49 protein-coding genes (1 of these 49 running past the window's edge) are annotated in these 57,671 nt (G+C 43.1%); 31 read left to right on the forward strand and 18 right to left on the reverse strand.

Annotated features, from left to right (window positions below):
- Positions 1-106 precede the first annotated feature (106 nt).
- The 7 genes from V7R55_RS14875 to V7R55_RS14905 all read left to right on the forward strand — a co-directional run bounded on the left by V7R55_RS14875 (position 107) and on the right by V7R55_RS14905 (position 10,524).
- A complete protein-coding gene (locus V7R55_RS14875; protein WP_334060081.1) occupies positions 107-958 on the forward strand; it encodes a patatin-like phospholipase family protein in 852 nt (283 codons plus the stop codon).
- 675 nt (positions 959-1,633) lie between these two features.
- A complete protein-coding gene (locus tag V7R55_RS14880; protein WP_334060082.1) occupies positions 1,634-2,143 on the forward strand; it encodes an RNA methyltransferase in 510 nt (169 codons plus the stop codon).
- Positions 2,144-2,244: 101 nt separating this feature from the next.
- The gene (locus tag V7R55_RS14885) at positions 2,245-3,153 is read left to right on the forward strand and encodes a PEP-CTERM/exosortase system-associated acyltransferase (protein WP_334060083.1); all 909 of its coding nucleotides are present in this window, start codon (positions 2,245-2,247) and stop codon (positions 3,151-3,153) included.
- Positions 3,154-3,284: 131 nt separating this feature from the next.
- A complete protein-coding gene (locus V7R55_RS14890) occupies positions 3,285-5,228 on the forward strand; it encodes an alpha-amylase family protein (RefSeq protein WP_334060084.1) in 1,944 nt (647 codons plus the stop codon).
- Between the two features lie 175 nt (positions 5,229-5,403).
- Positions 5,404-7,302, forward strand: coding sequence for a glycoside hydrolase family 13 protein (locus tag V7R55_RS14895; RefSeq protein WP_334060085.1), 1,899 nt, complete (start codon positions 5,404-5,406; stop codon positions 7,300-7,302).
- Positions 7,303-7,340: 38 nt separating this feature from the next.
- Complete coding sequence (locus V7R55_RS14900; protein ID WP_334060086.1) at positions 7,341-8,822, forward strand: MFS transporter; 1,482 nt, start codon at positions 7,341-7,343, stop codon at positions 8,820-8,822.
- Position 8,823: 1 nt separating this feature from the next.
- Complete coding sequence (locus V7R55_RS14905) at positions 8,824-10,524, forward strand: alpha-amylase family glycosyl hydrolase (protein ID WP_334060087.1); 1,701 nt, start codon at positions 8,824-8,826, stop codon at positions 10,522-10,524.
- A 109-nt stretch (positions 10,525-10,633) separates the two neighbouring features.
- Here V7R55_RS14905 and V7R55_RS14910 read toward each other — a convergent pair whose 3' ends face one another.
- The gene (locus tag V7R55_RS14910) at positions 10,634-11,656 is read right to left on the reverse strand and encodes a LacI family DNA-binding transcriptional regulator (protein WP_334060173.1); all 1,023 of its coding nucleotides are present in this window, start codon (positions 11,654-11,656) and stop codon (positions 10,634-10,636) included.
- A gap of 298 nt (positions 11,657-11,954) precedes the next feature.
- On the opposite strand from V7R55_RS14910, the gene glnS reads away from it, so the two are divergent.
- Complete coding sequence (gene glnS, locus V7R55_RS14915; RefSeq protein WP_334060089.1) at positions 11,955-13,622, forward strand: glutamine--tRNA ligase; 1,668 nt, start codon at positions 11,955-11,957, stop codon at positions 13,620-13,622.
- 98 nt (positions 13,623-13,720) lie between these two features.
- On the opposite strand, the gene V7R55_RS14920 is transcribed toward glnS, so the two are convergent.
- A complete protein-coding gene (locus V7R55_RS14920) occupies positions 13,721-14,464 on the reverse strand; it encodes a YciK family oxidoreductase (RefSeq protein WP_334060090.1) in 744 nt (247 codons plus the stop codon).
- A gap of 320 nt (positions 14,465-14,784) precedes the next feature.
- Between V7R55_RS14920 and V7R55_RS14925 the strand changes: the two genes are divergently transcribed.
- The 4 genes from V7R55_RS14925 (at position 14,785) to V7R55_RS14940 (ending at position 22,035) form a co-directional block, all read left to right on the forward strand.
- The gene (locus V7R55_RS14925) at positions 14,785-17,382 is read left to right on the forward strand and encodes a VolA/Pla-1 family phospholipase (RefSeq protein ID WP_334060091.1); all 2,598 of its coding nucleotides are present in this window, start codon (positions 14,785-14,787) and stop codon (positions 17,380-17,382) included.
- A 241-nt stretch (positions 17,383-17,623) separates the two neighbouring features.
- Positions 17,624-20,149, forward strand: coding sequence for an acylase (locus V7R55_RS14930; protein ID WP_334060092.1), 2,526 nt, complete (start codon positions 17,624-17,626; stop codon positions 20,147-20,149).
- Positions 20,150-20,268: 119 nt separating this feature from the next.
- Positions 20,269-21,309, forward strand: coding sequence for a protease SohB (sohB, locus tag V7R55_RS14935; protein WP_334060093.1), 1,041 nt, complete (start codon positions 20,269-20,271; stop codon positions 21,307-21,309).
- Positions 21,310-21,411: 102 nt separating this feature from the next.
- Positions 21,412-22,035 carry a TetR/AcrR family transcriptional regulator gene (locus V7R55_RS14940; protein ID WP_334060094.1) on the forward strand — a complete coding sequence of 208 codons (624 nt, stop codon included), beginning with the start codon at positions 21,412-21,414 and terminating at the stop codon, positions 22,033-22,035.
- A 92-nt stretch (positions 22,036-22,127) separates the two neighbouring features.
- Here V7R55_RS14940 and V7R55_RS14945 read toward each other — a convergent pair whose 3' ends face one another.
- On the reverse strand, positions 22,128-22,463 hold the full coding sequence (locus V7R55_RS14945; protein ID WP_334060095.1) for a hypothetical protein: 336 nt from the start codon (positions 22,461-22,463) through the stop codon (positions 22,128-22,130).
- Positions 22,464-22,713: 250 nt separating this feature from the next.
- Between V7R55_RS14945 and V7R55_RS14950 the strand changes: the two genes are divergently transcribed.
- Both V7R55_RS14950 and V7R55_RS14955 read left to right on the forward strand, forming a co-directional pair.
- Entirely contained in the window at positions 22,714-23,475 is a 762-nt protein-coding gene (locus tag V7R55_RS14950) for a Nif3-like dinuclear metal center hexameric protein (protein ID WP_334060096.1), read from the forward strand.
- Positions 23,476-23,490: 15 nt separating this feature from the next.
- Positions 23,491-24,243: a methyltransferase domain-containing protein gene (locus tag V7R55_RS14955; protein ID WP_334060097.1), complete on the forward strand. Its 753-nt coding sequence runs from the start codon at positions 23,491-23,493 to the stop codon at positions 24,241-24,243.
- Positions 24,244-24,287: 44 nt separating this feature from the next.
- Here the strand turns inward: V7R55_RS14955 and V7R55_RS14960 are convergent, their stop codons facing one another.
- Together V7R55_RS14960 and V7R55_RS14965 are read right to left on the reverse strand one after the other, a co-directional pair.
- Complete coding sequence (locus V7R55_RS14960; protein WP_334060098.1) at positions 24,288-25,328, reverse strand: 2-hydroxyacid dehydrogenase; 1,041 nt, start codon at positions 25,326-25,328, stop codon at positions 24,288-24,290.
- 152 nt (positions 25,329-25,480) lie between these two features.
- Positions 25,481-25,963: a glutathione peroxidase gene (locus V7R55_RS14965; protein ID WP_334060099.1), complete on the reverse strand. Its 483-nt coding sequence runs from the start codon at positions 25,961-25,963 to the stop codon at positions 25,481-25,483.
- 88 nt (positions 25,964-26,051) lie between these two features.
- On the opposite strand from V7R55_RS14965, the gene V7R55_RS14970 reads away from it, so the two are divergent.
- Positions 26,052-26,927 (forward strand): NAD(P)-dependent oxidoreductase, encoded by an 876-nt coding sequence (locus V7R55_RS14970; RefSeq protein ID WP_334060100.1) that lies wholly within the window; start codon positions 26,052-26,054, stop codon positions 26,925-26,927.
- 51 nt (positions 26,928-26,978) lie between these two features.
- Here the strand turns inward: V7R55_RS14970 and V7R55_RS14975 are convergent, their stop codons facing one another.
- Positions 26,979-28,562 (reverse strand): response regulator, encoded by a 1,584-nt coding sequence (locus tag V7R55_RS14975; protein ID WP_334060174.1) that lies wholly within the window; start codon positions 28,560-28,562, stop codon positions 26,979-26,981.
- A 256-nt stretch (positions 28,563-28,818) separates the two neighbouring features.
- Between V7R55_RS14975 and V7R55_RS14980 the strand changes: the two genes are divergently transcribed.
- The 4 genes from V7R55_RS14980 (at position 28,819) to V7R55_RS14995 (ending at position 32,810) form a co-directional block, all read left to right on the forward strand.
- On the forward strand, positions 28,819-29,973 hold the full coding sequence (locus V7R55_RS14980) for an acyl-CoA dehydrogenase family protein (protein ID WP_334060101.1): 1,155 nt from the start codon (positions 28,819-28,821) through the stop codon (positions 29,971-29,973).
- Positions 29,974-30,033: 60 nt separating this feature from the next.
- Positions 30,034-31,164, forward strand: a complete 1,131-nt coding sequence (locus V7R55_RS14985) for an enoyl-CoA hydratase/isomerase family protein (RefSeq protein ID WP_334060175.1) — start codon at positions 30,034-30,036, stop codon at positions 31,162-31,164.
- A 211-nt stretch (positions 31,165-31,375) separates the two neighbouring features.
- Positions 31,376-32,260, forward strand: a complete 885-nt coding sequence (locus V7R55_RS14990; protein WP_334060102.1) for a putative RNA methyltransferase — start codon at positions 31,376-31,378, stop codon at positions 32,258-32,260.
- On the forward strand, positions 32,247-32,810 hold the full coding sequence (locus V7R55_RS14995) for a D-glycero-alpha-D-manno-heptose-1,7-bisphosphate 7-phosphatase (RefSeq protein ID WP_334060103.1): 564 nt from the start codon (positions 32,247-32,249) through the stop codon (positions 32,808-32,810). The genes V7R55_RS14990 and V7R55_RS14995 overlap by 14 nt, the downstream gene beginning before the upstream one ends.
- Positions 32,811-32,898: 88 nt before the next feature.
- Here V7R55_RS14995 and V7R55_RS15000 read toward each other — a convergent pair whose 3' ends face one another.
- The gene (locus V7R55_RS15000) at positions 32,899-34,425 is read right to left on the reverse strand and encodes a DUF3413 domain-containing protein (RefSeq protein WP_334060104.1); all 1,527 of its coding nucleotides are present in this window, start codon (positions 34,423-34,425) and stop codon (positions 32,899-32,901) included.
- An 8-nt stretch (positions 34,426-34,433) separates the two neighbouring features.
- Entirely contained in the window at positions 34,434-34,652 is a 219-nt protein-coding gene (locus V7R55_RS15005; RefSeq protein WP_179983423.1) for a DUF1414 domain-containing protein, read from the reverse strand.
- 160 nt (positions 34,653-34,812) lie between these two features.
- Here V7R55_RS15005 and yejK point away from each other — a divergent pair, with 160 nt between their 5' ends.
- The 3 genes from yejK to V7R55_RS15020 all read left to right on the forward strand — a co-directional run bounded on the left by yejK (position 34,813) and on the right by V7R55_RS15020 (position 37,849).
- Positions 34,813-35,919: a nucleoid-associated protein YejK gene (gene yejK / locus V7R55_RS15010; RefSeq protein ID WP_334060105.1), complete on the forward strand. Its 1,107-nt coding sequence runs from the start codon at positions 34,813-34,815 to the stop codon at positions 35,917-35,919.
- Between the two features lie 66 nt (positions 35,920-35,985).
- The gene (locus tag V7R55_RS15015) at positions 35,986-36,861 is read left to right on the forward strand and encodes a 6-carboxytetrahydropterin synthase (protein ID WP_334060106.1); all 876 of its coding nucleotides are present in this window, start codon (positions 35,986-35,988) and stop codon (positions 36,859-36,861) included.
- Positions 36,862-37,000: 139 nt separating this feature from the next.
- The gene (locus V7R55_RS15020) at positions 37,001-37,849 is read left to right on the forward strand and encodes a M23 family metallopeptidase (protein ID WP_438823600.1); all 849 of its coding nucleotides are present in this window, start codon (positions 37,001-37,003) and stop codon (positions 37,847-37,849) included.
- Positions 37,850-37,966: 117 nt separating this feature from the next.
- Here V7R55_RS15020 and V7R55_RS15025 read toward each other — a convergent pair whose 3' ends face one another.
- Positions 37,967-39,790, reverse strand: coding sequence for a M61 family metallopeptidase (locus V7R55_RS15025; protein ID WP_334060108.1), 1,824 nt, complete (start codon positions 39,788-39,790; stop codon positions 37,967-37,969).
- A 187-nt stretch (positions 39,791-39,977) separates the two neighbouring features.
- Here V7R55_RS15025 and V7R55_RS15030 point away from each other — a divergent pair, with 187 nt between their 5' ends.
- The 4 genes from V7R55_RS15030 (at position 39,978) to V7R55_RS15045 (ending at position 43,233) form a co-directional block, all read left to right on the forward strand.
- Positions 39,978-40,661 carry a PilZ domain-containing protein gene (locus V7R55_RS15030; RefSeq protein WP_334060109.1) on the forward strand — a complete coding sequence of 228 codons (684 nt, stop codon included), beginning with the start codon at positions 39,978-39,980 and terminating at the stop codon, positions 40,659-40,661.
- A 67-nt stretch (positions 40,662-40,728) separates the two neighbouring features.
- Positions 40,729-41,190 carry an Mpo1 family 2-hydroxy fatty acid dioxygenase gene (locus V7R55_RS15035; RefSeq protein ID WP_334060110.1) on the forward strand — a complete coding sequence of 154 codons (462 nt, stop codon included), beginning with the start codon at positions 40,729-40,731 and terminating at the stop codon, positions 41,188-41,190.
- A 140-nt stretch (positions 41,191-41,330) separates the two neighbouring features.
- Positions 41,331-42,404 (forward strand): sensor histidine kinase, encoded by a 1,074-nt coding sequence (locus tag V7R55_RS15040; protein ID WP_334060111.1) that lies wholly within the window; start codon positions 41,331-41,333, stop codon positions 42,402-42,404.
- A gap of 1 nt (position 42,405) precedes the next feature.
- Positions 42,406-43,233: a LytR/AlgR family response regulator transcription factor gene (locus V7R55_RS15045; protein ID WP_334060112.1), complete on the forward strand. Its 828-nt coding sequence runs from the start codon at positions 42,406-42,408 to the stop codon at positions 43,231-43,233.
- Between the two features lie 115 nt (positions 43,234-43,348).
- On the opposite strand, the gene V7R55_RS15050 is transcribed toward V7R55_RS15045, so the two are convergent.
- Complete coding sequence (locus tag V7R55_RS15050; protein ID WP_334060113.1) at positions 43,349-44,359, reverse strand: ATP-dependent 6-phosphofructokinase; 1,011 nt, start codon at positions 44,357-44,359, stop codon at positions 43,349-43,351.
- A 213-nt stretch (positions 44,360-44,572) separates the two neighbouring features.
- On the opposite strand from V7R55_RS15050, the gene V7R55_RS15055 reads away from it, so the two are divergent.
- Positions 44,573-45,415 (forward strand): DUF6279 family lipoprotein, encoded by an 843-nt coding sequence (locus tag V7R55_RS15055; RefSeq protein ID WP_334060114.1) that lies wholly within the window; start codon positions 44,573-44,575, stop codon positions 45,413-45,415.
- Between the two features lie 114 nt (positions 45,416-45,529).
- Here V7R55_RS15055 and V7R55_RS15060 read toward each other — a convergent pair whose 3' ends face one another.
- The 3 genes from V7R55_RS15060 to V7R55_RS15070 all read right to left on the reverse strand — a co-directional run bounded on the left by V7R55_RS15060 (position 45,530) and on the right by V7R55_RS15070 (position 49,508).
- Positions 45,530-46,324 (reverse strand): TIGR03915 family putative DNA repair protein, encoded by a 795-nt coding sequence (locus tag V7R55_RS15060; protein ID WP_334060115.1) that lies wholly within the window; start codon positions 46,322-46,324, stop codon positions 45,530-45,532.
- Between the two features lie 51 nt (positions 46,325-46,375).
- Positions 46,376-47,617, reverse strand: a complete 1,242-nt coding sequence (locus V7R55_RS15065) for a putative DNA modification/repair radical SAM protein (RefSeq protein WP_334060116.1) — start codon at positions 47,615-47,617, stop codon at positions 46,376-46,378.
- 250 nt (positions 47,618-47,867) lie between these two features.
- The gene (locus tag V7R55_RS15070) at positions 47,868-49,508 is read right to left on the reverse strand and encodes a response regulator (protein WP_334060117.1); all 1,641 of its coding nucleotides are present in this window, start codon (positions 49,506-49,508) and stop codon (positions 47,868-47,870) included.
- Positions 49,509-49,629: 121 nt separating this feature from the next.
- Here V7R55_RS15070 and V7R55_RS15075 point away from each other — a divergent pair, with 121 nt between their 5' ends.
- From V7R55_RS15075 to V7R55_RS15090, 4 genes are all read left to right on the forward strand, one after another.
- Positions 49,630-50,154 (forward strand): VC2046/SO_2500 family protein, encoded by a 525-nt coding sequence (locus V7R55_RS15075; protein WP_334060118.1) that lies wholly within the window; start codon positions 49,630-49,632, stop codon positions 50,152-50,154.
- Positions 50,155-50,225: 71 nt separating this feature from the next.
- Positions 50,226-51,221 (forward strand): oxygen-dependent tRNA uridine(34) hydroxylase TrhO, encoded by a 996-nt coding sequence (gene trhO / locus V7R55_RS15080; protein WP_334060119.1) that lies wholly within the window; start codon positions 50,226-50,228, stop codon positions 51,219-51,221.
- A 52-nt stretch (positions 51,222-51,273) separates the two neighbouring features.
- Positions 51,274-51,522, forward strand: a complete 249-nt coding sequence (locus V7R55_RS15085) for an EF-hand domain-containing protein (protein ID WP_039220280.1) — start codon at positions 51,274-51,276, stop codon at positions 51,520-51,522.
- 372 nt (positions 51,523-51,894) lie between these two features.
- Positions 51,895-53,124, forward strand: a complete 1,230-nt coding sequence (locus V7R55_RS15090; RefSeq protein ID WP_334060120.1) for a serine hydrolase domain-containing protein — start codon at positions 51,895-51,897, stop codon at positions 53,122-53,124.
- 432 nt (positions 53,125-53,556) lie between these two features.
- Here the strand turns inward: V7R55_RS15090 and V7R55_RS15095 are convergent, their stop codons facing one another.
- The 5 genes from V7R55_RS15095 to V7R55_RS15115 form a co-directional block, all read right to left on the reverse strand.
- Positions 53,557-54,567 (reverse strand): type II toxin-antitoxin system HipA family toxin, encoded by a 1,011-nt coding sequence (locus tag V7R55_RS15095; protein ID WP_334060121.1) that lies wholly within the window; start codon positions 54,565-54,567, stop codon positions 53,557-53,559.
- Positions 54,560-54,880 carry a HipA N-terminal domain-containing protein gene (locus V7R55_RS15100; protein ID WP_334060122.1) on the reverse strand — a complete coding sequence of 107 codons (321 nt, stop codon included), beginning with the start codon at positions 54,878-54,880 and terminating at the stop codon, positions 54,560-54,562. Before V7R55_RS15100 ends, V7R55_RS15095 begins: the two co-directional genes overlap by 8 nt.
- Positions 54,868-55,173: a hypothetical protein gene (locus V7R55_RS15105; RefSeq protein ID WP_334060123.1), complete on the reverse strand. Its 306-nt coding sequence runs from the start codon at positions 55,171-55,173 to the stop codon at positions 54,868-54,870. Before V7R55_RS15105 ends, V7R55_RS15100 begins: the two co-directional genes overlap by 13 nt.
- A gap of 433 nt (positions 55,174-55,606) precedes the next feature.
- A complete protein-coding gene (locus tag V7R55_RS15110; protein WP_334060124.1) occupies positions 55,607-56,140 on the reverse strand; it encodes a hypothetical protein in 534 nt (177 codons plus the stop codon).
- A 227-nt stretch (positions 56,141-56,367) separates the two neighbouring features.
- Positions 56,368-57,671: the 3' portion of a DEAD/DEAH box helicase gene (locus V7R55_RS15115; protein WP_334060125.1), read on the reverse strand. 22 nt of this gene lie beyond the right edge of the window; only the last 1,304 of its 1,326 coding nucleotides appear in the window; the start codon falls outside the window, past its right edge — the gene reads right to left on this strand; the stop codon is at positions 56,368-56,370.

Here is a 57,671-nt window from a genome sequence, read left to right on the forward strand (position 1 = left end):
TCGCGGTTTTTTCTTCTTGGCATATCTCTTGATTCTCTTGTAGGATAATTGATACCGAAAGTGGTCGTACCAGAAGGTTGTAAATGTATCTACAGGGAGAGAATCGATGAAAAGTGCATTAGTTGTAGAAGGCGGCGCTATGCGCGGAATATTTGCGGCTGGCGTACTTGATAAATTCATGGAGCAAGACTATTACCCCTTTGATTTCACATTAGGGGTTTCCGCTGGTGCGACAAATTTGTCGACTTACGTGTCTAAAATGCAAGGTTTGAGCAAAACCATTATCACCCAATATGCAACGAAGCGAGAGTTTTTCAGCCCGCTTCGATTCATAAAAGGGGGTCATATGACAGATGTACATTGGCTATGGCATCACTCAAAGCAATCAATGAACATTCCCGCTCCGGGTGAAAATAGCAGCATGCCTCTGTACGTAGGGATTACGAATGCAGAGTCGGGTGAATGTGAATTTATTCAAGCCAAAGAAGATAATATAGACGAGTTGATGGTAGCGTCTTGTGCACTACCCACTGCATATCGAGATGAAATAATCATTAACGGTACGCGTTACCTGGATGGCGGAGTTGCAGATGCAATACCTGCAATAAAAGCTTATGAAATGGGCGCAAGGGACATTACCGTAATACTTTCTCAGCCACTTGGGTTTACCAAGCCTGAAGTAAAATCAACCTGGTTAATGCAAAAAATGTATGGAAACCAGCCTGCGATCCTTGAAAAGATGCTCCAGCGAGCAGCCATTTATAACGAAACGCTAGATTTTCTAAATAATCCACCAAGTGACTGCAACATCAAAGTAATTGCGCCAGACGAGGCTTTCAGCGTAAAACGCCTAACTATGGATAAGAAAAAATTGTTAAGGGGCTATGGTCAGGGTAGACGTATGGCCAGACGTTACATTAAAGCCCTCGACCCTGCGATAAATCAGAAGTCTGCATAAACTTTGGCCCGCTAAATATGTAGCGATTCAGCAACAGTAGAGACAGAAAGCTTGGATTTATCCAGGCTTTTTTGTTTATAGATTCAAAATGCTTGTTTCTCAGTGGGTTATAGTGTTGCAAATTGACTACATAATTCTAGTGGATTTATCCATTTTTAAGCTATCGCGACCAGTATTTTTTTAGTCGTAACACCCCTACCAAAGCTCCAGTTGTTTTTATCACTACAGCACCAAAAATTAACGCTTAGCGATCACCTTCATAACCATCTGATATTTAGAAACTTTAAGTAAAGCTTGAATAGTTGTGTGTAAACTTTTCACTTAACTTGCAAAAGTTTCATAGTATTGGTCTGTATTTTGCTGAAACTTTTAAGGTAAAGTTATACGCGTTCATATATTGTAGTAGCGCAAGCTGGATTGCAGACACGTTATGTCATATGTTTTTTTAAGAAAGCGATATTTTGAAAAAACATCATAAAAAACAATATATATAAGCTCTACCACACTACATTGACTGTGTCGTGCGCTACGCAGATAGCGCTTAGCAATAATAAAATGATATACAACTTTTATGTATGCAGCATAATACTTAAGGCTACTTTTTCTTGCTATGCATAGATGTGGGCAAAGAGACGTGGCAGTATTTGAGAATAATTAAAAAAAGCAAAATAAAACGTGCAATTAGCGAAGCAAAAAATCTCAATTGGATTGGTAAATCCAAAGAATCCGGTGAATGTTGCGTCGATCCTTCGTGCTGCAGGGTGCTATGGCGTCGCGAGCGTATTTTATACGGGTCAGCGTTATCGATTTGCAAAAGACTTTAACGCAGATACAAAAGCGTTTCATAAGGTTATCCCGACAGTTGGCGTTGAAAACTTATGGGATGTTGTCCCAGAAGGCGCATCTGTTGTTGCAGTAGAACTCGTCGAAGGCGCAGAAGCTTTACCGACGTTTGAACACCCAGAAAACGCCTTTTATATCTTAGGCCCAGAAGATGGAAGCGTGGGCGAAGATGTTTTGTCATGGTGCGATCACGTCGTTTATGTACCCACTTATTCGTGTATGAATTTGGCGGCAACGGCCAATGTTTTACTGTATGACCGTCTATCAAAGTCTGAGTATGTAAGTGGGGATGCACTTATCAGACAAAGCCGAGACACGAATAATAAAACAAAGATTAGATAACGACTTAATTACTAATTTAGAAAAATATACCTAAGGCTACTGCTGCTAACAGGAAGTTACCCACGTGCCAAACAATAATTTAAAATTAGGGGACTTTTGCGTTGAAAACTACAATAAGCGCTGCTCGTGCGCTAAATAGTGCAGTGACTAACAAGTTAAACCTGTTACCGCAACAACTACTAAAAGCATTTCCACGTCGGTTGTCGCTTGAAGAAAGTATTTCCAACTTCTTTTTTAGTCGTTATGAACTTGTTATAGCAAACGAAGACAATGACAAACAAGTGAGCTATAAAACTCGTCACAAAGTCTATTGCGAGGAAATGAACTTCGAGCAACAAAATGCCGCTGCCATTGAAAAAGATAAGTACGATGATCGCGCAATCAATTGTTATATCAAACACCGGCCTACCGGTGAATGCGCAGGTACAATTCGGCTGGTATTGCCAACAGAAGCTGGACTGTCGTTACCTTTAGAGGAAAAGTGCGTTGAAGCATTTGAGGATAGTTCTCTTCTACCTTCTAACTGCGACCCGTTAAGCGTGTGTGAAATATCAAGATTGGCAATCCCAAGAGAGTTCAGAGTTCGTCAAATGCGTGCTAAAATTCTACCGTCGAAAAAGCTTGAAAAAATAAAGCGAAAGAAGAGTACGCCATTTAATGTAGAGCACTTTCCATACCTTTCTATTGCGCTGTATTTAATGGCAACCAGCATTTGCCAACACCTAAATGTCAAGCACGCATACGTTTTGATGGAGCCAAAGTTAGCACGAAGAATGAAAGCATTTGGTATTCATTTTAATTCGGTAGGCGACGCAGTAGAGTTTAACGGTAAGCGTGTGCCTTACAGGCTATCGCCACAGGTGTTATTAGAGGACTTAGCAAAGCCTCTTAAAAATTTTCACACGAAGATCAATAACGAGCTTAATAGTGCCTTAAAAGCTATTGAAACCCTTCCATCTCATACCGCTCTTCCAACGCAGAAACTATTGCGAGTGGCGCAAGCTGCCTAAAATTTAACGTCAAATTATTAATTAGCCGTCCCCTTGGACGGCTTTTTCGTTTCTGAATACGTATGCATGTTTTTTGACATACCTTTAACGCGTATCCTGTTGGCATCATTTACAATTTTGTCACGAGTACTATGGTTAATAAAAAGTCAGGTTTTTCTCTTAAGGCAATATCTGTTGCTATGCTTTCATTGGGTTTAATGGCGTGCTCTGGTCCAGCGCCGTCAACAAATAACCAAACGCAAGGTAGCGAAGGGAGTAAGCCTTCGACGCCAAGTCAACAGAGTGATATGTCAACGCATTCTCAAAAAAGTGAAAGACAAGGGAAACCTGTGGTCTATCAGGTATTTACTCGACTATTTGGAAATACTAATTCTACAAATCAGCCTTGGGGTACGATTGAGCAAAATGGCGTAGGCAAATTCAGCGACTTTACCCCTAAAGCCCTTGAAGCCATAAAATCTTTAGGCACCAGCCACATTTGGTATACCGGTGTGCCGCATCACGCCGTAATCAACGATTATACTGACTTCGGTATATCAAATGACGACCCAGATGTAGTGAAAGGACGTGCAGGTTCCCCATACGCTGTAAAAGATTACTACAATGTTAATCCTGACCTGGCTGATAACCCAGAGAAGCGGCTAGAAGAGTTCGAAGCTCTGATTGAAAGAACACATGCTGCGGGAATGAAAGTTATTATCGACATTGTTCCTAATCACGTTGCCCGCGATTATCATTCGCTCTCAGCCCCTGAAGGTGTAAGTGATTTTGGTGCGAAAGACGATACGTCTGTTGAATATGCCAGAGATAACAATTTCTATTATGTTGTTGGAGAGTCGTTTAAAGTGCCCACCGCCGACAACTACCAAGTTCTCGGTGGCGAACCTCACCCACTTTCAGACGGTAAGTTCGAAGAGTTTCCTGCTAAATGGACAGGGAACGGTGCAAGAGCAGCGCAGCCAGATATTAATGACTGGTATGAAACGGTAAAGGTGAATTATGGCGTTAAGCCAGATGGCACTTATGATTTTCCCTTACTACCTAACACATACAGTCAAAAATCTATTGAAGAGCATGCCGCGTTTTGGCAAGGGAAAGATCTTCCAGACTCGTGGTACAAATTTAGAGACATTGCCCATTATTGGATTGATAAAGGCGTCGATGGATTTCGTTTTGACATGGCCGAGATGGTACCAGTAGAGTTCTGGTCTTTTCTCAACAGCAGCATTAAGCAAAAAGCACCTGATGCTTTCTTGCTAGCAGAAGTTTACCAGCCTGACAAATACAGAGATTACCTCCATAAAGGCAAAATGGACTATCTCTACGACAAAGTAGGGTTTTACGATACGTTAAAAACAATCATGCAAGGGCAGGGAAAAGTGAGCGATCTCGTGGCTATTCATGAGGAAATTAGCGATATTGCACCACATATGCTGCACTTCTTAGAGAATCATGATGAACAGCGTATTGCGAGTCCTGACTTCGCGGGTAGCGCTGAAAAAGGCAAGCCAGCGCTTGCTGTGAGTGCGCTTATAAGTAGTTCACCAACGCTCCTTTATTTTGGACAAGATGTAGGCGAAGACGGAAGTGAAGAGACAGGATTTGGCGACCCAACGCGTACGTCTATTTTCGACTATGTTGGCGTTCCCGCCCACCAGCGATTTATGAATGATGGCAAATTTGATGGAGGTCAATCTACGAAAGCTGAAATAGATCTGCATAACTTTTACGAACGCGTAATGTCTATTGCCGCTAGTAATCCAGCCATTATTGGTGAGTACCGCAGCCTTCATGCGCTCAATCTAGGCGTCGAAAATTCGGCGTATTCAGAGCAGCAATTTATATTTACTCGCGTGCAAGGCGAGCATGGTTTTGTGGTTATCGCAAACTTCAGTGAAAAACCTACGGGACAAATGGAAATGACTGTTCCGGCTGGTGTGATGGGTGTAAGTAGTAAAACTATTAGCCTTGAGCCACTTCTCTCTCATGACGGCATTAGCTTAGAAAAGGACGATGTTAACTACAAAGCCTCGTTATCTCTAAATGGCCTAGAGACGAAAGTATTTGCCTTCTAGTTAATGGTTAGCGCTATTAACGAAAACTAATATTAAATTTTTATCAAAGCGAGACGCCATGGGTATTGGCATGGTGTCTCGTGAATACGTATGCAGAGCATTGGTCAGTTTGCCTATGCAATGTAGTATCTCGATATTATCTTGCACTTAACGTATTTTTAACATCGGTGTTTCTATGTTTAATCGTAACCGCGTAACTAATGGTATTTTTCCATCACGCTGTGTTTCGCTCTCACTTTTTGTCGGCGCTGCTACACTTTTGCCTGCAATTTCTGCTTTTTCTTCACAAGAGAATAGCCTAAGTGTTTATCCGCCTAACTGGTGGGCAGACATGCAACATACGGAAGTGGAACTGATGATTTTTGGCAAAGACGTTGCTGATGATGAAGTTTCCGTGTCCGAAGGGAGTGTGCAAATAAAACAAAGCAGGGCACTTGACAGTGAAAACTATCTTTTTGTAACGCTAGATATTGCCGACGCGAGTGCGCAAGAATTGGTGTTATCATTAAAGGACGAGGACGGTAGTTCGCGAGACATTCATTATTCATTGGAAAAGCGTGCTGAAGGTTCGTCAGCGAGGGAAGGTTTTGGGCCAGAAGATGCCATCTACCTGATTGCCCCCGACCGATTTGCCAATGGCAGTGTGGAAAATGACAACATTGAAGGGTATCAAGATAAGGTAGATAGATCTTTTAAAGGTGGCCGTCACGGTGGTGATATTCAGGGTATTGCTAACAACATCGACTATATAAAAGAGATGGGGTTTACCCAAATATGGACAATGCCAATGCTTGAAAACGCAATGGAGAAGTACAGTTATCACGGCTACTCTACCACTGACTATTACAATATAGACCCACGCTTTGGCTCCAATGATGCGTTTATTGCGCTAAGCAATAAGGCCAACGAAAACGGTATCGGCGTTATCATGGATATGGTGCTTAATCATATCGGTAGTGAGCATGTATGGATGGAGGATACACCATCTTCTGATTGGATAAACAATAACGGACAGTTTGTCGGTACTACCCATAAGCGTGAATCGCTTCACGACCCTCACGCCATAGCAAGCGATATTAATGGGTTTCGCGACGGTTGGTTTGTACCAACAATGCCAGACCTGAACCAGCGCAACCCACATTTAGCAAATTATTTGATTCAAAATGCTATTTGGTGGGTAGAAACCGCAAATCTGAGCGGCATACGAGTAGACACTTATTCATATCCTGATAAAGCGTTTTTAAGTCAGTGGACTAACCGTATTATGAAGGAATACCCTAACTTCAATATTGTTGGGGAAGAGTGGTCGGTAAACCCTGCTATTACAGCTTACTGGCAAGCAGGCAGTCAGCGACACGATGATTACGATAGCGCGTTGCCTTCCGTGATGGATTTCCCTCTTCAAACTGCTGTTGTTGAAGCGCTAAATAGCGATGAAAGTTGGAACTCTAGTTTTACTTCAGTTTATGAGACATTAGCCACAGATTTTTTGTATGGTAATCCAAATAATCTGGTTGTCTTTCCTGATAATCACGATATGAGCCGAATATTTACCCAGTTAAACAATGACAAAGCTAAATGGAATATGGCAATGACGTTGTTTTTAACAACACGCGGTATACCCCAAGTGTTCTACGGTACTGAGATTTTGATGGGAAATGAGGGGACTGAAGACCACGGTATTATTCGCGCTGACTTTCCTGGCGGGTGGCCATCAGATAGCGAGAAAAATGCGTTTAACGGAAAAGGGCTTTCTGATGACGAGCTGTGGGCGCAAAAGCGCATAAAAACCTTATTAGCTCTGCGTCAAACTCACCCTCAACTATTTAAAGGTGAGCTTAAGCACTACGCGCCCGTTGACGGTGTTTACACGTATTTTCGAGTGGCCAATGATACAGCACAGAAGCTTATGGTTGTCCTTAACAAAAAATCGGTAATTTTACCTTTAGCGAAGTACGCTGAGGTAATAGGTACTGATGTATCACTAACACGTATCAGCGACGGTCAAACATTTAGCGCGTCTGAAACCTTAAGCCTTCCAGCTATGTCGGCTAATGTTTTCATCGTGCAATAACCGTATTATTTATAGTAAAACAATAAACAGAGCAAAATATGCAAGCAACTCAACCACGCCTTTCTTTTTGGCAAATATGGAATGTCAGCTTTGGCTTTCTGGGTGTTCAATTTGGTTTTGCACTGCAAAACGCAAACGTCAGTCGTATCCTATCGGATCTTGGCGCAGACCTTCATTCACTATCGCTATTTTGGCTTGTAGCGCCCATTATGGGCTTGATAGTACAGCCGATTGTTGGCTCGGCTTCAGATAGAACGTGGAACCGGTTGGGTCGCCGTCGACCGTTTATACTTGCTGGGGCAATAGCTGCAGTGGTAGGCATGATATTATTACCTAATGCTCCGATCTTCGTTGCCTTCTTAGCACCTATGATTATGGGCGCTTTAATGGTTGCCCTGATGGATGCCTCGTTCAATGTATGTTTTCAGCCGTTTCGCTCTTTGGTATCAGATATGGTGCCTGCGTCACAACGCAACGTGGGTTATTCAATTCAGTCGCTTCTTATCAATATAGGTGCGGTTATTGGTTCTATATTGCCGTTTGTACTAACCAATGTTGTGGGCCTAGAGAATACCGCTCAGATGGGAGAGGTTGCGCCATCGGTAATGTGGGCATTCTACATCGGCGCTACTGTACTATTAGGTACAGTCATTTGGACCGTTATACGCACTAAAGAGTACGCGCCAGAAGAATATAGTCGCTACAAGGGTCTTACCGATGAAGAACCTCTACATAAAAGTGAACCTAAAGCACCGCTTGGTCAGCGCTTAGGTGAATTTTTCATTCTAGTAAAAAACATGCCAACCACCATGAAACAACTGGCTGTGGTTCAGTTTTTTTCTTGGTTTGCGCTTTTTATAATGTGGGTTTACACCACACCTGCTATTACTCAACATATTTGGAACGTAGACAAGCAATGGTTTGACCCCGCTTATATCGCCGCTGCACCCATGGTGCCTGAGACTATTGTTATGGCAAAAGGTGCTGCTGGTGACTGGGTAGGTATTCTTTTCGCTGCATATTCTGTGTTTGCTGCTATTTTCTCTATTTTCTTAGCGAAACTAGCAGATAAGTTCGGTCGTAAAATGGTCTACGCTTCGTCTTTAGCGCTAGGTGGCTTGAGCTATGTAAGTTTCTTATTATTTCAAGACCTCACGATGGTTAATGTCAATCTGCTTATTACTGAGGTAACAGTGCCATTAGGTGCGGTTAAATTACTTATTCCAATGGTAGGTGTAGGTATTGCGTGGGCGGCAATTCTTGCTATGCCTTACGCCATGTTAGCCGGCGCATTACCAGCGAATAAGACGGGTGTTTACATGGGAATATTTAACTTCACCGTGGCTGCGCCACAAATTGTTTCAGGTCTAACTGCTGGGTGGATCTTAAGCAGTGTGTTCGACAACGATGCCAAGTACATTATTGTTGTTGCAGGTATTTCTATGCTAATTGGTGCGGTGTCGGTCTTCTTTGTGAAAGAGGCAGATAAACAAGAACTTCAAGCAGAACAGGGAGCTTAATATGTTATTTAAACGTTCAGCAATTGCATTAACGTTGGCTGGTTTGTTTTGCACAGCATGCAGCAGCACGGCGACATCGTCTTTAGATAATAACGAGATGTACACCGAACAAACGATTGTGGGTACCAGCACGCCCTTTGCCAGCGAAGCCGTGTACTTTGTAGTAACAGACCGCTTTGTCGACGGCGATCCTTCGAATAACCACGAAGGCCAGGGTGGCGATCATCCTACCTGGCAGTTGCCGCTGGAAGGGCCGGACGGTAAGAAAGCCTATGTTGGTTATATGGGCGGTGACTTACAAGGCATCTTAAATAACGCGGATTACATCAAAGATATGGGCTTCACGGCGGTTTGGATGACCCCAGTACATGATAATCCTGACTATGCGTTTAACGGCGACGAGCCTATTACGTACGGTGGCGCATTTAAAGATGGCGGGAAAACTGGCTATCACGGCTACTGGGCTACTAACTTTTATAAAGCTGATGAACATTTGATTAGCGACGATTTGAGCGTAAGTGACTATACTGCAAAGATGCGTCAGCACGGTCTTAAATCAGTGTTTGATATTGTTGCAAATCACGGCACCCCAAGTTTTACCATGGAAAAGGACTTACCGGGCTACGGGGAAATATATGACATAGATGGAAATCTTGTTGCTGATCATCAGAACCTAGCACCTGAAGACCTTGACCCTGAAAACAATCCGCTACATAGCTTTTTCCATAACTATCCAGATTTAGTAAAGCTTTCAAACTTGGATGATGAGAACCCAGAGGTACGTGATTATCTAATTAACAGTTACCTTTATTGGATATCGCAAGGCGCCGATGCATTTAGGATAGATACCATAAGGCACGTGCCACATTCATTTTGGCGTGAAGCGTCTGACCGTATTCGTAAAGAAAACCCAGACTTCTTTATGTTTGGTGAAGCCTTCGACTACGAAGCCAACAATATAGCGCAGCATACGTTACCTAAAAATGGTGGCGTAAGCGTTCTAGACTTTCCTATGCAGAAAGCCATGGTAAGCGTGTTTGAAAAGCCGTTGGAAAGTGATTTTGCAGACTTAGAAGAGGTGCTACACCTTACTCACGGCCCTTATAACAACCCCTATGAACTCACCACCTTCTATGACAACCACGATATGGCGCGCATTAACGCGACAGATGAAGGATTTATAAATGCGCACAACTGGCTGTTCACCGTTCGAGGTATACCGGTTGTTTATATGGGCTCTGAGATAGGTTTCATGCGCGGTACGGCTGAACATGCTGGTAACCGTAACTACCTTGGTCAGGAACGTATCGATAAGGCTAAGAATCATGCTATTCAACAGGCTTTAACCAAAATTGCCAATGTGCGTAAACACACTGTAGCCTTGCAGCGCGGCGTGCAGGTAAACCTGGAACTTGGCGGACATCGAGCGGCATTCTATCGCGTTATCGATACTAACGAAGCGCAGCAAACCGCGCTTGTGCTGCTGAACAAGAGTGATGAAGCACAATCATTTGAGGTGAGCAAATTAATGCAGTCAGGAAACTGGGTAGAGCAATTGTCGGGGCAAACCCAGTACGTAGAGAACGGCTCTGCGTTAAGCGCTACCGTTAAGGCTAATGGCGTTCAAGTGTGGGTTCGCAAGGGTAAACCTACTAACCCTGCATTGCTCACTCAAATTGAACATCAACTTGCCCGTCAATAGAAAACAACAAACGCAATATATTTAGAGTCAAAAAAAGCCCCGAGCGTTTAACGCTCGGGGCTTTTTATTCTAGTAACGGCTATTAAAAAAAGGCACAACTTGAGGTCGTTTATTCGCTGCCACAAGATTGGCGTACAATAATGTCGGCAGGCATTAAGTAATCCTCCACCTCTTCATTGTTTATCGCTTTTAATAGCGTATTTACCAACAGTTCGCCTGCGAGTTTTGTATTTTGCTGAACCGTGGTTAGTGAAGGCGTAGTGTAAGCAGACACGGCAATATTATCATAACCCACTACAGCAACATCGTCCGGAACATTCACTTTCGCTTGACGGAGCGCTCGCAAAACACCCATAGCAATAAGGTCTGACGCACAGACAATAGCTTCAGGAAGTTCGCCAGCTTGCAGCAATGACTTGACCGCTTCTGAGCCAGCATCCTCGGTAGAAATGGCGTTACGTTGGACACTTGATTGCGTCAAGCCATGAGACTGTAATGTTTTAAAATAACCATCAAAACGTGCTTTAAATTCCGGTGCGTGCTCGCCGTTGTCACCAATGAAGGCAAACGATGTTTTACCGAGTTCGATGAGATGTGAAGTAATGCTTTGTCCACCTTGGTAATTATCACATCCGATACTTACACCTGGATGGGCTTCATCTGGTGCGCCCCAGCGAACAAAATGTGTACCTTGTGACTCAAGCTGAGCGACTTTGTTCTGATAATCAGTATAGTCGCCGTAGCCTAGCAGTATAATCCCGTCGGCTTTGTTTGAATCTTCATATTCTGCATGCCAGTCGTCTTCCAAGTTTTGAAACGACACGAGTAGGTCGTAGTTCGCTTGCGCACAAGCGCGAGTAATACTACCAAGCATGGCTAAAAAGAAAGGATTGATCATTGAGTCGTCAGACGTAGGATCTTCAAATAAGAGTAGGGCAATTGTGCTGCTCTTTTGTTTTCTTAAATTACTGGCGTTCTTATCTACCTTGTAATTAAGCTCCCGGGCAATGCGCTGAACGCGTTCACGAGTTTCTTGGTTGACTAGCGGGCTGTTGTTGAGCGCTCGCGAGACGGTTGATTGCGAAACCCCTGCCAAGTGGGCAATATCAAAAGAGGTTGCTTTTTCTTTCATAAACACCATGTTTTGCTGCTACGACAATGTTGTCGCCGAATTAGATTACCATATTTTTCGAATAGCGCGCGCTTTTTGCTGTATATGCGCCTAAATGCTAATCAAAATTAATGAAGCGTTACTCATAAAGTAAGTTTCAGCGGGTTTTGTTATGATGGTTATAGTGCGGTTTTTGAGTGGATCGCTCTTAAATCAATCACTTGTTAGGCTTCTTTGAATAAAACATGGTTGAAGTAATTACGAGAGTGTTATACTCAGCGAGATTTTGAAATATTACGTGCATAAGGGGAACAAGCGAATGGCCGAGACTGAACACCGTCCGACCAATTTTATCCGTCAGATCATAGATAAAGACCTGGCTAGTGGTCTACATGACGCTATTAAAACTCGGTTTCCACCAGAGCCGAACGGTTTTTTACATATTGGTCATGCCAAGTCTATTTGCTTGAATTTTGGTATTGCACAAGACTACACAGGGTCGTGCAAGTTGCGCTTCGACGACACCAACCCAGCAAAAGAAGACATTGCGTTCGTTAACTCGATAAAAGAGGACGTTCAGTGGCTTGGATTCACGTGGGATGGCGAAGCGCGTTATTCATCGAATTATTTTGACCAGCTTCATGCATATGCGGTTGAGCTTATTGAAAAAGGTTTAGCTTACGTAGATTTCTCAGCGCAAGAAGTGATGCGCGAGATGCGTGGAACGCTTAAAGAGCCTGGTCAAAACAGCCCTTATCGCGACACAGACGTTGAAACTAACCTACGCGAGTTTGCCAAAATGACGGCAGGCGACTACAAAGAAGGTGAGTGCAGTTTGCGCGCCAAAATCGACATGGCGTCGCCTTTTATGTGTATGCGCGATCCGGTAATTTACCGCGTCAAACATGCACACCATCACCAAACCGGTGATAAATGGTGCGTGTATCCAATGTACGATTTTACTCACTGCATTTCAGATGCTATTGAAGGGATCACGCATTCATTATGTACCTTAGAATTCCAAGACAACCGTCGTCTTTACGACTGGGTTATTGAAAATATTTCAATTGACTGTACGCCTCGTCAGTATGAGTTTTCCCGTCTTAATCTTGAATACACGGTATTAAGTAAGCGACGTCTTATCCAATTAGTTGATGAGAATCACGTAAGTGGCTGGGATGACCCGCGTATGCCTACTATTGCAGGCTTACGCCGTCGTGGCTACACACCAGGCTCTGTGGTTGAATTCTGTAAGCGAATTGGCGTGACCAAAATGGACAACATGGTTGAAATGTCTATGTTGGAAGCTTGTATTCGCGATGATCTAAATGCTAACGCGCCGCGTGCGATGGCAGTATTAGACCCCATTAAGCTTGTTATCGAAAATTACGATGAAGGTCAGACAGAAACACTGGCTGCACCGAATCATCCTAACGATGAGACCATGGGTACACGTAGCATTAGCTTTGGTCGCGAAGTATATATTGAAGCAGAAGACTTCCGTGAGTCGGCGAACAAAAAGTTCAAACGCTTGGTACTAGACAAAGAAGTACGCTTACGTAATGCCTACGTAGTTAAAGCTAATCGAGTTGAAAAAGACGAAGATGGTAATGTTACTACCGTTTATTGTACGTACGACCCAGACACATTGGGTAAAGACCCTGCCGATGGTCGTAAAGTAAAAGGCGTTATTCATTGGGTGGATGCGGCAACGGCACAGGCAGCAGAATTTAGGCTGTACGATCGTTTATTTAACGTGCCTAATCCGGCGGCTGAAGAAAACTTTACCGATGCTATTAATCCTGACTCTTTGGAAATCAAACAGGGCTGGGTAGAAGCAAGGCTTGCTAGTAATGTTCCTGAAGTGGGGGCATGGCAGTTTGAACGTACTGGCTACTTCTGTGTAGATAAAGATAGCACAGACGACAAACCTGTTTTCAACCGCACGGTAGGGCTCAGAGACACATGGGCAAAGATAGGCGAATAATATAATTATTGATTACGCGCTCTATGCTTAAATGAAAAAAACCGCTTAAGTGCAAACTTAAGCGGTTTTTTGTTTAAAGAAGCATGAAAATTAATTGACTACTTTGGCTGGCAATCAAGGGATTGACCGTTCACTTCCTTACTTTCATCACCCATTAGATAGAGATACATAGGCATAATATCTTCTGGTGTTTTAAGTGTTTCCGGGTTTTCTGCAGGAAAAGCTTGTGCACGCATGTTAGTGCGGGTGCCTCCTGGGTTAATACAGTTAAAACGCAGTGTCTTATTCTGATACTCATCCGCCAGAGTTTGCATTACGCCTTCTGTCGCGAACTTAGACACAGCATATGTGCCCCAAAACGCACGACCCTTTCTTCCCACACTCGATGTGGTGAAAATAATTGACGCATTTTCGGCTTTTTCTAATGCGGGAATAAGTGCTTGTGTCATATAGACCATGCCATTAAGGTTGACTTGCATTACGTCTTGCCACTCTTGTGCATCAATATCTTTAAATGCACTTAGGTGGCCTAAGATGCTAGCGTTATGGAGAACGCCGTCTAATCGACCAAACTGGTCTATTATGGTCTGCGTCATTTGTTGATAATGAGAGGGAGTTGCACCTTTTATATCTAAAGGAACAATTGCGGGTTCCTGACCACCCGCGGCGATAATGTCGTCATACACGGCTTCAAGTTTCGACACTGTGCGGCCTAATAGAATACAAATAGCGCCGTGTGCAGCATATGTCTTTGCAGCTTGTGCACCAATTCCATCGCCAGCCCCTGTGATAAGAATTACTTTATCGCGTAGTAAATCCGCTGGTGCGTTGTAATCGTTCATCGTTTTCCTTCAAAAGGTTAATTTTCATCGCGTTGCGTGGGGCTTTTGTGCCCAACTGAGAATATGACCCCAGATCATACCCAGCCTAGCCCACAAGTAAAACAATGAATGAAAAATTCTTCAAACGTAAAAAAAGTTAACAAAAGTAGTTAACAAAACTTTGCAAAGTTGCAACAAAGTCAATAAGATTGAGGAAGATACAACTGGTCTAACATGTTTAAAACTATCAACTACGCCTGTAAAGACAGGGTAGACCAAGCTACTTTTAATAGAGTTAGGTTTTAGACACAGAATAACAACAATGCTTGTAGGGAGTAGAGATGAGAAAACTCGTATTAAGTTCCAGTGTGGCCCTTGCGCTGGGTCTAGCAGGCTGTGGTGGCTCCGATGAAACCCTTTCCGACATTCAGGCCGAAACAGAAGTCCAAACACCATTTTCACGAATTGTTTTTGACCCAGCTACTGGGAACCTAAACATTCCTAATGACCTTCTAATGCTTCCGGGCGACGATGGTTTCTTTGATTACACACTGAACATCCCGGTCGCTGATCCTACTGATTTTGCTGACCCACAAAACGCACTTAATGTGTTAGACGGTTGGTCTACTCAACACCCGTTTGTCATCAACGTAGATACACCTGCCGGCGCATCGCTTGACGAAAGTACGCTAGCGTCTGGCGTACTATTATTTGAGGCGACATTAGGCCTTGACCAAAGCGATCCAGATTGCGCGCAGGTAACCACACCATCAGCAGGATGTAAGCTTGGTGACCAACTTACCTTTGGTGTGGATTATGTACTTAGCCTAGCCGACAGCAACACCATAACGTTTGTTCCTTTAAAGCCGCTTAAACCTGCTCAGGGTTATATGCTGGTTATGACCACAGATTTAAAAGATTCGTCTGGCAAGTCGGTCCAAGGCTCTACAACGTGGGATTTGGTAAGGCAAGATATCAACAATAACCCTTTATCAAGCGACGCACAGCTTCAAATACAGGGGTTAGTTAATTCATTGGTTAACCCTTTGTTGGGTGCCGGTTATGCTCGCGAAAACATCACTTACGTCTCAGCGTTTACAACCCAGTCTATTGCTAATTCACTCGATACCATTAAAAAGGTAATGATAAGCGGTTTTGCTCAACTTGCCGCTGGCGGTGACCCGTCTGCTCCTGCTGCACTTCCTGCGATAACCGTTAGCGATGTTTCTGCTGCGCCAAACGTTATGGAAGCCTTAGGTTTAGTGAATGAAGCTGTAGTTGCGGGTGCGGTTGAGCTAGGTAAACAAGGTTTGCCTGATAATATACAAGCAGCTATTGATGCAACTGACTTTAGTCTACTTGAAACCTGTGCGGGTCTTGCCGGCACTGCATCAGGTCAACTTGCAGCTCAGTGGGGCGCGTTGAACGAATTTGCTGTTGGCGTATCGACAGGCATTCTTGCGCAGGCAGGCCCGTTCTGTGCGGCCCAACGCTATGAAGGTAATATCGCATTGCCTTATTTCTTGGGTGTACCAAGTGCTGAAAACCCATTGGCGCCGGTAAATGATTTTTGGAAAGCGGCGTGTGACAGCGGCATCGTACTTGCTGGCGCACCTCAAGAGCTACTTGCTAATGCTCAGCCTGGCCCGAATGCAGAAATGTGCTCTTCCCTTGGTCTTGCCGATGTTCGCATTAATGGCGAAATGCTTGATAGCGCGAGAAATATTACTAAATTTAACCCTTACCCTCAGCCTACTGGCGGAAATATGGGTACGGAAACACTAGACGTTCAGGTAACTATCCCAGACCCTGCTATTGCAGGCGCTTTAGGCTTCCCAATTAGCATGCCTGAAGCTGGCTGGCCAGTGGTTATTTTGGCCCACGGTATTACCAGTCAAAAAGAAGACATGCTTGCCATTACTGGGACCCTATCTCTAGCAGGTATTGCATCAGTGGCCATTGACCAACCCTTACACGGTAGCCGAGGCTTCGACCTCGACGGTGACGGTACTGATGACTTAAACGCTACAAGCGTAAGCGCAACGCATTATATGAACCTTGCCAGCTTGCCAACGGCGCGCGATAATTTACGTCAAAGTGTTTCTGACTTGCTAGGTCTGCGTTTAGGGCTTAATGCTGTGGTAGATACGACAGCAGCACAGAACGTTAAGTTTGATATGTCTCGTGTGTCTATTATGGGCGTGTCATTAGGTGCCATAACTGGTGGTAACTTTGCTGCAGTGGCAAATACATCAATGGGCGGTGATTTAGCAGCACTTGATGGTATGTTTGCTGTTAGAGAAGCGTCTCTTGAATCGCCAGGAGGCGGTGTAGCCCAATTCCTATTAGAATCGGCTGCTTTCGGTCCTCTAATTAAAGGCTTATTGCTTTCACAGGCGTCAGAAGACTTTGTCGCTTTGCTAAATCAGCTTTATGAGACAACTGATGTCAGTGAAGAGCAGCTTAGTGCGGCGGTTGCGATTTTTGAAGAGAATCTAACTGCAGAGCAAGCAGCTGAAGTAAATGCAGTATTTGCCGAATTTGCATTCGCGGCGCAAACTGTGATGGACGCTGGCGACCCAACTAACTATGCGCAAACTCTGGGAAGTAATACACCTGTTCACATGATGACGGTTGTAGGTGACGGTAGCGAAGAAAACTTACCAGACCAGGTAATTCCAGTTTCGACTGCGTTACCTCTTTCTGGTCAGCTACCGTTAGCGGCTACAATTGGTCTAGAGCAAGTGACTACTACTCAAGGACCTGGCACAGATCCAATTAGCGGTCTTGTTCTGTTTAATAGCGGTGCACATGCTTCTAGTTTGAGCCCAGCGGCAAGCGCTGCGGTAACTACAGAGATGCAAAAAGAAGTGGCAGGTTATATTGCGTCAGACGCGCTAGCACTTCCAATTTCTGATGAGAGCGTTGTTGCAAACTAATCACATTTAGTTTCTACGAGAAAGCAGTGTTACAACTGCTTACATTTTAACAAGTGAAAGCCGGCTTCAACGCCGGCTTTTTTGTCTTTATAAGTCAAATGTTATTTGAATGCATTTAGGTGTTAATGTAATGTAAATGAAAGGTCCGATCAGTTTTACTGATACTAAAAATTAACGTGTTGGGCAGAGCTTTCGGCACGATAAACCGGACTTATTCTTTCATCATTAGGGAACCTTTGCGATGACCAATCAAAACACATTTACTGCTAAGCGGACGCTAATTGCACTTTCACTTGCAGGTCTACTAACCGCTTGTGGCGATAACGACAATGATTTTTCAAATATAGAGCAACCAGCGCCGCCAACGCCTACCACGCCTGAGCCTGCACCCACACCTATTCCTGCTTTTGCGCCGGACGGTAGTCTGTCGGCTGACGTGACGTGGACGACCTACGGTGTACCACACGTAAAAGCGGATAATTTAGAAAGTATGGCATATGGTGTAGGTTACGCCTTTGCGAGAGATAACCTGTGCGTACTGGCTGACCAAATTGTTAAGTACAATTCTGAGCGAGCCAAGTTTTTTGGCCCAGACCAAGTGCCGGGTAGCGGCGACTCAGAGCACCTAATCAACGACTTTGGCTTTTTAACACTTGGCATCAGAGAGCTCGCGGAAGAAAATTTATCGCGTCTGTCTGTAAATTCCCGCGCAATGTTTCAGGGCTATACGGCGGGTTATAACAAGTATTTGAGTGAAACGCCCTTAGAAGACCAAGACCAGAGCTGTGCAGGACAACCTTGGGTCACAGAAATTGATAGTGTCGATCTCTTAACTTACTCACTTGGTGTAGCGCTTCTGCCTGGTGCAGCTAACCTCTTAGGGCCAATGTTTATTGCCGCGCCACAAGGAGAGAGTTACCTACCAACACCAGCTGCGTCATCAAGTGAAGTTGCCTCGTCATTTAAAATTACGCCATCAGTGGGCTTGCCTGATAGAAACCCGCAAGAAATGGGTTCTAACGGGTGGGGGTTAGGTAGTGATAAAACGACGAATGGAAAAGGAATGGTTTTGGGTAACCCTCATTTCCCTCATACCGGAAACTTGCGCTTCTGGAACTTCCATGCTCAAGTACCCGGCCATCTCAACGTAACAGGTAGTTCTCTTATGGGTTTACCTGGTGCAGTTAACATCGGTTTCAATGAAAACGTAGCGTGGACCCACACATTTTCTACAGCAGAGCATTTCGTTGTGTATCAGCTGACTCTTGATGAAAACGATGCATCAGGCCTTACCCATGTGGTGGATGGAAGCAAGCGTACTATTTATGAAAAACCACTTCAAATTGATGTTGCGGTAGGTGGCGGGCAAACGATCAAATTGAATAAGACGGCCTACTACACTAACTACGGCCCAATGATTGAAGTCCCAGGTAACTTCGATTGGAACACTGACAATGCGTTTGCCATCAAAGACGCTAACCTGCCTAATTTTGATGTTGTTGATCATTGGCTAGCTATGAATATGGCCACATCAATGGATGAGTTTAAGCAGGCGTTCAAAGACTATGATGGGGTTATTTTCAATAACACCATGGCGGCGTCGGCAGATGGCCAAGTATTTTACATCGACGACTCTACCGTACCAAATTTAACTGAGACGGCAATTGAGCAATTAACAACTAACCCGTTGCTTATTCAAACGAAAGCCGCCGCTGGCTTTACGGTATTACCGGGCAATATCTCTCAATTCGACTTTGAAGGCCCTGTTCCCTATGAAGAGGCGCCGAAATACGAAGGCACAGACTCGGTTCAGAATTCAAATAATAGCTATTGGTTAACAAATTTAGACTCGCCCATTGTTGTCAGTAATCCACTGTTTGGAAGTGTAGAGAATCAACAGTCTTTGCGTTCACGTATGGGGCAGCAGTTTATTGAAAACGAAGCTGGGAGCGACGGTACTTTCACACCTGAAGAAGTTGAAGGGCTACTATTAAATAACCGAAGCTATCTAGCAGAAAATATATTGCCATCTTTGCTTGAACTATGCGCAGAGCAGGGTGATATGCCAGTAGAAGTAGATGGAGCAAGCGTTGATGTATCGCAAGCCTGTGCCGCCCTAGAGGATTGGGACGGAACAATGAACCTTACGAGTACTGGCGCGCACGTTTTCAGGGAGTTTGCCTTTCAGTTTAACCAAGCTCCCCAGTGGGAAGTACCGTTCTCTCTTGATGCACCTGTTACTACGCCATCAGGTTTAGTTCAAAACACCACCACCCTTGAGCAATTGGCACGAGCTACACAAGTTATTGAGCAAGCCGGGGTCGCATTTGATGCCCCGCTAGGAGAAGTGCAGTTCGTCGAACGCAGCTTACCAGATGGCTCAGCCTCAGGTGTTAAGCTACCGTGGGCTGGAGCACATAATATTGAAGGTGGCTTTAACGTATTTGATGTTAGAGACAGTAGAAACGGAACCCAGTTGCCAAGACATAGCTATGAAACAATAAACAGTAATACGGCAATGAGTGCTGAAGCTGGGGGCTATCATATTAACTATGGCACAAGTTGGGCAATGGTTATCAACTTCACCGAAGAGGGGCCAAAAGGCCGAGGTATATTAACTTACTCACAGTCTCGTAAGTTCGGCAGTGAGCATTTCTTAGACCAAACACAACTTTACTCTACGCAGCCTACGCTGCGGGATATCTATTTCACAGATGAAGAGATTGAAGCAAACAAGATAGAGCAGGTTAACCTATCGTCAGACTAAGTTGAGACTGGTATTATAACGTAATTACATCAGCGGCTTTGCCTTATATCGGGTACGGCCGCTCTTTGCGTTGTGGGTAAACAATACTGCTTACCCGTTTAATTTACTAGGAGTAAAGTTTGGAGTTTTTGTACGAATACGGTTTGTTTGTTGCCAAAGCAGTAACGTTAGTTGTCGCCTTCGTTGTTGTTGTATCAACCATTGTTGGTGTAGCGAGTAAGCAGAAACAGGGGAAAGGACAACTTGAAATCGTTTCTATATCTGAGCAGTTGAAGGACATCACAAACTACGCGAAAGAAGTTCTGTTAGATAAAAACGCGTTAAAAAAGTTAGCTAAAGAACAGAAAAAAGAGGCAAAAGCGAAGAACAAAGCTAAAAACAAAGCGAAAGAGAACGAAGAAGATACTGAAAAATCTCGCTTATATGTTATCGACTTCAAAGGGTCAATGGATGCCAATGAAGTCGAACACTTGCGTGAAGAGATCACTGCAATATTATGTGTTGCTAACAAAGAAGACGAAGTTTTGGTTCGCCTTGAAAGTGGCGGTGGCGTGGTACATGGTTACGGACTTGCTGCGTCGCAACTACAGCGTATCAAAGAAAAGGGTCTTAAATTGACCATTGCTGTAGATAAAGTTGCGGCAAGCGGTGGCTATATGATGGCGTGTGTTGCCGATAAATTGTTGGCGTCACAGTTTGCGTATATCGGAAGTATTGGTGTTTTAGCTCAGCTACCAAACTTCAACAAGTTACTAAAGAAAAACGATATAGAATTCGAACAGCATACCGCGGGAGAGTTCAAACGCACGCTAACGATTTTCGGTGAAAATAACGATGAAGGTCGAGCTAAATTCAAAGAGGAAATTGAAGATATCCATGTGCTCTTTAAAGATTTCGTGCAAAGTCAGCGTCCGGAAATGGATATAGACAAAGTAGCGACTGGTGAATACTGGCCAGGAATTAAGGCTAAAGCGCTTGGTTTAGTTGACGACATCACCACTTCAGATGACTATATTCTTTCGCATTACCCAGCACGCGAGATTTTTAGCGTTAAGTATGCCGTGAAGAAAAACGTCGCCGAAAAGCTTGGTATGTCGGCAGCGAGTGTGGTTGAACGTGTGTTTATGAAAACGATGAGCAAAGCACGTCACTGGTTTTAACACCCACAGGCCATCTGTGTTTATTACGATGTATCAAACTACATCGTTAATGGGCAAAGATGGCCGTTTAACTTCTAATCGACATAAGATAATAAAAAGAACATGGCACGGCATACTAAAAACGATATATTAGATGCGGCGGAATACTTGTTTTCTCAAAGCGGGTTCACCCAAACCTCGATGCGGGAAATAACTGCTAGAGCAGAAGTAAATTTAGCGTCGGTAAACTACCACTTCGGTAGCAAGAAAAACTTAATTCAAGCCGTGTTTAAGCGATACTTTGACGAGCTTATGCCGCAAGTAAAGGCTTGCTTAGACGCTCTCCCACCTATTGAAGGCGCCAAAGGCGTTGAGCAGCTCTTGTATTCGCTTATCCCTCCCATGTTAAACCTTAATGCTATCTCCGAGCAGGGCACTGCCACCTTTGTAAAACTACTTGGCCGGGGATATAACGAAACACAGGGGCACTTGCGTAAGTTTTTGATGCATGATTATGGCGACTGTATACGCGCCCTTGTAGATGCTATTAGACGCTGTTTACCTGAACTTCCTGAGGAGGAGCTGTTCTGGCGACTACATTTCGCGATGGGAAGTTTTGTCTTTTCGATGGCATCAAGTCAGGCACTAACGGAAATTGCTGAGTCTGATTTTCATAAGCACGTAGATATAAAAGAAGTCATCCAGCATCTTGTCCCATTTGTCGCACAGGGACTTGCCGGCAAATAAATTATTTAGTTAATAATTGAATAAAACACTAGCCTCCAAAATGGAGACTAGGCATAGTGTGAAACAGGCTTGGTTTGAAAGGCTTGCTGGAACTAACGGGGAAGGGTTGCGCCAGGTGCTTCAGCGTTTAGCTTCTCTGCCCAAAAATCCTTAACTGAAAACCCTGATTTTTTAGAAGCAGATGCTTTTTTCTTAGTAGGCTTGGCTGCTGCCTTAGTCTCGCTTTTCTCTTTTTTTGTTTCTGTTCCTTCAGGCGAAGTCGGCGCTAGCGATTCTGTCATTTCCTGAAGTTGTGCTAAACGCATATTTTTGCCGCCATCTACGCTGTACCATCCGCTCTTACTTTCGATAGACGGCGCTTTGCCATTAGCTTTTTTATAGGCTTCAGTGAAAGCCGCGATAACTGCATCTTTGTCTAAGTTTGCCATGCTTTTTTGCTCTTTATTTTGTTAAGATGACGAACGTTTTTGACTTGTAATACTAATAAGTGACGACTGATTAATTAAAACACAATGCGCTATCGATAAAGCGAATTAAAAAGTAGGTATTGCTTTCAGAAACCCTTCTTTTTTCGCTTTCCCGCGATAAGCGTTTGTCGACTTATAGGTGTTATACGAAACGTTCGCGTATTTTATAGCGTTTTTTTAACAATTTGTCTAACTTTCAACCGGAGGACTTGTGTCTATTAGCCGCCTAGAACTACAAAATTATCTTGATGGAATGTTAAGGGTTAGCGAAATCAGTGATTATTGCCCCAATGGTCTGCAGGTCGAGGGGACAGGCAATATTGAGAAAATTGTGACAGGCGTAACTGCATCTCAGGCTTTAGTAAATGCGGCGATAGAAGCAAACGCCGACGCGCTTATCGTGCATCACGGCTATTTTTGGAAAGGTGAATCGCTGGCTGTGACTGGCATGAAAAAGCGCCGTCTTTCTGCTTTACTAACCAACGATCTAAATTTGTTTGCTTACCACCTCCCTTTAGATGTTCATCCTGAATTTGGCAATAATCGCCAACTTGCTTCGATTCTAGATATTCAAAATATCAGCGCAGTTACTGGCGTTAAACCTGTGGGAGTTGTTATGCAAGGAAACTTCGAGGAACCAATTGAAGGCTTGGCTCTACAAGCTAAATTGCAGCAGTTGCTGGGACGAGATGTGCTGATAGAAGGGCCTATATCAAAACCAATTTCAACCCTTGCATGGTGCACTGGCGGTGGCCAAGGATTTATAGAACAAGCAGTCGAGTTGGGTGTAGATGCATTTATTACTGGTGAAGTATCAGAACAAACCGTGCATACAGCTAGGGAAATGGGGATTACGTTTTTTGCGGCCGGCCATCATGCAACCGAACGCTACGGCGTGAAGTCTTTGGGCGAGCATATTAAGCAGCAATTCGACGTGTCTGTTGAGTTTATTGACATCGACAACCCGGCATAGCGAAGTTTGTAGTTTATGAACAACGATCGTATCTTCGACGGTATCGCAGAAAAGTTCTCAAACAATATTTATGGAACGACCAAGGGTAAATTGCGGCACTCATTATTATGTGATGTTCTTGAACCTTATTTAAAAGCGCCTGTTCGCGTTATTGAAATAGGTGGGGGCACAGGTGTAATGACGGCTCATATAGCAGCAAAAGGGCATTCTGTCGTTCTTACGGATGCGTCAAAGGATGTACTTGAACAAGCGGAATCTCTGCTTTCTGGCGCGCCGAATATAAAAATTCGGCATCAGTATTTACAACAATTAGAAGACCTAAACGATTTCGACTTTGTAGTTTGTCATGCGGTTCTAGAATGGCTAGATGCTCCCTTTGACGCCATAGATTTTATATATAGTAATATGAAACCCGGTGCACGTTTAAGCTTGAGCTTCTTTAATCAAGATGCGAACTTATTTGCTAACGCCATCTACGGCAATTTTGATTATATAGCCAAAGGTATGAAGGCGAAAAAGCAGGTTAGACTAAACCCTAACCAGCCGCTTAGCGCGATGCGTGTTGTCGAACACTGTGAATCGTTGGGTTTTAACATACTGGATAAAGCGGGCGTTCGCTGTTTTCATGATTATATGCGCGATATTACTCACCAAAGTAGCAAATTTGACGACCTGCTTGCACTTGAAAGGCAGTATCACAAGCAGGAGCCTTACTTGTGGCTAGGTAAATACTTCCAACTCATTCTTGAAAAGCCACAAGTCGGTTGAGGTTACAGGCAGCTCTAATGTATTTGGGGTGACTAAAAAGTTGCTTATAGGGTATTCTCACCGGAAAGGATGTTTTTAAGGGTCGCTCCCGCGATTTCATTTAATGCCTCGTAAGTGAAAAAGCCTTGGTGCCCGGTTATTAATACATTGGGGAAGGTTGTTAAACGCTGAAAAATGTCATCTTGTATGATTTCCTGTGAGTGGTCACTGAAAAAGAGTTCAGACTCTCTTTCATAAACATCTAGCCCCAAATAGCCTATTTGTTTCGATTTTAGTCCTTTTATAATGGCAGTGTCATCAACAAGCCCGCCGCGAGAGGTATTGATGAGCATCACGCCTTTTGGCATTTTCGCTATGCTGTCGGCATTGATTATATGATAACTTTTTTCATTAAGCGGGCAGTGCAACGTCACTATAACGCTTTGCTCTAACAGCGTATTTAGCGGAACATACTGCGCTCCCATAGCTTTTACATCATCGTCTTGGCTTGGGTCGAAACAAAGAACCTTGCACCCAAACCCCGTAAGTATGCGAATAACGGCTTTACCAATTTTCCCTGTACCTATAACGCCAACGGTTTTGCCGTGTAGTGTGAACCCCATTAATCCATCTAGGCTAAAATTACCTTCTCTCACGCGATTATAAGCCTTATGGATTTTTCGGTTTAAGGTAAGAATGAGAGCGAGCGTATGTTCAGCAACCGTTTCAGGGCTATATGCAGGCACGCGACTTACTGCTATGTCAGCTTCAGCCGCAGCGGCAATATCTACATTATTATAACCAGCACAGCGTAATGCTATGTGTTTAACACCGCAGTCTTTTAGCACCTTGATGGTTGCTGAGTTCACATCATCGTTCACAAATACAACCACATCGCTAAATCCCTTACAGCTTATAGCAGTTGATGGGTTAAGCGGGTGTTCAAAGAAGCAAGCTTTAATACTTTGACCATCAGAGTCATTATGATTTTTTAACCGTTCCGAAAATATCACCTGCTCGTAAGGGCGTGTACTGAAGAAGACGATATTTTTGTCACTAAGGTTGCTTTCGTTTGAGTGCGCTTTTTTGCATGAAGTGACTTTCATTTTTGTATCCAGCGGTTATTGCACGATAAATATATCAATGCGCAATAACTTAGCACGGTGCAACATAAAGTGTGTAGACACAGATCAATAAAATCAAGAGGGCGCAATTAATGTTAAAACACCCTTTTATCATCGGAGCGCTTATGTAGGATTTACGCCACTAAAAGTTTAACAATATCGTTTTCAATGGCTTCAGGTTTTACGGTAGGTGCATAGCGCTTAAGCACTTTACCTTCCGCATTAACCAAGAACTTAGTGAAGTTCCACTTAATGCGTTTAGTTCCCAGCAGCCCAGGAGCGTCGTGTTTTAAAGCTTCAAAAAGCGGGTTTGCATCTGGACCATTTACGTTTGTCTTTTTGAATAGAGGAAACGACACACCGAAATTTACGCTACAAAACTGTGCTATATCACTATCGCTTCCTGGCTCTTGGTGACCAAATTGATCGCAAGGAAAACCCAAAACCTCAAAACCCTTGTCGTGGTATTTCTTATAAAGCGCTTCAAGTCCTTCATATTGGGGGGTAAAACCACATTTGCTGGCTGTATTAACGATAAGTAGCACTTTTCCCTTGTATTGCTCAAGTGTAGTTTGTTCGCCGTTGTTTAACGTAATAGGGTGAGCATAGAGTTCCAAAGTTATATTCCTGTGTTTTTGTTGTCGTTAAGTCTGTTACTCTTAAGTAATGCAAACATGTCTATTTTTCATCTAGAGTATATTCTGTATGAGTAATTTAAAAGTGAGTTTTTTAGGTTTAGGTGTGATGGGTTTTCCTATGGCTGGACACCTTAGCAAAGCGGGGCATTCTGTCACCGTGTACAACCGCACCGCGAAAAAGGCACAAGATTGGCTTGCCGCCTATGGCAACGCTGATGCAAAAACAAGCGCCTGCAGCTCAGTCGCTGAAGCGTGTGAAGACGCTGATATCGTTTTCATGTGTGTAGGTAATGACAATGACGTGAGAGACGTGGGTACACAAGCATTAGAAATAATGAAAGCGGGTAGCGTGCTAGTTGATCACACAACCGCATCGGCAGATGTAGCGAGAGAACTTTACGCATGCAGTAAAGATAAAGAAATCGGCTTTTTAGATGCACCGGTTTCTGGTGGGCAGGCTGGGGCTGAAAATGGTCAACTGACTATCATGGTTGGTGGCGATGAAGATGTTTTCGTTCAAATAGAGCCTGTCATGGCGCATTATGCTCGCCATAGCCAACTGCTAGGCAAAAGCGGCAGTGGACAGCTAGCAAAAATGATGAATCAGATTTGTATAGCCGGCATTGTCCAAGGCTTAGCCGAAGCGCTGCATTTCGGTCAACGCGCTGGGTTAGATTGTAACGCGGTCATTGATGTTATAAGCAAAGGCGCTGCACAGTCGTGGCAGATGGAAAACAGAGCTAGCACCATGTTAAATAACAATTTTGATTTTGGTTTCGCTGTAGATTGGATGCGTAAAGACCTAAGTATTGCACTTGATGAAGCACGTAAAAACGGCTCTACACTAGCGCTAACGGCGCTTGTTGACCAATATTATGCAGATGTTCAAAAACTCGGTGGTGGTCGTTGGGATACTTCTAGCTTGCTTACCCGACTAAAATAGTCTTGTTCTGGAGTGCATTTATCGCAGAAAACGCTGCCGCTCTTTGAATAACTAAAGAGATTGCTCGTGGGCGGACAAGGTAAGCTGTTCTAATCGGCTTTTATTTGTTTCGCTCAAGGGTAATGAAGTGATTTTTTCAAGTAAGAAATTGATGTTGAATTTACGGTAAACGCCGGTGTCTGCTTCAATCATGCATTGAAGCAGGTTCAATCCAAAAGCAGCGGTGTCCGGCGAAAGCTGAAATGCATCATAAAAATGCTTCATCGCTTTATCAAACATCCCTTCAATAAACAGCTGAGTACCAGTTTCGTTAATAGAAATAGCCTGCTCGTGATTGAGCCCTAAGCGTTCACCTCCAGAGAAAATTAACTCATCGTTCATCACTTGTTCTGATATGGCTCGCAGTTCAGCATTTTTCTGCTTTGCCATTAACAATAATTCTCCCGCTTTGCGTTCATCGCCAAGCCCGTGATGGACCTTAGCAGCAATAACTAATACAGATGGCTCGGTACGCAGGTAATTTTCAATATGGTCGCCTTCTAGTAGGTGAGCGGCTTTTTCAAAATCGCCATCTAATACTGCTGAAAATGCCAACAGATAATCTCTTTTTTGAAGTGTCTGTGGGTCGCCTTGGCTTCTTCCTGCAATACCAACTAATTTTCTAGCTTGAGATAAGCTCTCCTCTCTATTGGTTTCAGGTGATTCTTCAGCCAAAAATAAGTAAAACTCCGCTAATTCAAAGGTGAAATCGTTAAAGCTGTCTTTAGCACTTCGATGCATCGCACGTTTTTTCTGCAAAAGATCGATAGCTTCAACAACCTTGTCCTGTTTTTGATATGCAAGAGTTTTAAGTTTTGCTGCGGGTAAACTCAATTCGCTAAACTTTATCTCACTTAGGTATTTTTCCACCTGATCATATGAGTCTTGCTCAAAGGAAATAGAGGCAAGCCATTCAAACGCTTTATCTCTTGCCAAGCTCGAATTTACCATTTGGCTTAAATGGCTTTTACAGTGAGGCCATTGCCCAGATGCATACTGACATTTAACTTTGCCCCATTGAGCCCATAGCACTTTATCACTGCGGGTAAGCACATCATCATAAATACTCAATGCTCTTTGAATATCGCCATTTTCATAAAGCAGCCGTGCATATAGCTTACGTATATCTGCCACAAGACGAGGAGGAATGCCTTCTGAAATCTTGGCGCGTACAACAGAGATCGCTCTCTCTAATTGTTTATTGTCCAAGGAGTGTAAAACGTTTTTGATAAATTCACGGTACGTTAAATAGTGATTTATTTGCCGAGTTAATGAAGCGATAGTGTAGGGCTTGATCAGCAAAACATCTGGCTGCAGATCCATGATCCTGCCAATTATCTGTGGTGAGCGATCTGAAGTCAGGAAGATAATTCCCGTGCTCGGTCGAATAAATCCTGCCTCTCTTAGATTTTGTACCCACTCAACACCGGTTTTCCCATGACCTAGGTGGTAATCCATTAACAAGAGTTCGAAGTTTTGCTTTTTTAGTGCTGCTTTTAGCTCTACGCCTGATGCAAAGCTACTCACCGACAAGTTAGCAATAGACATGAGGTGGCCTCGAAGCGCTGTTCGAGCGGTAGCATTGTCTTCTACTATGGCTATTCTAAATTCCACGGCGATCATATGAATAATAACAACTTTAGCTAGCTTATCAGTGGCTGGGGAAAAGTGCATTATTAAAAAGGATAAGTTTTATCGACTGGCATTAAGTTAAGAATCAAAATGAGCTTCACGTCACAAAATATTTACGTTATTGGTGCATATATTTAAATAAATTTTTACCTTTACGTTTACGTAAGGGGTAGGTATTGGTTATTGTGTTTAAAAAGCAACTCAGTTGAAGGTATGTCTAATGAACTTTGAATTAACCGATGACCAATTAGCCTTTGAAGAAACCGCCCGTCAATTTGCCCAACAAGAACTAGCACCAAATGCTGCTATGTGGGATAGAGAGCATCATTTCCCCGTAGAGGCAATTAAAAAAGCCGGCGAATTAGGATTTTGTGGCTTGTATGCTCCTGAAAGTGCAGGTGGCCTTGGCTTATCAAGACTCGATTCTTCGATTATCTTTGAACAGCTTTCAATGGGATGCACCACAACTACTGCCATGTTAACTATTCACAATATGGCTACATGGATGATTGCAACATGGGGCACCAGCGAAGTTAAAGATATGTGGTGCGAACAATTAGTCACAGGTGACAAACTTGCCTCTTATTGCTTGACAGAACCCGGCGCTGGGTCAGATGCTGCCTCACTTAAAACCAGAGCAACTAAAGCTGACGGTGGATATGTACTAAATGGCTCTAAAGTATTTATATCTGGTGCAGGAAGTACAGATGTTCTCGTAGTCATGGCCCGTACTGGCGAGGATGGCCCTAAAGGCGTATCTGCATTTGCTGTCCCTGCTAATGCAAATGGCATTGAATACGGAAAAGCAGAAGAGAAAATGGGATGGAATGCTCAGCCCACTCGTATGATTACATTTGACAATGTAAAGCTCGAAGAAAGCTGGTTGTTAGGTAAAGAAGGTCAAGGTTTTAAAATGGCCATGCAAGGGCTTGATGGCGGCCGAATTAATATTGCTACTTGTTCAGTAGGCACAGCCCAACAAGCGCTAAACGTCGCACGTGATTATATGAATGAGCGCGAACAGTTTGGTAAACCTATCGCGGGCTTTCAGGCGCTTCAGTTTAAACTAGCTGACATGGCAACTGAGTTAGTTGCAGCTAGGCAAATGGTGCGTATGGCAGCCTGTAAAGTAGACAACAATGACGCTGATAAAACGACTTACTGTGCAATGGCTAAGCGCTTTGCAACAGACGTGGGTTTTAATGTGTGTAACGATGCGCTGCAACTGCACGGTGGATACGGTTATATTAAAGAGTATCCCCTTGAGCGTCACTTAAGAGATGTTCGTGTTCATCAGATACTTGAAGGTACCAACGAAATTATGCGTGTGATTATTGGGCGTCGCCTACTTTCCGATGAGCGAAGCGTTCTTTAACGCGGTTGCAGCTCAGTTACAAAAATGCGTTTCAAGGCACAATCAATGGAGAAAGTGAATATGACAGATGCGGAGTCAGTAGTCATTGTAGATGAGTTAAAAACATCGAACGGCGACTTTACAATAGGACATTTAACGCTTAACAAGCCAAAAGCACTGAATGCGCTGGACCTAGCGATGGCAGAAATCATGCTAAAAGCACTTCAACAGTGGCAGACACGTAGTGATGTTGTAGCTGTGGTCATTGATGCTGCAGGTGATAAAGCGTTTTGCGCTGGTGGCGACATCGTATCTATGTACAAGTCGATGGTGGAAGCACAAGGGCAAATTCCTTCGTTCTTGGAAACGTTTTTTGAAACCGAATATACCTTAGATTACACTATTCACAACTACAGCAAACCCATCGTAGTGTGGGGGAGCGGCATTGTGATGGGCGGCGGTATGGGTCTGCTATGTGGTGCTAGCCATCGCGTAGTAACCGAAACGTCGCGATTAGCTATGCCCGAAATTACTATCGGACTCTACCCTGATGTAGGAGGTAGTTATTTCCTTCCCCGTCTACCTGGAAAGTCAGGTCTATTCTTAGGCTTAACGGGCGGGCAAATGAATGGAGCCGACGCTCGTTTTGTGGGCCTAGCAGATGCGCTAGTAGCTAGCTCAGAAAAAGAGGCTCTTTTACATAAGCTATCGAACTATTCATGGAATGAAATTGAGAGTACAAGTCTAGGTGACTCTGTATCGACTATTCTCAATTCTCTAGAGACACCGGAATCTGTACCTAGTGGCAATGTAGAACCTAATATGGCGCTCATTGATGAACTGTGTGCGGCTGATAATGTCGCCGACATAGTTCATGCCATTCTTAGCGCCGATATGGCCCAGGATAAATGGTTGTCGAGAGCACAAGGCACACTGGCAAAAGGCTCTCCCATAACTATGCATTTAGTTTATGAGCAGTGTAATAGAGGGGCTAATATGACCCTTGCTGATTGTTTTAGAATGGAAGCCAATATGTCTTGTCGCTGCGGCGAAAGCGGCGAGTTTCAGGAGGGCGTTAGAGCCTTATTAATTGACAAAGATATGTCGCCCCAATGGAAGTATAAAAGCGTAGAAGATGTGCCGCAGGATGTGGTGGAGCATTTCTTTACTTCTCCATGGCCTGTAGATAAACATCCTCTATCTGGTTTATAAAACGCTTTTTTGTAACTGAACGTGGAAGAGGCATTTGTAGCAAATAGGCACAAGTTAAGTAAGCGAATTCATTTTCGACAGCACTGATATAGCACTAATAAAGTTCAGTGCTCTTACTTAGCACCCCAACCGTTATTTTGTGCAATTATTGCCGTGGAGGTACCGACTTTGATATCCTTTGCGGCAAATTCAAAATAACAAAGATCTCATCATGTGGCACTGCCCACTTTGCAAATCACCTATTTCATTAACTTCAACGCCAATCCGGTGTGATAATAACCATAGTTTCGATAAAGCAAAATCTGGCTACGTGAATTTATTGCCGGTTCAGTTTAAAAAATCGAAACTTCCGGGTGACGATAAGAATATGGTGAAAGCCAGAAGAGAGTTTCACCAATTAGACACCTATAAACCGTTGAAAGATAGGCTAGTAGAGCTAGCAGAGCGCTTTTTTGTTAAGCCGCGTAATTCGAAGCCAGAAGAGTCTTCGCAGCAATGTACCTCTATTTACGACGCGGGCTGCGGCGAAGGAAGTTATTTAGACGCAATAGTTCAAGGTCTATCGCTTAAAGGCTTCTCTATTGAAGCCGCGGGCAGTGATATCTCCAAAATAGCTGTGGAGTTAGCCGCTAAGGCTTATAAACATGCTCAGTTTGTTGTGGCTAGCAGCTTTGAACTGCCCCTTGAAAAGTCTACTCAAGATTTAGTGATACAGGTCTTTGCGCCTGGAAGCAACGAAGAGTATGAAAGGGTACTGAAAAGTGAGGGGCTACTTTTAACCGTAGACCCAGCGCCGAACCATCTGTTTGAGCTTAAACAGCAAGTTTACGATACACCTAGAAAACATCAAATTGATGATGCACCCAGGAGCGGATTCACCCGTATCCATGACGAGTGTTTTTCATTTCCCATCAATTTTGAAAGTGACGACCACAAGTTAGCGCTTATAAAAATGACACCTTTTTATTGGAAATTACCACACGGTAAAATTGAGTCTATAGTAACGTCGTTAGGCAAGGTAACCGCAGACTTTCATATTCAGGTTTGGAAAAAGGACGAGAACGTAGTTGATGAGAAAGTAGATGTCCGGTCATAAACAAAAAGCGCTTTTTTTAGACCGGGATGGCGTTATAAACGTTGACCACGGTTACGTAGGTAGCTATGAAAATTTTGAATTTGTAAAAGGTATCTTCGAGGTAGTACGCAAGTTTCAAATTGAGGGTTACCTACCTGTAATTGTCACAAATCAAAGTGGAATAGCGCGAGGCTATTACACTGAAAAAGATTTTCATTGGTTGATGGAGCAAGTGCAAAAAGATTTCGCTTCTCATGATATAAACCATATCCCTGTCTATTACTGCCCTCATCACATCCAAGGTAGTGTAAAAAAGTTTGCTATCGACTGCCAGTGTAGAAAGCCATTGCCAGGCATGCTGCATCAAGCTGCTAAAGAACTTGATATCGACTTAGCCAACAGCATACTCATTGGCGATAGCTGGCGAGATATAGAGGCTGCCAATGCTGCCGGCCTAACGGAAAGCTTCTATTTGTCACATAAACTTATAACTGATGAGCAGTTGAATAAACTTAGTTCTTCTCATCGTGTATCTCGCGTTGCTAGCTTATCTGAAATAATAAAAGGGTAACGCGTAACTGTTAAAGTCCCTGTTATTACCGGAGAAAGGTAAGATGCGTTGCGGCGATAGACTTGCCTATCGCTGCAACAGAACTGCTCTAGTTTTGAGTAGAAAAGCGGGATAAATGCTTTATGGCCTGACTGAGTAAATCAATGTTTAAAGCGTCTTTGCTGCGTTTGCCAGAAGATAAGTCACTAATTTCATAGCTACCGTTACTCAGCACATCTGTTCGCTTATTGTTATTAAATACTACAATGCGTTCGCCTGAAGTACTTACCAACCAAGGACGCGATGGCGCCAATAAATTTTGCCCAGTTGAATAGAAGGTTGACGGTGCATTACAACCCAAGGCATTCAATATAGTCGGAGCCAAGTCTTCCGTACTCGCTAACTTAGCGTTGACATCAAGGGTGCTATAAAGTGTTCCCTTATCATTTTCACTGCCAAATCCTGTTGCTACCATGAAATCATGTTTCCTGTCAATCGTATTTTTAACGTAGTCTTTAATATCCGAGCCCTTCATAAACGCAATGTGCAGACCTTCATGGTTATTGCTTAAAGGTTGCAAATAACCTGATAATTGAGGGAGTGGAAGCTCGACATCGCTGTGTATCGATACTGGCATGCCCGAACCCATAGGTAAGGCTAATAGTACAGGGCGCTTTTGAGACAAGGCATCCTGATAAATTTCGGGCACGCCAAATAAAGTTGCTGTCATTAAACCTTCAACACTGCTGGCCGTTGAATAATAATTGGAAAGGGTATTTAGCGATACACCTTCAATATTACTTAAGTCTACGGCGTTATCATCGTCGAGTTGAACAACCACGGTAAGGTTTTTATCAGTCTCAATAGAACAATAAACCGGTTCTGCAGGATAGGTGATATTGTGAATATCAGGGTTGAATTGCAGCTGCTTTCGCTCTTCGTAGGCTGCTAAGTCAAGCAAGCCGTAGCGCGACATGGTGGTTTTTGCCGTCGCGGGATAGGAAAGCGGAAACATATTGTCTTGGGCAATAATAGGTTGATAAAGCTTGGCATCAGCCCACACATGAATAGCGTGGCTGGTTACGAAACAACTTACGAAAAATGTTGTAACAGGAATGCCCACTTTATAGCGAGTAAATCGTTCTACACGCTTCCATATCGCATTAGCTAAAACCAGCTGGAAGCCAAGCCAAACGATGAAAAGCAGAAACAAAAACGCCCACTGCTGCCAGCTTTCTATAGCCATAGTGGATTGTGCTTCACTGCGCAGTAAGTCTGCAGCATGAAAGCTAATATGAAACCCCGTGCGGTTAAACAGCAACGCATCAAACGCTAAGAGCGCTAATCCCACAGCGGCAATAATGGAAGCGCTCGCCTTTATTACTCTAGGGTTATTAACCAAATAACAAAGGGGAAGAACGAAAATGACAAAGCCAAAAAAGGTCATAAAGCCGATATGACCAAACCAATTGGCTAAAAGGTACACGGTGCCGACACCTGTGCCTGGCATAGGTGATGAGAAAACAAAAATCGAGGCAATAACAATGGCGATGATAATATTCGCCAGTGCAAACCAGTGCCCCCAATTTACCAGTTTAGTAACGCGCTGGCGACGAGGTGATTCGGCAAGTATCATGCAATCCCTTAGCTTTTTGTTACGCTTTTCTTAAGTACATCGGCAAACTGTGCTGCCATGGCTTCGCGATTTTCAGGAGCAACCTGGGTATTTAAAATATGCGTAATAACGTTGCCTAGCACCATAAGTGAGAGATCGCGGTTTGCACCGCCTTCTTCTAGGGTTAGAATAACGTTATTCATTAGCGTTTCGAATTCGTCGTTGCTATAGCGGCTCTGTTGGGGCATTGCTACGCCTCTTTTTTATGATTATCTTTGATAAAAAGAATGGTTTTAAACGTAAAATGATTATAATCGTTGTTTGAGTGAGTACAATCATTCATTCTAAAATCCCGCAATTCTTTGAATATTTCTGACACTTTTTAAGCAACAGGACACCAGATACTCTATGAGTGCACTGATTCATCACTTTGTTGTACATCGCTTGATTGTAAACAAAGAAGAGAAAATTGAAGCAATTCCCCGTGATAACTGCTTGGCAGTGACGCCGGAAATTGAGCTTTTAGCCCATCAAATCAACCATAGCTTCAATGCTAAACCCGGAAAAGGCGTGGGGCATTTTGTCACTGAAGTAACCCGCGAAGCAAAAGTGGGAGACGAAGAAGGCGAAGCAACAACGCAAGCAAGTACTGAAAATGTGGCTGAGTTCGCTGAAGGCCTCAGGCAGTATATGGATATTCAAAAAGAAGCAGGAGACAACGTAGAAGATGCGTTTCACGAGTTCTCAGTATCGGCGACAAACCGCCTAGTTCGTACTCTAGCTGATACAGGTACCGTAGAAACTGGCTTTCTTATTTTCTGCCAGTACGAATACTTAGCCACACAGTACTTAATGATAGCGTTACTTAATACCCGTTCACATGTTGAGGTTACTAATTCATTAGACCTGTCTGCTCGGGAACACTTAGATTTAGCTAAAATGCAGCTTGCCGTACGTTTCGATTTAACTCAGTGGGATATCCAGCCAGAGCAACAGCGTTACGTAAGCTTTATAAAAGGTAGAATGGGTCGCAAAGTATCTGATTTCTTTATGCAGTTTGTGGGCTGTGAAGAACTGGTTGATGTTAAGCAACAAAACAAGCAGCTCATTTCTACTGTCGATGCATACCTTGCCAGTGAGTCGTTAGACCCACAAGAGCAGCATCAGCACAGAGAGGAAGTTAAGTCATACTTCAAAGAAAAAATTGATGCGGGCGAGAGCTTGTCGGTAGATGAGCTGGCAAACCGACTTCCCCAGAACGAGGAGACCAGCAGCAACTTTTCTTCCTTTACTCAGTCTATGGAAGCACCGCTTGAGAAAGAAATTCAGCCCGATCCAGCGGCGTTGAAACAGCTTGCGAAGTTTACCGGGCAGGGTGGCGGCATATCGCTAAGTTTTGAACGTAAACTGATGGGCGACAGAGTGTTTTATGACCCGGCAACGGATACACTAACAATTCGTGGAATTCCACCTAATCTAAAAGATCAGCTTAATCGCCAATCTTCAATGGACTAGTCGCTGCGAAGCGAAGATAAAAAACGTATACTAGTTAATAGAATATCAACTCGATTCAAGGGTGTTATGCAATTATTTGTAAATGATTTGACAGTAATGGACTTCTCTTACCTGTGCCCAAAGCGCGGCATGGTGGGGGAAAGCTGGATTGTCGATGTAATTTTGGACGGTGAACTCAACGAAGAGAGCATGGTTCAAGACTTTGGTCACGTGAAGAAGAACCTTAAGCGACTTATTGACGAATATGTCGATCATAAGCTTTTAGTACCTGCTGAATACAGCGGTTCTGAAGTTATTCACGATGACGATAGTGAACAGGTAGAGACCCGTTTTACCTGTACTGATGGGCGCAGCATTATGCTTCATTGCCCAGCGGAAGCCTATGCATTCGTCTATTCAGATGAAATCAACATGGAGTCTGTCGGCGTTTACTTAAAAGAAGTGTTAGCAACGCACCTTCCTGAAAACGTTGAAAACATAACGCTACATTTGCGTGAAGAAATTATCAACTCACCTTTCTATCACTACACTCACGGACTTAAGAAGCACGACGGTAACTGTCAGCGAATAGCTCACGGACACCGTTCTCGCATTGATATTATCCTTGACGGCAAAGTGAGCGCGGAAAGTCAGCAATATTGGGCTGACCGTTGGGCAGACATTTATATTGCAACCCGAGAAGATGAAATTGCCTACAGCGACAGAAAGCTTAAAGGTGAAGTGGCGAATGCTGAAGACTACTACTGTTTCGCTTACGAGTCGTCACAGGGTTATTTTGAACTACTTATTCCTAAATCAGATTGTGAAGTCATCGAGACCGACTCAACGGTTGAGTGTTTAGCTCAGTATCTTCTTGAGGAACAAAAGAAGCGCACGCCTGATGGAGTTTGCCAAGTGATTGCCTATGAAGGTGTGGGTAAAGGCGCTACGGTTAAAGGTTAGCGTTAGTAGCAAGCAACGGAGGATAGGGCATAATATGGCTTCCACAGATATTAAAGATGCGGTGAGTAACCCGATAATCAGCGTAATTAAAAAATCGTTGAATAATAGGGTATCAAGTGCACTAACGTGTATTTTTGCTATGGGTGTGTTTGCCGCAATCCCTGCTGCAACTGCGGCAGTTGCAACAAATGAAGGTACTGAAATATCGTCTGACCCAGCCCAAGACCAAAACCCGATTGAGGTTTCGCTCAATGGTAAATTTACCCAAGGCGCCTTGTTACGTGGTCAGGCACCAGTAGGCGCTACGGTCACTCTTAATGGCGAACCTGTTCAGACAAACAAGGATGGCAAATTTGTTGTGGGCTTTGAAAGAGAAGCACCTCTTCAGCAACGTTTAGCGGTAACGCTAGAAAATGGTAAAACGTGGAAGCGCGACATTACCCTTGAAAAGCGCGAGTACAATATTCAGCGTATTGATGGTTTAGAGCAAAAAATGGTTACGCCGCCTGCAGAGGTAACTGCACGGATAAAGCGCGATAACGTAAATGTTGCCAATGCGCGTAGCGCAAACACGGATTTAGACGCTTTATTCACTCGGTTTGAGTGGCCAGCTAAAGGCAGAATATCGGGCGTGTACGGCAGCCAACGTATATTAAATGGTGTGCCCAAATGGCCGCATTACGGCGTAGATATCGCTAACAAAACAGGCACTCCCGTATATGCGCCTGTGGATGGTGTGGTTACGATGGCAGATGATCTCTATTACTCAGGCAACACCTTGATTTTAGACCACGGCATGCGTGTTTTTTCAACGTTTCTCCACATGGATAGTTTTACAGTTGAGGTAGGCGATACCGTTAAGCAAGGTCAACAAATCGGTACGATTGGCTCTACTGGCCGCTCCACCGGTCCGCACTTGGACTGGCGTATAAACTTAGGGAAAACTCGACTAGATCCGCAGACCATAATCTCTGGTTCTCCCGAATAGTAAAAGCCTATTGATTTTTGTGGTCAAAGCAAAATAGAAAAGGCGCTTTCAGGTAGAACCCGAAGGCGCCTTTTTAGTATTCTTTTTTGTATTTTTTATTAGTAATAATGCGTTGCTTTATTTACCTAACCACTGATTAAGTTTCTTTTCATCAGTAATTTCAAAGTATGCCATTTCTTGTCTAGCCGGAGTGACTTCAATAGGAAGCGTTAGAAGTCGCCCATCTCGGATAAGCGTTATGTCCACCGTCGCTGTCTGAGCGTTATCCAATAAGCGCTGTAGCTTTTGAGCATTAACAATATGCCCGTCTAGAGCAATAATGACATCGTTGAGAAGAATACCTGCCTTCATCGCCGCTAGGCCTTCAAATACCTGAACTACTGTTAGGCCAAACGATGCGGCCTTTAACGTGGCGCCAAGCTGGTTTTTGATTGAAGGCTGCTGCGAAGAACCGCCTTTATCTTCAGCTGACACACGTGTACGGGTTTTGTAACTAACGCCCATGTCAGAAACCAGTGAAGCCAATTCGACATCGTCTGTGCCATAAACAACACGGTCTAAATACCCGGAGACATCAATGCCGAAATGCGTGTGGCAAAGTGTCTGAATCACGCTATCAGGCGTGCCACACTCGTCTATACCATAGTGCCTCCACAGTAGTTGCATTAAATTATCTAAGCTTATTTGGTTGTTTGACTTATTGCGAAGCAGCAAATCTAGGCCAAGGGCAATAACGCCGCCTTTGGTGTAATAACTAACGATATTATTAGTAGCGCTCGCGTCCTGCTTGTAAAACTTTGTCCAAGCGTCAAAACTACTCTCAGCCGCACTTTGCTTTAAGCGCCCAGCGTTTTGTAAAAGTCGACTGACATTTTGCGCCACAATATCGAGGTATTTTTGAGGCTCAATAACGCCCGCTCTTGCTAGGGTTACGTCATCATAAAAACTGGTAAAGCCTTCATAAATCCAAAGCTGGTTGGTGTAGGTTTCCTGAGACAAATCAGGCTTAACCATCATATCAGGCTTGATGCGCTTCACATGCCATGTATGAAAGAATTCATGACTACACAAGCTTAAGAAGGTTATGTAGCTGTCGGTTTTGTTTTCGCCTTCACCTATCTGTGGCAAATCAAAGCGCGGATAAAGAAGGGCGGTTGAGTGCTTATGCTCTAAACCACCAAAGCCGTTATCGGCAAGCAGAGTCATAAACAGATAATTATTTATGGGTTGTGGAGCACCAAACAAATCTAAGTGATGCTTACAAATGGGTATGAGATCGCTTGCGATGCGCGGATAGTCGATATTGTTGTTGCCAGAGAAAAGCAATGTAAAAGTTATACCGTCTACGTCGAAGCTGTGGGTGTCAGCAATACCAACGTAAATAGGGTGATCGATGAGTTCATCGTAATTTTTTTCGGCGTAATGCCAGCGCTTCGAACTCGTACTTTCGCTGCGAATTGGCATAGAGGTGTAAGCTTTCCAATTTGCGGTAGATGGGTCACTATCATCGAGTTCAATGTCTAGTTCACAGGCTGCTTGCTCAAAGCCCAAGATGCGTAAAAACGCACTGGTACCGTTTACAAATGCGTACTGGTCGTTCATAAAGGCAGAGCGAATTGACAAATCATTGGCATAAACGGTGTAGTTAACGGTACAAGGTTTTCCGTCGGTATCAACTCGCCACGTTTGTTTATCAAGCTTGGTTACCGGGACACTTACGGAGTTTTCGTCGCTAGAATTCTCTACGCAGCTAGTACTTGACGTAGCACTTAACGAAATGATGCTTTTCGCAAAGTCTCGCACCATGTAGCTTCCTGGGATCCAGCTTGGAAGAGTAAGCGTTAGCGATGAATCGTTATGTTCAGGAATGTGTAGCGCAACAGTGAATTGGTGTGCACGCCAATTTGAAATAGTTAACGTGTAGTGAAGAGCAGAAGGCATAAACGTCCAATAGGGTAAAAAACTATACCTTAACTATATCAACCTATCAGGTTAATCCCAATAGATTGGCAACCACCCGATGATTTTTGTGTAGATAAAAGTCGGTTTGCCATCATAGTGTTGATAAGTTTTGATTTGATGCGTAAATTGGATGAAATTACATTAAATCCAGCAATAACAAATACAAATGGCTGACAAAATACAAAGCGACTTACTGAGCGAAGATAATTTGGAATCGTTGCGAACGCTAGTACCTGGTGATATCGTCGACTTACAAATTACGATGCCTGCTGCGCCGAAGCGTGTAAAAACAGACTACGTTGGCATGCTTACAGATGAATGCCTGCTTTTTCATATCCCCACATCGGCTAAGTGGATAACCGTTCGCGATGCGCTCACTGTAGGTAACGAGGTTGTCGTTCGTTCTATACTTGAAGGCGATACTGGCCAAGTGATTGCTTTTAAAGTAAAAGTTTTAAAGTTACTCGCTAAGCCTTCCGGCTTACTTATCACAACGTTTCCTAAACGCATTGAAAGTATTGGTCTACGTGCGGTCAAGCGCGCACAATTGGGCGTATCTGTAACATTGGAGTCGGAGGTGTTTCCAGATGATGAAAATGTGACAGGTATAATCATTGATTTAAGTGAAAAAGGATGCAAAGTAGCACTTCAGGTGAAGCCAAATTGGCCTGTAATGCTTGATGAAGCTGAGGTTCGGTTAAACTATTCGTTAGACGGTAAAGAAGTAGCGCTTACAGCAAGGGTTAAAAACCATAAACTCGAAAGTGATATGGTTTACTACGGGCTCGCCTTTACCTGCGATGAAAAATTGATAAAAACACTGTTGTCTCGACACACATTGTTGAACTAGTAGTTTGGTAAACATGTTTTCGGGGACGCTTTAGGCAACTGTTAAAAACAGGTAAAAGGGGTCAGGTATGAGAAGCATTGAGCGACTTTTAATGCAGTATGGCGAAAGCCATCAAAACAAAACGAACGTTATCATTCACGCTATTGCCGTGCCGAGTATTTATTTCGTTTCAATTGGTTTACTTTGGAGCTTGCCGGTACCTGATTTTATTTCCCGGTTTGATATAACTTGGGCTCATATTATCGCAGTACCTGTACTCTATTACTATTTTATGTTGTCAGGGCCAATAGGTGCAGCAATGACGCTGCTGACCATACTATGCTTTGGTGCTGTGAATACGTTAGCGTACTTTAATATCTCAGTGTGGTTATTCTCTTTAACTTTGTTTGTTGTCATGTGGGTGTTGCAATTTATTGGGCATCATATAGAAGGCAAAAAGCCATCATTCTTTGAGGATCTACGCTTTCTTTTAGTAGGTCCCGCTTGGTGGTGGGTTCACTGGCTTAAGAGAATGAACATAAGCTATTAACTTAGCTAACGCTCTCTTCAAAAATGTATAATTTCTAAAATTTGCCCTGCGACCAGAGGCATAAGGGGCACGACCAAGCCGCTTGGGTAACAGCAGTGCTAACGTATAATCTTGGTACAAGTTTTTAAATTGGTAATATTGTGAGTCGCTTTCAGCGTGTAATAGAAAGTAATGAACGTTTATTTTGGACGCTGCACAGCGCGGGCTGGGCAGGGTTTGCGATAATTTATTACATTGGTTCGTTCCTTCACGACGTAAGGCCCATTTGGGTTTTTATAATCATGCTAAACGCTTATGCAGGGTGGTTATTAACCATTCCACTGCGATATGTTTATCGTTGGGCAAGGAAACAATCTCCGCTAAACATGATCGTAATAGTGATAGTGTCGTGTTATCTAATAGCGTTATTGTGGGCAGTAGTGAAAAATATTAACTACTGGGAAATATACAAACACGGATATCGCCCAGACGAATGGTACATGTATTTTACCAACACCATTAACTCATTGATAATGGTCGGCTGCTGGAGTGGTGTCTACTTCGGCATTAAAAACTTTCAGATGTTGCAAAAAGAAAAGCAAAATGCGCTAAAAGCCAGCACCATGGCTCACCAGGCGCATATCAAAATGCTTCGCTACCAGCTTAATCCGCATTTTCTTTTTAATACGCTGAACGCTATTTCTACTCTTATCCTTTTGAAAGAAAATGATACGGCGGAGGCTATGGTCTCGCGCTTAAGTGATTTCTTACGATACTCATTAGATAACGACCCCATAAAACGCGTTCCGCTAGGTCAAGAGATTAAGGCGCTAAGACTTTATCTCGAAATAGAAAAAGTGCGTTTTGATGACAGGTTAGACGTGCAGTGGGATATTGATGAAGGCTGCGAAAGTGCACTTGTACCGAGTATGATCCTGCAGCCAATTATTGAAAATTCAATAAAGCACGCCATATCTAAAATGGAAGATGGTGGTCGTATCTCAATAACGGCACGTACGTTTGGTAATGATTTATTGATGGACGTCGCTGATAACGGCCCGGGTGCAGATATTAAAGATGGCAACCTTAGCCGTGAAAATGGCGTGGGCTTGGCCAATATAAAAGAGCGTTTGCAATCCCTTTATCACCGTAATTTTGCATTCTCTATAGAACACAATCAGCCTTCTGGTGTGCGGGTTAGAATTCGCATACCCTATGAAGTTAAGGACGCATAACATGACAAAGCAAGTGATTAAAACCATTGTAGTAGACGACGAACCTTTAGCACGTCGAGGCCTTCGCGCTAGGTTGGAGCGTCATGATGATGTACAGGTTCTTGCAGAATGTCAAAATGGTCTTGAAGCGGTGAGCAGTATCTCTCAACACCGTCCAGACTTAGTATTTTTAGACATTCAAATGCCGGGTTTAAATGGCTTTCAAGTTATTCACAAGCTTCGTGAACTTAAGCAGCCTGTACCAATGATTGTTTTTGTGACGGCTTACGACAACTATGCTATCAAAGCCTTTGATATACACGCGCTTGATTATCTTTTAAAGCCGGCGGACGATGAGCGTCTTGGCGCGGCGTTAGACAAGGTGCGTGAATACTTCTCAACCCAGCATCAAGACGAACAGTCTCAAAAGTTGGTGAGCCTTGTGGCTGAACTCACGGGTGATGATTGCGAAGAAATTTTACGTAAACTCGCGAGCGGAGAGCCAGTTGAGACTAACCCTTACCCTGATGTTTTAGCAATTAAAGATGGTTCAGAAGTAACCCGTGTAAACGTGCAAGACATTCAGTGGATTGATGCGGCAGGCGATTATATGTGCGTACACGCCCTTGACGGCATGCATATAATGCGTAAAACGATGAAAGAGCTTGAGCAAGAGTTAAACCCCCAATTTTTCGTACGGGTACACCGCTCAGCTATAGCGAATATTCGCTTTGTTAAAAAGCTAGTCAGTCATATTAGTGGCGAGTACCACTTAATACTCCAAAACGATACAGAGCTTAAGGTAAGCCGCAGTCATCGAGATAAAGTGAAAGCGGCTATGAAAATGTAATCTAGCTTTATTGGTATTAACGGCTAAAGCGTTGTTTAAAACTAGACAACGCCTTTTCTGTTTGTGGTTTTAAGTAACAACCAAGCTCGCAGCTGTTTTGTTACAGGGTAAACCGTTAGTTCAATTGCTTGCTGTATCGCTCATTCATGAGCGTACGCATAGCATCAACACGCGCCTCGTCCAGGGGTTTGGTGTTTTCCCACGTTTTGGAAAGGGGGACAGTGACAGGGCGTTGATTTACTTCACCCACCATAATATTGGTAATGTCGCTACCTACTAAACTTATAGCAAATTCTCCTAGTGTCGTTGCGAGTAATCTGTCCTGAGCAACAGGCGAACCGCCACGTTGAACATGACCTAAGGTTACCGGCCTGACGTCGCTAATATCATGGTTCTGCAATGCATCAGTAAGGCCAGCTAAACCATTTGGCCACACATTTTCAGCAACGACAACGATGAAACTAACTGGCCCTTTTAACGCACGCTGGGCTTTAATCTGGGCAACAAGCTTTTCTATCTCTTTTTCAGCAGAATCGAAAAACTCCGGTACCACGACATAGTCAGCTGCAGATGAAAGCGCAGCATTCAATGCTAAAAAGCCTGCGTTTCTGCCCATGACTTCTATAAGAAAAATACGTTCGAATGCATCAGCAGTGTCGCGAACTTTATCGATAGAACTCATGGCCGTATCAATAGCAGTAAAATAGCCGATGGTTGCGTCTGTGCCGCTAATATCGTTATCTATCGTACCGGGTATCCCCAAAATTTGGCCGTCCCATTCTTTCTCTAGTTCAGCGGCACCACGAAACGAGCCATCGCCGCCAATCACAATAAGCGTATCAATCTCTGCCTTCATTAAGTTGTTAGCGGCTTTTTTAATTCCTTCTTGGCTTTTAAGCTCTTTACACCTTGCACTGTGTAGTATGGTACCGCCTTGTTGAATCAAGTTGTGAGTAGAGTCGAGTGAAAGGGGAATATACTCTTGTTGTAATAGTCCATTGTATCCATGCTTATAGCCAAGCAAAGTATAGTTCGCTTTCTGGCACGCAATAATTGCAGCACGTATACATGCATTCATACCTGGTGCATCGCCACCAGAGGTTAAAATTGCGACACGTTTTGACACATTAAAATCCTTCTTTTTACCAGCATAACAATTAAGGTAACGTTAAGGTAACAAGACGTAAAGTGAACATGTGTTTCGTAGGGAATTTAAATAACTCAAAGGAACAGTGCAGAACGAGTCTTGAGCGCTTGACTATTTACGTCTGCTTTTCAATTGAATTTATAAGTAAGCGAATTTACCGCAAATAGCGTAGTTAACAAAAAAGGATAAGTTATGCGTGTACTGTTAGTATTTATTTCTGTGGTGTTTCTTGCTTCATGCAGCTCCAAATTAGCCTACAACAACTTGGATTGGTGGGTTTACTGGTACATGGACGACTATATTGAACTTAAAGATGAGCAAGAAGAAAAGTTCGATGACTATCTACAAAACTGGCTACGCTGGCATAAAACCTCTGAACTTAAGCGTTACCAAGCTCAACTTATCGAAATTAAGCGTCAAATCAAAGAAGGCCGCTTAGATTCAAACTCTGTACAGGAGCATCTTGTAGGCGCAAGAGCGCATTGGGAAAGGGTGCGTGATGAAGTTAGCCCTGAGCTTGCACAAATTGCAAAAACACTTGATGACGAACAAGTTGTTACGCTTTTTGCTGCCCTTGAGAAAGATAACAAAGAGGAAGAAGAAGAGCGAAAAGAGGCGCTGGAAAAGTCTGAAGAAGAACGGTTAAAAGACCGTGTTGAGCGCATTGAGGAGACCATCAGTGAACGCATAGGCAAGCTAACTAGCGAACAAAAGCAGTTAGTGTCCACGTACGCGACCCAGTTTATTTCCACGGGGGGGGAATGGCTGACTTATCGCAGGAATATTCAAAATGCGGCACGAAAGCTATTTGTAACCCGTAAATTTAACGACAACTTCGAAGCAGAACTCGTTGACCTAATGCAAAACCCAGATAGCTATAAAAGTGATATTTACAAGCAAAGTAGCGCCCATAATATAACCGTTAGCGCTACGTTAATATCCGAACTTTTTACCACGCTAACAAACGAGCAGCGAGAGACCCTTGTCGAAAATATAGACGACCTGATTGATACCGTAGAGAACTTTAGAAACTAAATTTACTTTCTCAAAGTCACTCCAGTGCTAGAGCAAAGCTAAATTAAGGTTAGACTAAAGCTTGGCCCAAAGATAAAGGGCCAGGCATGTTTATATTAACTCATTTGGATTAGCTCAATGCTTATTGCCATCGCTGATCATCTTTCTAGCACGGGCGTCCGAATGTTTTATCATATCGCCTATCAGCGATGTCTCTGGCATATTTTTCCAGTACTTCTTCGGCATTTGATTTAACATCGCACTTGTCTTGATACGCGCAGGATTAAATATGTTGGCGTAATAGGTCAGCCAATATTTCTCAATGCGGTCATCGTCAGGCACTACGCTTGAATCGGGATTATCTTCTAAAACTAGTGTTTCGGTATCCCAATGAGCTGCGCGGTAGGGGGTTAAGATAGACCACCGCATATTCTTAAAACGGGTTTGGAAGAAGTTGAGTTTTATCTCTAGACTGAAATGCTCAGGTTCATACCAGGCGACAAAATGCTCTTGCCCCTCTAGGTTTATTTCTCTAAATCTTAGGAAGGCACTCATTTTGTAAGCGTCACGTTTTACCGCTTTCGCCATAGCGAAAAGCTGGATAACATCGTCGTCAGTTTTCATTTGAATAAGTTGCCTATTTTCATACACGACACGCCACAACACCCGGTAACAAAGCGCAAATCGATTATCATCGTTATGGCACAGGGCGTACTTTAAAAGTATCAGTGTAGATTTAGGAATATTAAGGTTACTTTGCGGCCTTTTGCTTTTGCATTGATCATCGCCACTGCCGAAGAGATCGTCTTGTACAGAATGAGCGCTCTGCCAAATAATATGTTCAGGGGGAATACGCTTGGCAATGCACTCTCGTGAGGCTTCCCGCCATTCATCAAAGCCAGGTATTGAAGTAATGGTAATGGTCTTCATATAAAGCTACCTTTTAGTCTACGGCTTAACATAGCTGCGTCTACAGCACACTCAAGCGCCAAATAGCTCAAACTGTTCAGGCTGTTTGAACTGAAGCTCGAAATTAGTACTGTCGAGTAAATGGATATCAGGGAAGTAATCTCCCACGCTGATAAAAGGCTTCAATTTTTTAAGGGGTAGCCGCATTTTAGTAAGGTCGACCCAGTTAAGCTTGGTATTACGCCTTATAGACAAAATCTTCTGTACCGTTCGGGCGCCAAGACCAGGAACGCGTAGCAGCATCTGTTTGTCAGCTTTGTTTAAATCAATAGGAAATAGATGACGGTTACGTAATGCCCACGCAAGCTTGGGATCGTAGTCCATATCTAACATGTCATCTTGCAAAATTTCATCTAAGCCGAAACCATAAAAGCGTAAGAGCCAGTCTGCCTGATACAGTCGGTGCTCTCGTATTAATGGTGCAGGTTTCAGCGGTAAAACTTCCGACGCATCAGGAATAGGGGAAAATGCCGAATAATAAACACGACGAAGTTTTTGATCGCTATAAAGCTTAACGCTTGTTCCTAAAATGGTTTTATCATTTGACCCGTCAGCACCTATAATCATTTGCGTAGACTGCCCTCCAGGTGCAAAACGGGGAGGGCGCTTGCCTGAAAATGTCTTGTCTAGTTTATGCTCTGCAATTTTTTCTTTTAGCGTATTCATCGAACCGTGAATACCGCCAAGATCTTTTTCTGGGGCGTACTTGTTTAGCGATGACTGTGTAGGCATTTCCACATTAATACTAAGCCTGTCTGCATAAAGACCTGCCTCAGCTTGTAATTCCGGCGACGCATTCGGGATAGTTTTAAGGTGAATATATCCCTTAAACCCATGGTCAAGACGTAATGATTTCGCAATACGAACCATGCTTTCCATGGTGATATCGGGTGAACCCACAATCCCCGAGCTTAAAAACAAGCCCTCAATGTAATTGCGCTTATAGAAATTTAGAGTTAAATCGACCGTTTCCTTAACCGTAAAGCGCGCCCGCTGAACATTGCTTGAAACCCTATTAATGCAATAATGACAATCATAGATACAGTAGTTTGTCATAAGGATCTTAAGCAGCGAAACACACCTTCCGTCGGGTGTGAAACTATGGCATATACCCGAACCACCGGTTAGTGAACCTATACCAGTCTTCTCGGATTTCCCTGCTTGTCGTTTACCTGCCGAACCACTCGCGCAAGATGCGTCGTACTTAGCCGCATCGGAGAGAATTTCTAGCTTTTGTATCAGTCTGTCGTGCATCGCAGATTTAACTTTCCTTTAAGCAATTACAGTCAAACAGCCTAGTAATTCTGTTACAAACACGACTAAACGTGTTTTGTAATCTAGGCTGAGAGTGAAAGTGTTATAGCATGTATATATATACAGTACAATTGCACTTGGTAAATGAAGGTGAAGATTTAATGTTGGCGGGATTGGCCCTATTCAGGATTGACACCGGTGAGTGACGGCGAAGACTATCTCGCTGTTAACCGATTAAAATAAGCTAAAGCTAAAACCCTATAAATTTAGATAGTTCATCTCGAATGTTGTCGTATTTTTCTTTATAGGTTTTTTTTAGAGGCATATCGTCGATAAGCTTAAACAGTCGTTTACACTCGTTTACTAACTTCACTTCGGCTTTATCTTCTTGTATCGCTATCTGAAGAAGACACTGAAGCAAGTTTAGTGCTACGCCTGTATTCACCGGGGCGAAACCTTGAGCGAGTGCAAATGAAGCTTTGGCGCGCTCATAGTCTTGCTGCTGATAGTGTTGAATACCCTCACGATTAAACTGCTGGTAGCTAGCAAGGCTTTTTTGTGCGCTTTGCGCTTGGGTCTCCAGCATCTTTGAACTGTTTTGGTCGAGTACCTCATCTCTAGCGCTAAGAATGGCGTTTAGCGCTAACGCGTCGTCAAATTCTCCGAGTTTGTACATAACGTTAATGCTATCTGGAATAAATGCAGTGGGTACCTCTGAGTATTTATCATCAAGTTGCGTTTGCGACTTGTTAAGATGACGCTTTGCATCGATAAGCTTTCCGTCAATCGCACTTATTCTTGCATTTATAATATTGCCAAAAATATCTACGTCGAAATCCCTATCCATTTTGTACAGGTACTCATCAAATTTACCCCGTTGTAACGTGAGTAACGCTTCTTGTTGATACTTATTACGCTGCTTTTTATCGTCCGCTGACTCAGCAACATCAAGCAAACTGCGTATCATGCCGCACCAATGCAAACTTTTCTTATGTACAGTGCGTTTTGATAAATCCCAAATTGCTTGGCTAGAGTTGGCTGCTAGCACTAAATCATCATTTTCCCGGCCAATTTCACAAGCCTTAAAGTGGCGAGGTAAAGAGAAGGGCGATAGTTTAATTGCCTCTTTAATTGAATCTAGGGCCTTTTCACCAGCTTCCAAGGCATGGTGCGCTTGCGCAAGAATATCGTGAGCATCAGCATTGAATCGGTTCCGTTTTAACGTTTTCTTGGCAATGGATATCGCTTTTTCATGTTCGTTCAACAGTAGATAGGTTCTTCCAATAGCTATCTGTGCCCATAGCACTGGCTTTCCGTCGATGTAATTTCTTAATACGTCCAGCGCCTTTCTAGGTTGAGCTATGCGCCAATAGAGCTCCACTAGCAATTGTTCACAATGACCTTTGTAATGACGAGGGGCTTCTAAAAGCGCTTCAATATGGTCTATGGCGCTGTTGTATTCACCTTGATCTATCAAGCTGAACGCTTGATGAAGAAATTGTCTTTTTTGCCACGCACGAACAATTCGAGATTTTAGCTGCACTTGTGAAAAAGGTTTTATTAGAAAGTCATCGGGGCGCCGCTCAATACTGCCAAGCACTACAGGGCGAGCGCTATCAGCACTGATAAGAACAAACACTGAAGTGGGGTTTATTAGCCTGCGCGTGCGCAACTCTTCTATCAGTTCATAGCCATTTTTGGTTTCGGCACCCAAATGTAAGTCGCAAATTACAATATCAAATTTGTGTTTTTTACACAGCGATACCGCTTGTTCAGCAGAAGACTTAGTCACGACATCAGACGCGCCCATTGAGTGCATTAGTCCTTTCAGAAGCAGAAGGAAAGGACGCTGGTCCTCAACAATCAATACTTGTTTGTTGCTAAATTGCATTTCGAATCCGTGAATAAACGCACTATCATAATTTGAAAGTATATCTAACTTTAGAAAATAAGCTTAAGAAAAACATTATCTTGCCGACAACATACGTATACATAACCAGCACTGTGTACGAATGTCACCAGATTTAGCCTCAGCAAGTGAACAAACAACACTAGATCCCAGTATTTACTGGGAGCGAAGTCGTGTACTTGCTCGTGCGTCATCGCAGGGAGCATTGTTCTCGTTATACCTTGCAATGCAGCAACATAGCGTAGCTGAACCCTTTGAAATTGAAGCTGCAACGTCAGACGCTGACGCCCGAAATAGTATTGAGGCACAACTCGCGGCATTAAATCACTACAGACGCCCTTCATTATCTGCCAGTGAAAGCGAGTGGGTAGATATGCGTGTGCATTCAAATTTGGTCGCAACAGACTACGAAGGCGCACGCCTGCATCTTAGTATGAAACCCGCACCGTTAGCTCAAACCGATGACGCAAAACGCATCCCGGATGACGTTGTAGACAACTGCAGTCTAGCGACGCAGAAACGCTTAAAAAGGCAATATGACAACGCCATAAAAGAAGATAATACGTTACTTTACGATATTATATCTTCGCAAGGCGAGCGTGATAACGGGATCTACTCTAGTTTTTAACGCTCAGTTTTGATATATTCCGCGCCGCATTTTTGCACTGGTCTTACGCTCCAATCAGCAAAGGTTAAAATATGTCTAAATATATTGTATGCGCAATGTATAAGTTTGTTGCGCTTGAAAACTTTAAAGAAATCCGCCAGCCGCTTCTAGAAACTATGGAAGCAAATGGTATCAAAGGTACGCTTCTTCTTGCCCACGAAGGCATTAACGGTACAGTTTCTGGTACCCGTGAAGGTATTGACGCATTGCTTGCTTATCTGAACAGTGATGAACGTATCAATCCAATCTCTTACAAAGAATCACTTCACGACGAACAGCCGTTCTATCGCACAAAGGTGAAACTTAAAAAAGAAATCGTGACTATGGGCGTTGAAGGTATCGACCCTCGCCAAACCGTAGGCACTTACGTCAAGCCTAAAGATTGGAATGCGCTTATAAGCGATCCTGATGTAACCGTAATTGACACCCGAAACGGTTATGAAATAGAAATTGGCACTTTCAAGAACGCCATTGACCCTAAAACTGATACGTTCCGCGAATTTCCAGAATACGTAGAGAAAGAACTCGACCCGTCAAAAAATAAAAAAGTGGCCATGTTCTGTACCGGCGGTATTCGCTGTGAAAAGTCGACAGCGTATTTGAAAGAGCAGGGGTTTGAAGAGGTTTACCACTTAGAAGGCGGTATATTACAGTATCTTGAAGATGTGCCGAAAGAAGAGTCTATGTGGGAAGGCGACTGCTTTGTATTCGATAATCGCGTTGCGGTAAACCACGACCTTGAGAAGAGTCACTATGAGCAGTGCTACGCGTGTCGACTTCCTATTACCGAAGAAGACAAGCAAAGCGATAAGTATGAGCCAGGCGTAAGCTGTCCACACTGCTTCGGTACTCACACGGACGATCAAATTGCTCGCTTTAGAGAACGTGAAAAGCAGGTACAACTAGCGAAAGAGCGTCAGCAAGAACACGTTGGCACCGAAGCGCGTTTGACAATGGAACAAAAGCGTCAGGAAAAAGCAGAAGCTCAACGTTTACGCGCACTTAAAGCAAAAGAAAATCAGGCGTAGACAGCTAGAAAGAAGGGCGTTACACTCGTGTTTATTGCAGTTGAAATAAGGAATGCGAGTGAGCACTCAACTTTCAGAATCTAAAATTGAAGAAATTAGAAAGGACTTCAGCTTTTTTGATCGTGATGGCAATGGCCAAATCGATTTACCTGAGTTCATCGAGCTTCTAACCGTAATCTCACCAAAGACTAAAGCTAGCCACGTACAAGAAGGCTTTAAGCTTATCGATAGTAACGACGATGGTTATATCGACTTCGAAGAGTTTTTGGAGTGGTGGCAAGAAGGATGGTGGGAGTACTAGGTTCTACTCAGTAATCCATACCATCGCTAGGTTTTGTGTATGCTCTATTGAGTGTTTCTGAAAAGCTTATAGCTACGCAAAAAGAAATCGTTAAAACGGGTGCTGTGTAAAGCACCCGTTTTTTTATGCTTGAATTTTGCGCTGGTATGAGTTGTCAAATTTAGTTTTAAATGTTTTTTGTTGGATGGCTGCTTTGAGCGTAAAGCGGACATTGGATATTTCTAACTCGCGAGACCGTTCCAGACAATAGGCGGACACTCGCTTGGATCAAATTTACTATTTCGTTCATCGGGTTGGCGACCGAATAGTTTACAGATATTGGTAATCGCGTATTATTTTGAGGGGACAAAAAAAGAGTAACAGGGAATGTTTATGAAAAAATTAGTAATGTCGTTAACGATATTCCTTTTTGCTTTGGTCTGCGCATTTGCATTACTGCTCTCCATACAATATTCACCAACGTATGTTTTTCGTTTAGTAACAATGCATGTTGCAGATATTAACGATTATCAATTCTTCCCTAAGCGTTCGATTGAAGAAAGTAATTCACCATCAAACTTCCAATCCAAATCCAAAGAGCAATATATTGAGTCGCTATTTGACAGACGACTAGAAGTATCTGGTTTTGATTCTTTCGACGACTGGGCTTTGAAGTCTCAAACTACGTCTCTTATCGTCATTCGTAACGACGAAATTCTCTACGAGAAATACTTTAATGGTTTTTCAAAGGAATCCTATTTTCACTCTCAATCAATGGCTAAGTCATTTATATCGTTTTTAATTAAGGTAGCGATAGATGAAGGCGTTATCGAAAGTGTTGATGACTCAATTGTAAAATACATACCGTTTTTAGCTGAGCGAGACTTTAGGTTTAATAGCATTACTATTCGCCATTTATTGGAAATGAGATCAGGATTGAAATATACGGCTCACTATATACCTTTTACCAATATTCATTCACCTTGGCACGACGAGGCTATTGGGTATTATCACAATCATATGCGAGATAGGCTGCTCAACGATATCGAAGTTGAAAATGACCCCGGAGAGCTTTTCGAATACAACAATTACAATACAAGTTTTCTAGGGATAATTATTGAAAATGCTACGGGTAAAACCGTTTCCAATTACCTAGAAGAAAAATTATGGCAACAAATTATGGAATACGATGCATATTTCTCACTAGACAGCAGGGAGTCTGGTTTTGAATACATGCCGAGCCGATTGGTAGCTAGAGCTATTGATTACGCGAGGTTTGGTATGTTGTATCTTAATAAAGGCGAGTGGCAGAGAAAGCAGTTAGTATCAGCGTCGTGGGTAAAGCAAAGCCTTTCTGAAATTTCTAACTCTTCGCCGGACATCTATCCAGACTGGTTCAATAGCAATAATTGTGAGAGAACATATTACAGTTTTCATTGGTGGGGCCATGTTAATTGCGATGGCACAAAGCAGTTTTTTGCAACTGGTAATCTTGGTCAAAATATCTACGTCATACCAGACTTGAAAATAGTAATAGTTCATACGGGAAATTCGCTAAAATATTACGGTGATCAGGATATGTGGCACATTGCTAAACTGTTAAGAAAAGATCTAATTAAGTAAAACAAAGATAACTGGAATGGCTTAGCATTCCTTTTCAGAGACGGCGATGTGTACGTAGCTGCCACTCACGAAATGAATTACCACCGTCCGCTCATGGCACAAACCAGAAGTAGCTAGTCAGTAATCTGTTCGTCCGTATTTTGTCCGAAGCAGAATTGCGCAAAAATTATGTTAAATGTCTGCTGTATGCTAATAATTGCTAACAGATACGAGGGTTGGCTAATTTTTTTAATTTATCCATAGCTGCCAATTTGTTTATATACTGGGTTTTCTCAGTCGTGCTCTCTACCGTAATATCTAGTGAGATGCAATGTACCCTTACACCGACTGACGCCCCAACCTTAGGAGCATGGACAGTGGGTATTACCTCAAACACTAAATCATTTTTATCCATAAGGTTCTTCATACAAATATAGTTAATTAACAGTGTATTTATAATTCTGTATCTTCATCTCTCAGGATCATAATGCGATGCCTTATTAAGCGTTCTATACTTTGTTTGTGCTCAGCATCCATAAACGATACAGACACGATTGGTATCGCTTTCTCGATTCCCTTTAATAAGTCATCAAGTAGTTTCACAGCCACCTGCATTTTCAAACCAATCTCTTCTCCTAATCTAATGAAGTCTTGCCTATCATACTGCCCATATTTTCGATCAAAGCCAGTATCAATATCTTCATCATTATCGCTTTCTTGTGACGTCAAGAGTGGAAGGGCCATATAGGAACTGAGAAAGTATTCACCATAAGGCTCGACTGATACAACGTCATAAACGGAAGATAACGTCGGAAGTGCACCATTACTTGTATACAAGAGAGAGAAATTTCTTAAATGGTGATCGTTGTTTCCAACGACGTAGCTGAAGATAACACGACGATAAAATTCAGCATATTCTTGTAACGCTTTTAGGTTTTTCGCGATAAAAGCGCCAGCTTTGGAATAACTTACGGCTTGTGAACCATCAATATTGCCGAACTTGTTATCAACGCCCATTGCGCTATCCAGTTGCTCTTGGTGAAGTCTAATACCATTTTCACGATCATAGCGCTTTATGATGAATGCTAACTCACCGTTATTAAGTTGGATAAGGCCGAAGGGAGGAACCGGAAATTTACAGATGCTCGCCAGTGTCATAATAGCGTGCTCATTTTCTGCCAGATTTGGAAATTGAGCGGGTGATGGCTTAATAATGAACGTCCCGTTCTCTTTTACCAGTACAAGCTTGTCGTCAATGACCGTCGCTGACATTTTAGGCTGAAACCCAGAGATGCTCATCTTACCGTTATGTGACGTCGGATAGGATTCTAAATCCTTCCTATCAAAATCTACAATTGGCGATACCTTTAACGTCCCAAAAAGGTGACGTACACCGGAATCAGAAAACCCATCATATTTCGAGCTCTTGGGTAGCTTTTTAAGTGTTATCTTACAGTTATTCATTTTCTTCAATAGACTTTATAGCTACAGCTCCGAGCAAGTCTTCACCGTTATTTACAAGAAGCGAAAATTCATCACGCTCGTCGATTCTTTGTGCACGAGCATACTGCTTTAAAAGCCAACCTTCAGGTAGTAGAGACTTAAAAAAAGGGAAAAGCGTGTCAGATTCATAAAGCGATGCACGTAAAGGTAAAGACAACGACAGTGGAGGACCAAAGTAATCGCTTTTATATTTAAACGAGTAACCCTTTGGATGCTTCTTTAAAATACCGACGTGCACATCATATAAGAAGACTTCAGCGCTTAGCTCGCCCATAGCGACATTCCCAATGTGTCTAGAAAGCTTTCTATAGTGGATAGTTTTGCACTCATAAATGCATCTTTATCCTTAAAGAGTTTTCTGACGGTATTAGGGTGTAGGCCGCTCTGCATAGCAATGAGCTCTACATCTATAGTGCTTGTACAAAGCGCATTGACACGAGTAAATGTCTCTTCAATCGACAGGTAATTGGCGCTTTCTGGCTGAGAAGCCTTACTTAACTCGCGCAATTCATCTGATATCTGAGCTAAGCGCTCTGATACGCGGCTAGCATTATTTGATTCACTCATTTAACACCCTAGTGTTATTTTAACCACCTATATAGGCAACATATAACACTAAACTGTTACTGTAAAGCTATAATCACATTGCAGAGTTAAAATTTCCAGAGAAAAGCAGAATATTAACTCTATAATGTAATTTCATTTGTATTGTAGAGCAGGAAAATAATAAAGGCTTTGATAAATGAAAAGCCAGGCTTGTCGCGATAATGTCGATGATATGTTTATGGTTACAGCAGCACTGGCTAAATATAGCGCCTCCTGAACGTACGTAACTGCCACTAGAGAGATGAGTTACCACCGGCAGTTTTTGGCACAACTCGGATGTTTGATGCCTAGCCCCTAAAAGTCTGGTGTTTGTCGTTAACAGAGTTTTAAATCGCGACAGAAGAGCCTATGACTAAACTATGTAAGCTATCCAGTAAAAGCTACCCAGTAAAAGCTACCAGTCTGCACTATATTTTTTATTAGCTTTTGCTGCCTCAACTTCTAGTGGTGCTTGGTCGTAGCCGTACTCAGCCATATCGAAGAAATGTTGAGTAACAACCTCGTCTAAGCTAGCTCTTTCAATTTGTAACACGTGGACCAACTCATGGGCTAATTTTGGTCTATTAAGTACAAAGTCTTTACGCGCGTAAATTGAATAACCAAAGACTTGTGCGTTGTTAATGATACCTTCGCCGACGAGACCAACTGCTTCACCGAATACTTTCAAAGCAAAGTTTTCATAGGGATAGGGTACTGTGTCAACGTATACAATTCTTACTTTATCGGGGTGTTTAACACCTATTTTTGATGCGAGTAATCTTTCCTGTTCGTTCAGCGGTACGCCAACTTCAAGCCCTTTCTGATCGATTTCATGCGCCCATTCAATGTATTGAGGCAATAATACACTCGCAATTATCTTTTCATAGAAAAGTACGGAAACAATGAGTACAGCAACGAGTAATATTAAGAAGAGTCTTAATGCTTTCATATCTATAAAATCCGTTTTAAAGAAACGCTTTAAAGGTAGTTAGGTCAACTAATAAGGCTACAGGATAACCTCACGCGATAAATGCAAATTAAAGCATGTGTTGCGAAGCGATGATAGAGAAAGTATGTAAGAGAATGTTCGGTAAGAATAAATGAAGTGATGACCGCCGCTTTTAACGCTAGTCCGTGATAATTAGCGGCGGATTAGTATTAACTATTAAATGTTTTTTATTCGTCGTCGTCAGACAGAGTGTTTCTAGGTTTACGCTTCACAGGAACCATACCGATATCTTCTCCAGACATGGTATCGACACGCTTTTTAGTGCCAGGTTTTGCTGGTTTCGCGACACGCTTTTTACCATTTTTCGCATTTGATTTTTTCGACACCTTTTTCTTGGGCGTAAAACCTTTGAAAGACGCCGAAAATTCGTCGTGCGGTGAACACTCTAATGCATATTGAAGGTGATTCTTAAGCCCTTCGAAACTGTTCCAATCACGCGGGCCAATTAATGAGAATGCTTCGCCTTTTTGCCCAGCACGGCCTGTACGGCCGATGCGGTGAATATACTCATCGGCGTTTTTGGGAAGGTCAAAGTTAACCACCAAACCTACTTTTGATAGATCTAGTCCGCGAGAGGCGAGGTCGGTAGTGACCAGAATACTATGCTGTCCACGCGCAAATGCACTCATTACCGCTGCGCGTTGGCTTTGTAGCATATCACCACGAAGCGCAATAGCCTCTAAGTTCTTTTCGTTTAGCAACGCAGCAATTCTGTCGGTATCTTCACGGGTAGCAGTAAATACGATAGCTTGGTTGTACGCACGATCGGCCAGTTCAAACTGTAAGATTTGGTCTTTGTTATCAACATTGTCTGCAAAGAAGCACTTCTGTTCGATATCGCCATGCTCTGCAGTTGAGTCTCCTACGGCTACGCGAACAGCGCCTTTGGTCAACTGCGTTGTCATATGCTTAAGCTCAATATTATCGAGTGTGGCAGAAAACAGCATGGTTTGGCGTTTTCTGTGATCAGCATAGTCGTTAATCATTTTAAGCTGAGCAGAGAAGCCTAAATCTAACATACGGTCGGCTTCATCAAAGATCAGCAGCTCTAAACCATTCAAATACACACTTTTATCTAATAGGTGGTCAGCTACACGACCAGCTGTGCCTACAATAATGTGAGGATTACGACGAAGTGCTTTAACTTGGTCGTTGTAGTTTTCACCGCCCACAACTAGTGAGCAAGTAAGGTTTAAACCTGTACACATTGACTTGGCTTCAATGAAAACTTGTTTAGCGAGTTCACGGGTAGGCGCAAGAATAAGTGCACGAGGGTCTTGTCTACTTAACGCTTTTTGCGACATTAGCCGATTTATAGCAGGTACTAAAAAAGCGAAAGTTTTACCTGACCCTGTTTTTGAAGACGCGATGATATCCTTACCTTGAATAGCGGGAAGCATAGTGCGTTCTTGAATTTCGGTTAGCGTCGAAATGTTTTTCGTTTCAAGCTTTGAAATAATTTTATGATGGA

It is taken from the genome of Alteromonas sp. S005, from assembly GCF_036864475.1.
Taxonomy (GTDB): Bacteria; Pseudomonadota; Gammaproteobacteria; order Enterobacterales; family Alteromonadaceae; genus Alteromonas.

What these genes read in the sequence shown, in the direction of transcription:
- V7R55_RS15085 (WP_039220280.1), top strand. Translation starts at nt 51,274, where the DNA reads ATGCGAGTGAGCACTCAACTTTCAGAATCTAAAATTGAAGAAATTAGA.
- V7R55_RS15045 (WP_334060112.1), top strand. Translation starts at nt 42,406, where the DNA reads ATGACAAAGCAAGTGATTAAAACCATTGTAGTAGACGACGAACCTTTA.
- V7R55_RS15025 (WP_334060108.1), bottom strand. Translation starts at nt 39,790, where the DNA reads ATGCCTTCTGCTCTTCACTACACGTTAACTATTTCAAATTGGCGTGCA.
- V7R55_RS15055 (WP_334060114.1), top strand. Translation starts at nt 44,573, where the DNA reads ATGCGTGTACTGTTAGTATTTATTTCTGTGGTGTTTCTTGCTTCATGC.
- V7R55_RS14930 (WP_334060092.1), top strand. Translation starts at nt 17,624, where the DNA reads ATGACCAATCAAAACACATTTACTGCTAAGCGGACGCTAATTGCACTT.
- yejK (WP_334060105.1), top strand. Translation starts at nt 34,813, where the DNA reads ATGAGTGCACTGATTCATCACTTTGTTGTACATCGCTTGATTGTAAAC.
- V7R55_RS15030 (WP_334060109.1), top strand. Translation starts at nt 39,978, where the DNA reads ATGGCTGACAAAATACAAAGCGACTTACTGAGCGAAGATAATTTGGAA.
- V7R55_RS15075 (WP_334060118.1), top strand. Translation starts at nt 49,630, where the DNA reads ATGTCACCAGATTTAGCCTCAGCAAGTGAACAAACAACACTAGATCCC.
- V7R55_RS14875 (WP_334060081.1), top strand. Translation starts at nt 107, where the DNA reads ATGAAAAGTGCATTAGTTGTAGAAGGCGGCGCTATGCGCGGAATATTT.
- V7R55_RS14900 (WP_334060086.1), top strand. Translation starts at nt 7,341, where the DNA reads ATGCAAGCAACTCAACCACGCCTTTCTTTTTGGCAAATATGGAATGTC.
- V7R55_RS15070 (WP_334060117.1), bottom strand. Translation starts at nt 49,508, where the DNA reads ATGCAATTTAGCAACAAACAAGTATTGATTGTTGAGGACCAGCGTCCT.
- V7R55_RS15110 (WP_334060124.1), bottom strand. Translation starts at nt 56,140, where the DNA reads ATGAAAGCATTAAGACTCTTCTTAATATTACTCGTTGCTGTACTCATT.
- V7R55_RS14910 (WP_334060173.1), bottom strand. Translation starts at nt 11,656, where the DNA reads ATGAAAGAAAAAGCAACCTCTTTTGATATTGCCCACTTGGCAGGGGTT.
- V7R55_RS15035 (WP_334060110.1), top strand. Translation starts at nt 40,729, where the DNA reads ATGAGAAGCATTGAGCGACTTTTAATGCAGTATGGCGAAAGCCATCAA.
- V7R55_RS15020 (WP_438823600.1), top strand. Translation starts at nt 37,001, where the DNA reads ATGGGTGTGTTTGCCGCAATCCCTGCTGCAACTGCGGCAGTTGCAACA.
- V7R55_RS14995 (WP_334060103.1), top strand. Translation starts at nt 32,247, where the DNA reads ATGTCCGGTCATAAACAAAAAGCGCTTTTTTTAGACCGGGATGGCGTT.
- V7R55_RS14955 (WP_334060097.1), top strand. Translation starts at nt 23,491, where the DNA reads ATGAACAACGATCGTATCTTCGACGGTATCGCAGAAAAGTTCTCAAAC.
- trhO (WP_334060119.1), top strand. Translation starts at nt 50,226, where the DNA reads ATGTCTAAATATATTGTATGCGCAATGTATAAGTTTGTTGCGCTTGAA.
- V7R55_RS15015 (WP_334060106.1), top strand. Translation starts at nt 35,986, where the DNA reads ATGCAATTATTTGTAAATGATTTGACAGTAATGGACTTCTCTTACCTG.
- V7R55_RS14985 (WP_334060175.1), top strand. Translation starts at nt 30,034, where the DNA reads ATGACAGATGCGGAGTCAGTAGTCATTGTAGATGAGTTAAAAACATCG.
- V7R55_RS15095 (WP_334060121.1), bottom strand. Translation starts at nt 54,567, where the DNA reads ATGAATAACTGTAAGATAACACTTAAAAAGCTACCCAAGAGCTCGAAA.
- V7R55_RS14990 (WP_334060102.1), top strand. Translation starts at nt 31,376, where the DNA reads ATGTGGCACTGCCCACTTTGCAAATCACCTATTTCATTAACTTCAACG.
- V7R55_RS14970 (WP_334060100.1), top strand. Translation starts at nt 26,052, where the DNA reads ATGAGTAATTTAAAAGTGAGTTTTTTAGGTTTAGGTGTGATGGGTTTT.
- glnS (WP_334060089.1), top strand. Translation starts at nt 11,955, where the DNA reads ATGGCCGAGACTGAACACCGTCCGACCAATTTTATCCGTCAGATCATA.
- V7R55_RS14905 (WP_334060087.1), top strand. Translation starts at nt 8,824, where the DNA reads ATGTTATTTAAACGTTCAGCAATTGCATTAACGTTGGCTGGTTTGTTT.
- V7R55_RS15000 (WP_334060104.1), bottom strand. Translation starts at nt 34,425, where the DNA reads ATGATACTTGCCGAATCACCTCGTCGCCAGCGCGTTACTAAACTGGTA.
- V7R55_RS15090 (WP_334060120.1), top strand. Translation starts at nt 51,895, where the DNA reads ATGAAAAAATTAGTAATGTCGTTAACGATATTCCTTTTTGCTTTGGTC.
- V7R55_RS14945 (WP_334060095.1), bottom strand. Translation starts at nt 22,463, where the DNA reads ATGGCAAACTTAGACAAAGATGCAGTTATCGCGGCTTTCACTGAAGCC.
- V7R55_RS14940 (WP_334060094.1), top strand. Translation starts at nt 21,412, where the DNA reads ATGGCACGGCATACTAAAAACGATATATTAGATGCGGCGGAATACTTG.
- V7R55_RS15060 (WP_334060115.1), bottom strand. Translation starts at nt 46,324, where the DNA reads ATGAAGACCATTACCATTACTTCAATACCTGGCTTTGATGAATGGCGG.
- V7R55_RS14895 (WP_334060085.1), top strand. Translation starts at nt 5,404, where the DNA reads ATGTTTAATCGTAACCGCGTAACTAATGGTATTTTTCCATCACGCTGT.
- V7R55_RS14925 (WP_334060091.1), top strand. Translation starts at nt 14,785, where the DNA reads ATGAGAAAACTCGTATTAAGTTCCAGTGTGGCCCTTGCGCTGGGTCTA.
- V7R55_RS15105 (WP_334060123.1), bottom strand. Translation starts at nt 55,173, where the DNA reads ATGAGTGAATCAAATAATGCTAGCCGCGTATCAGAGCGCTTAGCTCAG.
- V7R55_RS14890 (WP_334060084.1), top strand. Translation starts at nt 3,285, where the DNA reads ATGGTTAATAAAAAGTCAGGTTTTTCTCTTAAGGCAATATCTGTTGCT.
- V7R55_RS14960 (WP_334060098.1), bottom strand. Translation starts at nt 25,328, where the DNA reads ATGAAAGTCACTTCATGCAAAAAAGCGCACTCAAACGAAAGCAACCTT.
- V7R55_RS14980 (WP_334060101.1), top strand. Translation starts at nt 28,819, where the DNA reads ATGAACTTTGAATTAACCGATGACCAATTAGCCTTTGAAGAAACCGCC.
- V7R55_RS15065 (WP_334060116.1), bottom strand. Translation starts at nt 47,617, where the DNA reads ATGCACGACAGACTGATACAAAAGCTAGAAATTCTCTCCGATGCGGCT.
- V7R55_RS14920 (WP_334060090.1), bottom strand. Translation starts at nt 14,464, where the DNA reads ATGAACGATTACAACGCACCAGCGGATTTACTACGCGATAAAGTAATT.
- V7R55_RS15005 (WP_179983423.1), bottom strand. Translation starts at nt 34,652, where the DNA reads ATGCCCCAACAGAGCCGCTATAGCAACGACGAATTCGAAACGCTAATG.
- V7R55_RS15100 (WP_334060122.1), bottom strand. Translation starts at nt 54,880, where the DNA reads ATGGGCGAGCTAAGCGCTGAAGTCTTCTTATATGATGTGCACGTCGGT.